Source organism: Streptomyces sp. NPDC058758 (assembly GCF_042746075.1).
Taxonomy (GTDB): Bacteria; Actinomycetota; Actinomycetes; order Streptomycetales; family Streptomycetaceae; genus Streptomyces.
The window spans coordinates 1-41,560 of the sequence record NZ_JBHYPS010000054.1; the positions used below are offsets into that span (position 1 = coordinate 1).

The 41,560-nt window shown below is 75.6% G+C and carries 30 protein-coding genes; 10 read left to right on the plus strand and 20 right to left on the minus strand.

Going from position 1 to position 41,560, the window contains the following annotated elements:
- The 3 genes from ACFW6A_RS35675 to ACFW6A_RS35685 all read left to right on the plus strand — a co-directional run.
- On the plus strand, positions 1–339 hold a 339-nt coding region (locus tag ACFW6A_RS35675; RefSeq protein ID WP_386645794.1), incomplete at its 5' end, for a DUF4162 domain-containing protein.
- Positions 336–1,121 (plus strand): ABC transporter permease, encoded by a 786-nt coding sequence (locus ACFW6A_RS35680; protein WP_386645797.1) that lies wholly within the window; start codon positions 336–338, stop codon positions 1,119–1,121. The genes ACFW6A_RS35675 and ACFW6A_RS35680, both read left to right, overlap by 4 nt.
- A 212-nt stretch (positions 1,122–1,333) precedes the next feature.
- Complete coding sequence (locus ACFW6A_RS35685) at positions 1,334–1,996, plus strand: hypothetical protein (RefSeq protein ID WP_386645800.1); 663 nt, start codon at positions 1,334–1,336, stop codon at positions 1,994–1,996.
- Between the two features lie 45 nt (positions 1,997–2,041).
- Here the strand turns inward: ACFW6A_RS35685 and ACFW6A_RS35690 are convergent, their stop codons facing one another.
- Positions 2,042–6,256 (minus strand): HEAT repeat domain-containing protein, encoded by a 4,215-nt coding sequence (locus tag ACFW6A_RS35690; protein ID WP_386645803.1) that lies wholly within the window; start codon positions 6,254–6,256, stop codon positions 2,042–2,044.
- A 294-nt stretch (positions 6,257–6,550) separates the two neighbouring features.
- Between ACFW6A_RS35690 and ligA the strand changes: the two genes are divergently transcribed.
- A complete protein-coding gene (gene ligA, locus ACFW6A_RS35695; protein ID WP_386645806.1) occupies positions 6,551–8,650 on the plus strand; it encodes an NAD-dependent DNA ligase LigA in 2,100 nt (699 codons plus the stop codon).
- Between the two features lie 174 nt (positions 8,651–8,824).
- Here the strand turns inward: ligA and ACFW6A_RS35700 are convergent, their stop codons facing one another.
- The 8 genes from ACFW6A_RS35700 to ACFW6A_RS35735 form a co-directional block, all read right to left on the minus strand.
- Positions 8,825–10,531 carry a DEAD/DEAH box helicase gene (locus ACFW6A_RS35700; RefSeq protein ID WP_386645809.1) on the minus strand — a complete coding sequence of 569 codons (1,707 nt, stop codon included), beginning with the start codon at positions 10,529–10,531 and terminating at the stop codon, positions 8,825–8,827.
- Between the two features lie 89 nt (positions 10,532–10,620).
- The gene (locus ACFW6A_RS35705; RefSeq protein WP_031013754.1) at positions 10,621–10,824 is read right to left on the minus strand and encodes a cold-shock protein; all 204 of its coding nucleotides are present in this window, start codon (positions 10,822–10,824) and stop codon (positions 10,621–10,623) included.
- 192 nt (positions 10,825–11,016) lie between these two features.
- On the minus strand, positions 11,017–12,015 hold the full coding sequence (locus ACFW6A_RS35710) for a UbiA family prenyltransferase (RefSeq protein WP_351847767.1): 999 nt from the start codon (positions 12,013–12,015) through the stop codon (positions 11,017–11,019).
- Positions 12,012–12,857 carry a methyltransferase gene (locus ACFW6A_RS35715; RefSeq protein WP_351847770.1) on the minus strand — a complete coding sequence of 282 codons (846 nt, stop codon included), beginning with the start codon at positions 12,855–12,857 and terminating at the stop codon, positions 12,012–12,014. Before ACFW6A_RS35715 ends, ACFW6A_RS35710 begins: the two co-directional genes overlap by 4 nt.
- Positions 12,854–14,467, minus strand: coding sequence for an AMP-binding protein (locus tag ACFW6A_RS35720; RefSeq protein WP_386645814.1), 1,614 nt, complete (start codon positions 14,465–14,467; stop codon positions 12,854–12,856). The genes ACFW6A_RS35715 and ACFW6A_RS35720 overlap by 4 nt, the downstream gene beginning before the upstream one ends.
- Positions 14,464–15,825: an NAD(P)/FAD-dependent oxidoreductase gene (locus ACFW6A_RS35725; protein WP_351847774.1), complete on the minus strand. Its 1,362-nt coding sequence runs from the start codon at positions 15,823–15,825 to the stop codon at positions 14,464–14,466. Before ACFW6A_RS35725 ends, ACFW6A_RS35720 begins: the two co-directional genes overlap by 4 nt.
- Positions 15,826–15,883: 58 nt before the next feature.
- Complete coding sequence (locus tag ACFW6A_RS35730; RefSeq protein WP_386480720.1) at positions 15,884–17,059, minus strand: DegT/DnrJ/EryC1/StrS family aminotransferase; 1,176 nt, start codon at positions 17,057–17,059, stop codon at positions 15,884–15,886.
- On the minus strand, positions 17,056–18,138 hold the full coding sequence (locus ACFW6A_RS35735) for a DegT/DnrJ/EryC1/StrS family aminotransferase (RefSeq protein ID WP_351847778.1): 1,083 nt from the start codon (positions 18,136–18,138) through the stop codon (positions 17,056–17,058). The genes ACFW6A_RS35730 and ACFW6A_RS35735 overlap by 4 nt, the downstream gene beginning before the upstream one ends.
- Before the next feature lie 336 nt (positions 18,139–18,474).
- Between ACFW6A_RS35735 and ACFW6A_RS35740 the strand changes: the two genes are divergently transcribed.
- From ACFW6A_RS35740 to ACFW6A_RS35760, 5 genes are read left to right on the plus strand one after another with little or no spacing between them, the layout of a single operon-like run.
- A complete protein-coding gene (locus ACFW6A_RS35740; protein ID WP_351847780.1) occupies positions 18,475–19,506 on the plus strand; it encodes a Gfo/Idh/MocA family oxidoreductase in 1,032 nt (343 codons plus the stop codon).
- The gene (locus tag ACFW6A_RS35745) at positions 19,490–21,742 is read left to right on the plus strand and encodes a M20/M25/M40 family metallo-hydrolase (protein ID WP_351847784.1); all 2,253 of its coding nucleotides are present in this window, start codon (positions 19,490–19,492) and stop codon (positions 21,740–21,742) included. Before ACFW6A_RS35740 ends, ACFW6A_RS35745 begins: the two co-directional genes overlap by 17 nt.
- A complete protein-coding gene (locus tag ACFW6A_RS35750) occupies positions 21,739–22,890 on the plus strand; it encodes an Ldh family oxidoreductase (RefSeq protein WP_351847786.1) in 1,152 nt (383 codons plus the stop codon). The genes ACFW6A_RS35745 and ACFW6A_RS35750 overlap by 4 nt, the downstream gene beginning before the upstream one ends.
- A complete protein-coding gene (locus tag ACFW6A_RS35755; protein WP_386645819.1) occupies positions 22,887–23,894 on the plus strand; it encodes a Gfo/Idh/MocA family protein in 1,008 nt (335 codons plus the stop codon). Before ACFW6A_RS35750 ends, ACFW6A_RS35755 begins: the two co-directional genes overlap by 4 nt.
- Positions 23,891–24,346, plus strand: coding sequence for a DUF6917 domain-containing protein (locus ACFW6A_RS35760; RefSeq protein WP_386480733.1), 456 nt, complete (start codon positions 23,891–23,893; stop codon positions 24,344–24,346). The genes ACFW6A_RS35755 and ACFW6A_RS35760 overlap by 4 nt, the downstream gene beginning before the upstream one ends.
- A 78-nt stretch (positions 24,347–24,424) precedes the next feature.
- Here ACFW6A_RS35760 and ACFW6A_RS35765 read toward each other — a convergent pair whose 3' ends face one another.
- From ACFW6A_RS35765 to ACFW6A_RS35790, 6 genes are all read right to left on the minus strand, one after another.
- Positions 24,425–24,955 (minus strand): EF-hand domain-containing protein, encoded by a 531-nt coding sequence (locus tag ACFW6A_RS35765; protein ID WP_351847795.1) that lies wholly within the window; start codon positions 24,953–24,955, stop codon positions 24,425–24,427.
- A 115-nt stretch (positions 24,956–25,070) separates the two neighbouring features.
- Entirely contained in the window at positions 25,071–26,327 is a 1,257-nt protein-coding gene (locus ACFW6A_RS35770) for a nucleotide sugar dehydrogenase (RefSeq protein WP_351847798.1), read from the minus strand.
- Positions 26,328–26,424: 97 nt separating this feature from the next.
- Entirely contained in the window at positions 26,425–28,140 is a 1,716-nt protein-coding gene (locus tag ACFW6A_RS35775; RefSeq protein ID WP_386645823.1) for a class I adenylate-forming enzyme family protein, read from the minus strand.
- Between the two features lie 324 nt (positions 28,141–28,464).
- On the minus strand, positions 28,465–30,237 hold the full coding sequence (locus ACFW6A_RS35780) for a CoA transferase (protein ID WP_386645826.1): 1,773 nt from the start codon (positions 30,235–30,237) through the stop codon (positions 28,465–28,467).
- Positions 30,238–30,537: 300 nt separating this feature from the next.
- Positions 30,538–31,533 carry an alpha/beta hydrolase gene (locus ACFW6A_RS35785; protein ID WP_351847806.1) on the minus strand — a complete coding sequence of 332 codons (996 nt, stop codon included), beginning with the start codon at positions 31,531–31,533 and terminating at the stop codon, positions 30,538–30,540.
- 62 nt (positions 31,534–31,595) lie between these two features.
- Positions 31,596–34,400, minus strand: coding sequence for an AAA family ATPase (locus tag ACFW6A_RS35790; protein WP_386645830.1), 2,805 nt, complete (start codon positions 34,398–34,400; stop codon positions 31,596–31,598).
- Between the two features lie 459 nt (positions 34,401–34,859).
- Between ACFW6A_RS35790 and ACFW6A_RS35795 the strand changes: the two genes are divergently transcribed.
- Positions 34,860–35,855: a helix-turn-helix domain-containing protein gene (locus ACFW6A_RS35795; RefSeq protein ID WP_386645833.1), complete on the plus strand. Its 996-nt coding sequence runs from the start codon at positions 34,860–34,862 to the stop codon at positions 35,853–35,855.
- A 101-nt stretch (positions 35,856–35,956) separates the two neighbouring features.
- Here ACFW6A_RS35795 and ACFW6A_RS35800 read toward each other — a convergent pair whose 3' ends face one another.
- The 5 genes from ACFW6A_RS35800 to ACFW6A_RS35820 all read right to left on the minus strand — a co-directional run bounded on the left by ACFW6A_RS35800 (position 35,957) and on the right by ACFW6A_RS35820 (position 41,396).
- The gene (locus ACFW6A_RS35800) at positions 35,957–36,598 is read right to left on the minus strand and encodes a GPR1/FUN34/YaaH family transporter (protein WP_386645843.1); all 642 of its coding nucleotides are present in this window, start codon (positions 36,596–36,598) and stop codon (positions 35,957–35,959) included.
- Between the two features lie 155 nt (positions 36,599–36,753).
- Positions 36,754–38,643 carry an amidohydrolase gene (locus ACFW6A_RS35805; protein WP_386645836.1) on the minus strand — a complete coding sequence of 630 codons (1,890 nt, stop codon included), beginning with the start codon at positions 38,641–38,643 and terminating at the stop codon, positions 36,754–36,756.
- Positions 38,640–39,593 (minus strand): alpha/beta hydrolase, encoded by a 954-nt coding sequence (locus ACFW6A_RS35810; protein WP_351847819.1) that lies wholly within the window; start codon positions 39,591–39,593, stop codon positions 38,640–38,642. Before ACFW6A_RS35810 ends, ACFW6A_RS35805 begins: the two co-directional genes overlap by 4 nt.
- A gap of 85 nt (positions 39,594–39,678) precedes the next feature.
- Positions 39,679–40,314: an FMN reductase gene (locus ACFW6A_RS35815; RefSeq protein WP_386645840.1), complete on the minus strand. Its 636-nt coding sequence runs from the start codon at positions 40,312–40,314 to the stop codon at positions 39,679–39,681.
- On the minus strand, positions 40,311–41,396 hold the full coding sequence (locus ACFW6A_RS35820; protein ID WP_351847825.1) for an LLM class flavin-dependent oxidoreductase: 1,086 nt from the start codon (positions 41,394–41,396) through the stop codon (positions 40,311–40,313). The genes ACFW6A_RS35815 and ACFW6A_RS35820 overlap by 4 nt, the downstream gene beginning before the upstream one ends.
- Between the last annotated feature and the right edge of the window lie 164 nt (positions 41,397–41,560).

Consider the following 41,560-nt stretch of genomic DNA (forward strand, 5'->3'; position numbering starts at 1 on the left):
GGGAAGATCGTCGCCGAAGGCACCCCCGACCAGCTCAAACGCCGCGTCCCCGGCGGCCACGTCCGCCTCCGCTTCACCGACCCCACCACCTACCGGACCGCCGCCACCACCCTCCAGGTGGCCACCCGGGACGACGAGGCCCTCACCCTCCAGATCCCCAGCGGCGGCAGCCAGCGCGAACTGCGCTCCCTCCTCGACTGGCTCGACGCCGCCGGCGTCGAGGCCGACGAACTCACCGTGCACACCCCGGACCTGGACGACGTCTTCTTCGCCCTCACCGCCCCCGCCGACGCCACCGTCCCCGCCCAGCCGACCCAGAACCAGGAGTCCGCCCGATGAGCGCCCTCTCCCTCGCCGTCCGCGACTCGTCCACGATGCTCCGCCGGAACCTCCTGCACGCCCGCCGCTACCCCTCCCTCACCCTCAACCTGCTGCTCACCCCCGTGGTGATGCTGCTGCTCTTCGTCTACGTCTTCGGCGACGTGATGAGCGCGGGGATGGGCGGCGCGGACCGCGACGCGTACGTCGCCTACCTCGTGCCCGGACTGCTCCTGATGACCATCGGCTCCACCGTCATCGGCACCGCGGTCTCCGTCGCCAACGACATGAACGAGGGGATCATCGCCCGCTTCCGCACGATGGCGATCCACCGGCCGTCGATCCTCGTCGGCCACGTCGTCGGCAGCGTCCTCCAGTGCCTCATGAGCGTGCTCCTCGTCGGCGCCGTCGCCGTCGCCATCGGCTTCCGCTCCACCGGCGCCACCGCCCTCGAATGGCTCGCCGCCTTCGGTCTCCTGGCCCTGTTCGCCCTCGCGCTCACCTGGATCGCGGTCGGCATGGGCCTGGTCTCCCCGAACGCGGAGGCCGCCTCCAACAACGCCCTCCCCCTGGTCGTCCTGCCGCTGATCTCCAGCGCCTTCGTCCCGATCGACGCCATGCCCGGCTGGTTCCGGCCCATCGCCGAGTACCAGCCCTTCACCCCGGCCATCGAGACCCTGCGCGGACTGCTCCTCGGCACCGAGATCGGCCACCACGGCTGGATCGCCCTCGCCTGGTGCGCCGGCCTCACCGTCCTCGGCTACGTCTGGTCGAAGGCCACCTTCGACCGCGACCCCTCCTGAGCCCCCTGACCCGTCCTTCTCCCACCGCCGGCGCGGCTGCGGCGACGGTGCCGAGACGGAGGTGGCCGCGCCCGTCGAAACCCGGCGGCCGGCCCCTCCCTTTCCACTCTCTGCGAGCCGGCCGGCGAAGACAAGACTGCAGTTCTTGCCGTCGAACCAGGAAAATCGTTCCCGAGCGGAGGCCCGCACCGCTCTCCAACGGGAGGACATTCATGCCGGACGTCTGGGATCCGCACGGCAGCCTGCACCGCGCGCTGTGGATCGGCGGCGGACAGTGGTCGGGCAAGACCACCGTCGCCGAACTCATCGCCGGACAGTACGGGTTGACGGTGTATCACTACGACTACCACGACGCCCGGGGCCACCAGGACCGCCGGATCGCGCGTCGTGTCGCCCTGGGCGAGCCCGTGGAGGACCCCGCCCCCGACCGGGTCTGGTCGGACCGGACCCCGGAGGAGATGGCCGCCGAGACGCTGGCCGGCTTCCCGGTCCGGTTCGAGTGGGCACTGGACGACCTGCGCGCGCTGTTCACCGGGCGGCCGGCGATCGCCGAGGGGTGGGGGCTGCGGCCGGAGCTGGTCGCGCCGCTGCTCGACTCGCTCCGGCGCATGGTCGTCCTCGTCCCCACCGAGGACTTCCGCCGGCACCAACTCCGGACCCTCCCGCGCGCGGGAACCCTCCCCGTCGCCGACCCGGCCCGCGCCCAGGCCAACCGTCTCGCCCGTGACCGGCTGGTCGCCGACGACGCGGTACGAAACGCCCGCCGCCTCGGCATCCGCGTCATCGAAGTCGACGGGACGCGCGACGCGGTGGCCGTGGCCGCGGAGGTCGCCGAGCATTTCGCCCCCTACCTCGGCGCGGCGACGGACGCGTGATCGCCCGGCCCGAGCGCTTCCCTCCGCCGGTCGCCAGGACAGCGGCTAGCGCCCCGGGCCCGGCTCCCGCTCCCGCTCCTGCTCCTGCTCCCGGACGCGCGCGAGCAGCCCCTCGTAGAGCGGCCGGCGGTCCGGTCGGGCGTGCGAGGCGGCCCGGCGGAGCGCGGGGACGGCCGCCGTTCCGGCGCGCAGGACGGCCGTCTCCGCCGCCCGCCGCACGACGGCCTGCCCGTGGTCGAGGAGCGCGACGAAGCGGGGGACGGCCGGCTCCCGGCGCGCCTGCGACAGCACCCGGACCGCACCGCGCACCACGTCCGGCCGGACGTCGTCCAGCAGGACCTCGGTCAGCCGCAGGTGCGCGTCGCGGTCGAGCAGCACCCGCGCGGTCCGGTGCGCGTGCAGCCGTACACCGGTGTCCGGGTGGACCAGCAGCTCCCGCAACGGCCCCTCGAACAGGGCCCCCGCGAAGGCCGCCGCGTGCTCGGTCAGATGGGCCAGGGTGCGCCGCACCCGCCGGGGATCGGGCGACCGCAGCAGCGCGACCGCCTCCTCGTACGGGAGGACCGGGGACGGGTCGGAAGGCCTCGGGGCGCGCTCGCGCAGGGCGCGGAGCGCGGCCTCCCGCCGTCCGGCGGCCTCCGGGCCGTACAGCGGTCCGTCGACGAGGACGAGACCGGCCTCGGGGTGGCGCCCGGCAAGCCGTTCCAGGACGGGGGTGCGCAGCAGCCGGCGGCCGGCGAGGAGGCCCAGCGGTCCCGGCTCCCCCGTGGCGAGCCTGCCCTCCAGGTGCCCCGCCAGGGCGTCGGCGGGCAGCCGCCGCAGCGCGGCGAACGCGTCCCTCCGCGCCGCCTCCGGGCCGTGCTCCCACAGGTGCAGGAGGACGGGCAGCAGGAGCGGGAGGCGGCCGGTGTCCAGGCCGCCGGCCGCGGCGCGGGCGATCCGATCGGCCCGCGCGCCCTCCGCGCCGCCGAGGAGGCGCGCGGGGCCGGCCTCCGTCAGCGCCCGGCCCAGCGCGGACCGGAGCGCGTCCTCGGCCGGCTCGTCGATCCGGCCCCGCAGGTACGCGTCGAGCACGGTGGCGCGCGCGTCCGGCTCGGGCCACCCGAGCAGCGTGTACGCGGCCCCGTTCCGCTCCCGCCGGTCGCCGGAGGCCAGGAGGGCGAGCAGCCGCTCCCGCCGTGCGGCGGACCGGGGCCGGTCCGGGCCGGCGGGGCGGCCGGCGCGGGGTGCCCCGGCCTCGGCGCGGGCGGCGTCCTCCGCGAGCGTCCACGGCGGCGCGGCCGGCGGCTGGAGGTCCGTCATCCAGTCGACGAGCGCGGCCCGCACGTCGTCGGGCGCCCCGGCCTGTACGTCGACGAGGGCGGCGAGCAGCTCGCGCGACCCGGCGGCGACGCCCCGGCGCCGATGAGCGGCGAGGTCCGCCACGCTCCTCGCCGAGGCCGCGAGTTCGCCGTGCCAGGGCGGCCGTTCGCTCCGCCCGTCGACCCCGAAGGCCTCGCGCAGCAGCCGGGCGCGGGCGTCGTCCGGGTCGGCCGCCAGGGCCGCGGCGTCGAGCGCGCGGTCGAGGTCGGCGCGGACGACGACGGCGCCGGCGAGCCGCAGCAGCGGCAGCACGGAGCGGCGCCCCGGGCTCGTGAGGGGCAAGTCCCTTACCGACAGGGTGATTTCGCGGCGCACGTCCGGGCGGCGATGGGTCGCGACCGCCTCCAGGACCTCGATGAGGGCGTCCCGTGCCGCCCCTTCGGCCTCCGCCAGGCCGTCGAGGAGGACCGTGACGTGCCGGGCGAACGCGCCGCGTTCGCGGGCGGTCCACGGGGCGGGGCAGATCCCGCCGGGCAGCACGGCGAGCACGGCCCGCCGCGCCCGCCCCGAAGCGGCGGCGAGCGCGAGCCAGTCGTCGAGGTGCGGACGCGTCTCCCGCAGCCGCGCCGCCCGGTGGGGGCGGCCCTCCGCGTGGCGTTCGGCGAGGCCCAGCGCGACGTCCTGGTCCCAGCCCTCCTCCGCCAGCGAGCGCAGGTCCTCCTCGTCGCGGTCCACGGCCGGCTCGCCGGGGAGCGCGGCGAGGAGGCGGTCGCGGGTGCGGGCGTCCGTCGAGCCGTCCGCCGCGGCGGCGAGCGTGGCGGGGAGGGCGGCGCCGAGGAGGGCGCGGAGGGCGTCGAGGAGGAGGGCGCGGAGGCCGGGGTTGTCGGTGTGCCCGAGGTGGCGGAGGAGAGGGGGTACGGCCCGGGCCGTGCCGGCGGTGGCGAGGGCGCCGGCGGCCGCCTTGCGGACGTTCATGGCGAGGTGGTCGAGGCAGCCGGCGATCGCGTCGGACGCCCAGCGGGCTCCGGCGCCGCCGAGGGCGCCGAGGGCCTGGCGCACGGTCTGCGGGTCGCGGTCGGGACCGGTCAGCGCGAGCAGGGTCGCCGACACGGCCTCGACGCCGTCGCCGGTGGCGTCCCGGGCGAGGAGGGCGACGGCGTGCTTGCGCACGTGCCGGTCGGGGTGGCGCAGGAAGGGGTGCGCACGGGACCGGAGCGTCCGGTGCGGGGCCCTCGGCAGGTCGGCCGGCACCCGGAGCAGGACGGCCTGTTCGCCCGCCGTGAGGCCGGGGCGGTCCAGCAGCCCGAGGACCAGGTCCGTGACGAGCGCGGGCCCGGCGTCGTCGGGGAACACGTCCAGCAGGCACACCGGCCTGATCCGGCCGCGCGCGTGCAGCCGCCGCCCGAGCGCGTCCAGCGCGTCCACGGCCTCCTGCGGCACCACCGGCTCGGCCTCGGGCACGGGCCCCGTGCCACCGGGCTCCCACGCGGCGGCGGCCTCCCCGGCGATCCGCAGCAGCAGGTCGGCGAGGACGGGCAGCGTGCCCGGACCGGCGTGCGCGGCGAGCCGGCACAGGGCGGCGACGGGGTCGTCCGGGTCCAGGTGCGCGGCCAGCAGGGCGAGCTCGCGCTCGTCGGGCCCGCCGAGGTCGGCGGCCACCCGGGCGGGCAGCTCGGCCGCGTCGACCCGCGTGAGCAGCCGTCGCCGCACCCCGGGGTCGGTGTTCAGGAGCCAGACCAGCTCCAGGGCCCGCTTCCGGTGGGGCCGCACCGCCCGCTCCACGAGGGACGCGGGCGGTGCGTCGGGGTCCTGGGCGCCGAGGCCGTCGAGGCCGAGGGCCGTGCCCAGGACGCGGACGGTCCGGTCGCCGCCGACGGCCTCCAGGGCGTCGAGCGCGGCGGCGGGGGCGTGCGGGAGGGCGGCGAGGACGGCGGCCTCGGTGCCGGGGTCGCGGAGGGCGCGCAGGGCCCGCAGGAACGGTGCCGGATCGGCGGCGGCCGGCAGGACGCGGGCGATCTCGGCGGCCACCGGCAGGCCGCCGACCCCCTGGGCGTCCAGCGCGACGAGGAGGTCGAGGCGGCGCGGCCACGCCGGGTCGTCCGGCGCGGCGTCGGCGAGCAGGCGCAGCAGCGCGTGGCGCGCGGTGAACAGCACGGTCGCCACGGTGCCCGCCGGGATCGTGTGGTCGGCGAGCGCCAGGGCCAGCACCGCCGGGACGTCCGCGTCGGTGGCGAAGTGACCGCGCCGGTGCATCGCGCGCAGGCACTCCGCCGCCGGGCCGCTGAGCATCAGGGGGTCCGTCCCGGCCAGTTCCAGGAGCGCGGGCACGTCCTCGCGCCGCGCGGTCTCCCCGTACAGGGCCAGGGCCCGCCCCCGTACCTCCGGCGAGGCGCCCGGGTCGGCGGCGGCCCGCCACAGCAGCTCCCCGTGCCCGTGGGCGGCGGCGGTGGCGAGCGCGGCGCCGGCGGTCTCCGGCCCCAGCAGTCCGGCGAGCACGGAGGCGGGCAGCGGTTCGACCGAGGCCCAGGGCTCGGCGAGTTCGGCGAGCGCGCCGTTCACCACGGCCCCGGCGGCCGACCCCAGCAACCCCAGCAGCACGTCCCGCACGAACGCGGGCGCGAGGCCACCCGCCCGCAGCCCCTCCCGGGCCAGCCGCAGCGCCTCCCCCTCCAGCACCGCGTCCCCGCTCCCGGCCGCCGCCCGGACGAGCCCCGCGTCCCCCGCCTCGACGCCCCGGACCGCCTGGTACAGCGCCTCCCCCGGCTCCTCGCGCCCCAACACCCCCGGATCCCGCACGAGTTCCGCCCGCAGCAGGGCCACCCGCACGGCCGGCACCAGCACCTCCGCCGGCCAGTCCCGCCACCCGTCCGGGGCCACACCCCCGACAGCGACCGCGAGCGCCTCCTCGGCACTCACCGGCTCCGACGGCACACGCTCCGGACGGGTACGGGAAGACACGTTCGACAGGGAAATCACCCCCGGATCGTACGGCGCCCCCAGAACGCCCCTCGCCCCGCCCACGACTCCCCCACCCGCCCTCAGCCCGCCGCCCCCTTCCGCAGGACGTAGACGTCCCCCACGTCGGGGTCACCGACGTGCACGAAGATCTTCAGCGGCAACAACCGTGCGAGCGGGGCGGGGAGGGCGGGCCACGCGGCCCCGCCAGGACCGGCGCCACGACCGCCGCCGGCCGCTCCGTGCACCCCCGTCGGGCGGGAGGGCGTTGTCAGACCCTCGCGCCAAGATGGGGCCATGACCGCGATTCCCGCCGCTGAGGCGCACTTCGTCCTGTCCGACCCCGCCGCGTACGAGGCCGCGCTCGATCGGCTGCGCGCCGCGTCCGGCGCCTATTACGCGGGCGAGAACAGCCCGTTGGACGACGCCTCGTACGACGCGCTGCGGCTGGCCGTGCTGGCGTGGGAGGAGGCCCACCCGGGCGAGGGGGCGCAGTCGCCGACGGGCCTGGTCGCCGACGGCGCCGCGCCCGAGGGCGACGTCGCGCACACGACGCGCCTGCTCAGTCTGGACAACGTGTTCGGTCCCGAGCAGCTGGTCGCCTGGGACGCCTCGCTCCAGCGGCGGCTCGGCCGCGCGGTCGAGGGCGGGTTCACCGTCGAGCCGAAGCTGGACGGCGCCGCGATCGCCGCCCGCTACCGGGACGGGAGGCTCGTGCGGGTCGTCACGCGGGGCGACGGCACGCACGGCGAGGACGTCAGCCACGTCGTGGGCTCCGTCGTCGGGCTGCCGGAACTGCTGGCCGAGCCGCTGACCTTCGAGGTGCGGGGCGAGGTGCTCTTCACCCACGAGCAGTTCGAGACCGCGCAGGAGGTCCGCGCGGCGCACGGCGGCGCGCCGTTCGCCAACCCGCGGAACGCGGTGGCGGGGACGCTGCGGGCGAAGGACCGGCCGTACCGGCTGGAGATGACGTTCTGGGCGTACGGCGCCGTGGACCTGGACGGCGGATCGTTTCTCCCCGCCGGTGCGACGCACGCCGAGGTCCTGGCGGCCGTCGCCGCGGCCGGGGTCAGGACGACCGCCGACACCCCGGCCGGACTGCACGTGGTCGGCACCATCGCCGAGGCGCAGGCCAGGGTGGACGCGATCGGCGCGCTCCGCGCCGGGCTGCCGTTCGGCATCGACGGCGTGGTCGTGAAGGCGAACAGCGCGGCCGAGCAGGCCGAGGCCGGACTCGGAAGCCGCTTCCCGTACTGGGCCATCGCGTACAAGCTGTCGGCCGTGGAGCGCCAGACGGTGCTGCGGGAGGTCGTGTGGGAGGTGGGCCGCACGGGCGTCCTCGCCCCGACCGCGCTCCTCGACCCGGTCGAGATCGACGGCTCGACGGTCTCCCGCGCCACCCTCCACAACCCGGCGGACATCGCCCGCCGCGGCCTCCACCTCGGCGACACGGTGACCGTCTACAAGGCCGGCGACATCATCCCGCGCGTCCAGGCGCCCGTGGTCGAGCTGCGCCCCGACGGCGCCGTCCCCGTCCCGCTGCCCGCCACCTGCCCGAACTGCGACGGCGAGATCGACAAGAGCCAGGAGCGCTGGCGGTGCGCGAAGGGCGCGGGCTGCGCGCTCGCCCCGCTGATCGCGTACGCCGCCGGGCGCGACGTCCTCGACGTCGACGGCCTCGGCAAGACCTACATCAAGGCCCTGATCGACGCCGGACTGGTCACCGACGTGGCCGACCTCTTCACCCTCACCGAGGAGCAGCTGGCGGTCGCCGCGGGCAGCGCCCGGCGCGGCGCGAAGCTGGCCGAGCAGTTCGAGCTGGCCCGCAGCCGCCCGCTGAGCCGGGTCTTCTGCGCCCTCGGCATCCGGGGCACCGGCCGCCGCATGTCGCGGCGGCTCGCCGCCCACTTCGGCACGATGGAGGCGATCCGCGCCGCGAGCGCCGAGGACCTCCTCGCCGTCGAGGGCATCGGCCCGGAGAAGGCCCCCGTCGTCGTCGCCGAACTGGCCGCCCTCGCCCCGGTCGTCGACAAGCTGATCGCGGCGGGCGTGAACATGACCGAGCCGGAGGCGCCCTCCGGCCCGGCCGTGAAGGCCGGCGCGGACGGCGCGGATGGCGGCGCGCCCGGCCCGGGCCCGCTGGCGGGCCGGACCGTGGTCGTCACCGGCAGGATGACCGGCCGGCTGGACGGCTACGGCCGCTCGCAGATGAACGAGCTGATCGAGCGGGCCGGCGGGCGCGCGGGCAGCGGCGTCACCGCGAAGACCTCGTACCTCGTCTCCGCCCCGTCCGCCACGGGCAAGCCCAGCTCGAAGGCGGTCGCGGCGGAGAAGCTCGGCGTCGAGGTCCTCACCCCGGAGGCCTTCGCCGACCTCGTCGCCGACTACCTCGGCTGACCCGGACGGCGAGCGGACGGCCCGGGCGAGCGAACGGCGGCCAGGCCGGGCGACCGCCCGGCCGGCCTGGCCGGGCCGCGTCCGGGCGAGAACGGAGCCCCGCGAAGAACACCGGCCGGTCCCCCGCGAGGGGAACCGGCCGGAGAGGCAGGACGCGGATCCGCGCGAGGCGCCTCAGCGCTCCGACGCACCGCCACCCTGCGAGGAGGAGCGTCGGCGCGGACGCCGCTCGCCGCCCCGCGCCGACGGAGCGGCGGATTCGCCCTTGGCGGCCGCTCCGGCGGAACCGGAGCGGCGGGCGGTGCCGCGACCGCCGGCCGCGGCGGTACGGCCCCCGGTCCCGGAGGTCCGGCCCCCGCCGGTGGCGCCGCCACCGGTCTTCGCACCGGCTCCCGCCGCGGGCCTGCGGCCGGAGCCCCGGCCGCCCGCCCTGGCGGGCGCCTCGGCCGCCGCGGCCCCGTTCGCCGCACCACCGCCACCGCCGCCGCCACGGCGCCGGCGGGACGGACGGGCGCCGTCCTCGCCCGCGGGCTTGCGGCCGGCGCGGGAGGCCGCCGGGGCGGCCTGCTGGGGCACCTCGATGGTGACCGCGACACCGGACGGCTCGCGGGCGCCGGTGAGGGTGGCCAGCTCCTCGTCGCTGGACCTGAGGCGGGTCGTCCGGGGCTGGATGCCCGCGTCCCGCATCAGCCGGGTGACCTCGTGCTTCTGCTCGGGCAGGACCAGCGTGACGACGCTGCCGGAGCCGCCGGCCCGGGCGGTGCGGCCGCCGCGGTGCAGGTAGTCCTTGTGGTCGCCCGGCGGGTCGACGTTCACGACGAGGTCGAGGTCGTCGATGTGGATGCCGCGGGCCGCGACGTTCGTCGCCACCAGCGCGGTGACCTGGCCGGTCTTGAACTGCTCCAGCGTGCGGTTGCGCTGCGGCTGGGTGCGGCCGCCGTGCAGGGCCGCAGCCCGGACGCCGACGGACAGCAGCCGCTTGGCGAGCCGGTCGGCCGACCGCTTGGTGTCGAGGAAGAGGATGACCCGGCCGTCGCGGGCCGCGATGCGGGTGGTGACGGCCTTCTTGTCGGTCGCGTCCTGCACGTGGAGCACGTGGTGCTCCATCGTGGTCACCGCGCCCGCGGACGGGTCGACGGAGTGCACCACGGGGTCGGTCAGGAAGCGCTTCACCAGCTGGTCGATGTTGCGGTCCAGGGTGGCGGAGAAGAGCATCCGCTGCCCGTCGTCGCGCACCTGCTTGATCAGCTTGGTGATCTGCGGCAGGAAGCCCATGTCGGTCATCTGGTCGGCCTCGTCCAGCACGGTGATGCGGACGTCGTCGAGGACGCAGTCGCCGCGTTCGACGAGGTCGTTGAGCCGGCCGGGGCTCGCCACGACCACCTCGACGCCGCGCCGCAGCGTGGCGGCCTGCTTGGTGATCGAGAGTCCGCCGACGACGGTGGCCATCCGGAGGTTCACCGCGGTCGCGTACGGGGCCAGGGAGTCCGTGACCTGCTGCGCGAGCTCGCGGGTGGGCACCAGGACCAGTGCGAGCGGCGCCTTGGACTGGGCCCGCAGCCCGGCCGTACGGGCCAGCAGCGCGAGCCCGAAGGCGAGGGTCTTGCCGGAGCCGGTGCGGCCCCGCGCCAGCACGTCACGGCCGGCGAGCGAGTCGGGCAGGGTGGCGCCCTGGATGGGGAAGGGAGTGGTCACGCCCTGCGCGGTGAGGGTCGCCAGCAGTCCCGCGGGCATGTCGAGGCCCTCGAACTCCTCCACGGCGGGGAGGGCGGGCGTCGCGCTTTCCGGCATCCGGAATTCGCTGGAGGACGCGGAGGCGGGAGTCTGGACCGGAGCTGCGGAAGCCCGCTTGTTCGACTTCCGGGGCGGCCTGCGGGACATAGGGGTTCTGCCTTTCTTCGAACAGCACAAACCGGGGTCCGCACCACGAAGGTGCGAACCCCGGTGAGCGACGGACAGGCGTCCGGCGATCAGGCGGGGACGATGTTCTCCGCCTGCGGGCCCTTCTGGCCCTGCGTGACGTCGAAGGTCACCCGCTGACCCTCCTGGAGCTCACGGAAGCCCTGGGTGGCGATGTTCGAGTAGTGGGCGAACACGTCCGGACCGCCGCCGTCCTGCTCGATGAAGCCGAAGCCCTTTTCCGAGTTGAACCACTTCACGGTTCCCTGTGCCATGACCTTCTCCTTCTGTAGGCAGAGGCCCCATCCGGAGATGCCGGAAAAACGAAATATGCGCCTGCGGAAAAGCATTCCGGTCAGGCGCACATAGGTTCATGGGTACCACAACTGCAACAAGTCCACTTTAGCACGCCCGCCGCCGGAGGGTGATCGACACGCCGTTCCGGCGTGGCGGGCGCGGCCCCGCCGTCACGCGGTGAGGGCCACCAGCAGGTTGGCGACGATCATCAGCACGACGCCGAGCCTGTGCACGGCGAAGCCGGTGCGGCGGGCCCGCATGATGTCGCCGGCCCGGAAACCGAGCAGGTACTGCCGCAGCCGCAGCAGGGAGGCGGGCAGCATCACCAGGACGAACCACCAGGGGGCCACGCCCGTCAGGCTCGCGACGGCGATCGTCAGGAACTCCACGAGCGACAGCGCGCCGATGAACCGGGCGTTGCCGCGCTCCGAGGTCAGGGCAGCCACGGTGGGACGGCCCACCGCCCGGTCGCCGTCGACGTCGTTGGTGTTGGAGTAGACGCCGAACATCAGCGGGCCGAAGCCGAAGAGGACCGCCTGGACCAGCAGGAAGCCGGTGGCCCGGCCGGTGACCATGCCGTACGGCAGGATGACCAGCGCGAAGCCCAGGGCGACGAGGTAGAGCTCCTGGAAGCCGTGGTAGCTGAGCTTGACCCCGTACGAGTACTGGAGCGTCACCACCCACAGCACGACGAGACCGATCGTGGTCCACGCCGGGCGGTGCGGGGCGAGGACGGCGGTCACCGCGAGCAGCAGGGCCGCCAGGACGGCGCAGGCCCAGGCGAACCGCAGCGCCTCCGGCACCTTCAGCGCGCCCGCCACCAGCGGCTTGCGGTGCACGTTGCGCAGCGGGTGGTCGGGGCCGTAGTTGGTGATGTCGCTGCCGTCGCGGAAGCCCGTGACGTCGTCGAAGGCGGTCATCGCCATCAGCAGGAGGACCTGCCCGACGAGGAAGACGCCGAAGAGCGCGCCGGTCCGCCCGGTGAGCGTGCCGGCGGGCAGCAGCACGGCGGACAGGGCGATGAAGGTGCCCAGGTAGTAGTCGTAGACGTCCAGCTTGCCGAGGCGCGCGTAGACCCGGAGCCGGCCGCCGGCGGGGGGCGGGGGCGGGGACTGCGGCGCGGAGGGTCCGGCGGGCGCGGTGGTCGTCGTGAGCGTGGAGTCGGTCATGTCGGTGTCGCCTCGGAGCATGGGGTGGTGAGGGGGGTACGGGCGGGGCGGCGGCCCTGCACGGAGTAGAGGACGCCGGTGGCGGCGGCGAAGTCCGGGGAGCGCGTCATCGCGGCGAGCCGGTCCAGCTCGGCGGGGGTGAAGCCGCTGTCGAGCAGCCGGGGCGCGAGGTGGGCGAGGTGGTGGAGCTGGAGGCCGAGCGCGGGCGTGCCGGGGGCGCGCACCAGCACGTGCGGCCGGATCCGGATGCCGGTCAGGCCTGCCTCGCGCAGCGCGGCGGGCGCCCGGCGGCCCCAGGTGGGGTCGCCGCCGGCGGCGCGCATCAGCGCCGCCTTGGCCGTGGTGAACCGCTCGTACAGCCGGGCGTCCTCCGGGGTGGGCGCGAGGAGGCAGGGCTCGTGGCCGGCGTCGAACTCGTCGACCTGGAGGAGGCCGCCGGGCACGAGCGCGCGGGCCAGCCGGCGCAGGACCGCCTGCCGCTCGGGCAGGTGCTGGAGGACCAGGCGGGCGACGACGACGTCGTACGCCTCCTCGGGCAGCGGGTCGGTGACGACGTCGTGGGCGAGGACGGTCAGTCCGGGCTCCGGCGCGATCCGGCCGGGCTTGACGTCGGTGGCGGTGACGGTGCCGCCGGGCTCGACCAGCCGGAGCAGCGCGCGCGAGACGCTGCCCGCCCCGGCGCCGACCTCCAGGCAGCGCATGCCGGGGGCCACCCCCGCCTCGCGGAGGTGGCCGAGGGTCAGCGGGTCGAGCGCCGCTTCGAGGGAGGCGTGGTGGCGGTCGCTGTGCGGGCTGTCGTTGTCGAAGACGTAGCCGCTGGGCGCGGGCGGGCGGGCGGTCATGTCCAGCGGCCGGTGCCGCAGGTCTCGGTGCTGCCGGTGAGCCGTTCGAGGAGGGCCGCGCGGCGGACCTTCCCTGTGCCGGTGCGCGGGACGTCGTCCCAGGCGATCGCGACGGGTTCGGCGAGCGCCGGCAGTCCGTCCGCGGCCCGCTTCCAGCCCGCCGGGTCGAGGGTGCCGTCCTCGGTGACCACGACGGGCAGCGGGTCGGCACCGGTCCGGGCGAGCACCACGCACTCCAGGGCCTCGGGGAGCCGGTCCTCCAGCATGTCCTCGGCCTGGAGGCAGCTGAACCCGGGGAGGTGGTCGACCTCCCGGTCGAGGAGCCGGACGCTGCCGTCGCGGGCGATCGTCCCGATGTCCCCGGTGTTCCACCAGGAGCCGTGCGTCTTGGCCCGCCAGCGCTCCGACTCGCCCGGGTAGTCCGGGGCGAGGGCCTTGGTGCGGCACAGGACGAGGCCGGGGGTGCCGGCGGGCACCGGGAGGAAGGTCTCGGGGTCGACGGCCTTCAGCCGGGTCTTCAGGGGGACGGGCCGCCCGAGGTCGCGCACGGTCGTCGCGGCGCCGTCGGCGGCCCGGGCGACGGAGCGGCGGGTGTGGAAGGCGAAGGTCAGCGGTCCGGTCTCGCTCTGCCCCCAGCCCTGCATCCAGAGCGGCCTGCGCCGCGTGCTGGCCTGGAGGTAGGAGCGGATGACCGGGGGGTGCACGGCGTCGTAGGTGCTGATGTAGGTCCGTACGTCCTGGAAGGGGTTGTCCAGGCGGCGGGTCAGCGGGCGCAGCCGTACGTAGCGGGACGGGAGCGCCTCGACGACGGTCGGCGGGTGGGCGCGCAGCAGGAGGTCGGCCGTGTCGGGCCGGCCTTCGGAGCAGAGCGAGATGTGCCGGGGCCCGCGGACGGGGGCGACGGCCGTCCAGCAGATGGTGCGGCCGTGGGCGTAGGAGCTGGCGTTGAAGAGGCTGTCGTCGCGGCGCAGGCCGATGCGGGGCGTCGGCAGGGTCTCGAACCGGGCGAGGTGGTGGATGAGGGTGCGGGTGGTGTGGGAGACCAGTTTCGGCACCCCGGTGGTGCCGCTGGTGTGGACGACGACCAGGGGGTCGTCGTCGTCGCGGGGGTGCGGTCCGGGGTCGGCGTGGCCGCTCAGCTCGTCGAGGTGGACGGTGCCGGGCGGCAGCTCGCCGGGGCGGCCCAGGACGATCGTGGTGCGCGCGACGGCGGCGAGGCCGGCCGCCGGGTCGCGGCCCAGGACGTCGAGGTCGGTGACGAGGACGCGGGGGGCGCAGCGGTCCAGGAGGACGCGCAGGACCTCGGGGGCGAGGTGGTCGGAGAGCTTCACGGGGACGGCGCCGGTGCGGATGGCGGCGCAGGCGACGAGGTCGTAGTCCCAGTGGTTGGCCTTGACGATCGCGACCCGCTCGCCGGGGCCGGCCCCGGCGGCGGCGAGCGCGCCGGCGGTCTCCCGGACGAGCAGGGCGAGTTCCGGGACGGTCCATTCGGTGGCGCCGTTGCCGGTGGGCGAGGGCGCCAGGTCGAAGGGACGGTCGAGGTGGTAGCGGGTGGGGGTGCCGGCGTCGGCGAGTTCGTCGAAGAGGACGCCCGGGTCGTGGGGGGTCATGCGGCGGTCTCCTGCCGGGTGGTGCGGCCCCGGGGCGGGGCGGTGCGGGCGAGGTGGGCGAGGACGCGGGCGGCGGCGAGCGCGCCCGAGCGGGCGGCGCCCTCGCTGGAGGGCCGGGCCGCGACCCAGTCCCCGGCGTACTCGACGGAGCGCGTCGGCCGGCGCAGGAAGGCGGCGCGCACGGCGAGGGCCCGGGGGGTGAGCTCGGGCATGGCCTCGGGCCAGTGGTGGACGTGGGTCGCGGTGAGGGCGGCGCCGAGGCCGGGTACGTACCGCTCGGCGGCGTCGGTGAGCCTGCGGGCGGCCTCCTCCTCGCTCGCGTCCGCGAGTTCGGGGATGTGGCGGGGGGCGGCGAGCAGGCTGATCAGGCCGCGGCCTTCGGGGGCCCGGTCGGAGCACTTGAGGTGGTCGGCGATGACGCAGGAGAGCAGCGGTTCCTCGCACGAGGGGGTGAGCAGGGCGTAGGCGCCGCCGTGCGGGGCGAGGGGGCGGTCGAGGGCGCAGGAGACCTTGAACATGGGCCGGTAGGTGGAGGCGGCCGGGTAGCCGGCGTCGGCCGGGCGGGGGCCTCCGGTGAGTCGTACGGCGACGGGGGCGGGCACGGCGAGGACCACCGCGCGGGCGGTGAGGGCGGTGCCGTCGACGGTGAGCCGGGCGTGCGTCCCGTGGTCGGTGACCTCGTCGACCGGCCGGCCGTAGCGGGTCTCCAGACCGGCGGCGAGACGGGTGGCGAGCAGGTCCATGCCGCCCCGGTAGGTGCGCCAGGCGGAGACCGGTCCGACGGCGAGGAGCAGGCCGACCAGGGGGGCGGCGGAGCTGCGCTCGGGGTCCCAGCCGAAGAAGGCGGAGGACAGCGGCTGGAGCAGGTGGTCGTGGAGGTCGGGATGGTAGCCGCGGGCGGCGGCGGCGATGGTGTCGGAGCCGAGCGGGGTGGTCTCGGGGTGGTCGTGGTCGATCTCGGCGCGGTGGCGTCCGCTCCAGGCGAGGAAGCGGGCCAGCGAGGGCCGGGCGGCGGGGACGAGCCCGGCGCCGGTGAGGACGGCGCGGGGTTCGCCGACGCCGTTGTGCGGGCGGCCGCCGCGCCAGACGGCCATGGGGCGGCCGATGCGGGGCACCTCGTCGGGGGTGAGGCCGGCCCGGCGGATCAGCTGCCAGGTGGCGCGGTAGCCCTGGGCGGAGATCTGCTCGGCCCCGGTGTCGATGAGGTAGCCGTCGCGGCGGACGCTGCGCATCCGGCCGCCGGGGGCGTCGGCGGCCTCGAAGACGCACACCTCGTGGCCGTTGCGGCTCAGTTCGTGGGCCGCGGCGAGTCCGGCGAGTCCGGAGCCGACGACGGCGATGTCGAGATCAGGGGTCATGCGGGGGTACTCCGTGCGGGGCTGGGGGTGGCGGCACGGCCTGTCGGGGGCGGTGCGGTCACCGGCGGGTGCGCAGGGCGTGGGCGCGGACGGCCTCGGTGACGTGTTCGACCTGGGCGTCGGTGAGCCGGTGGTGGACGGGGAGGGAGAGGTGCCGGCGGGCGGCGTCCCGGGCGTGCGGCAGGCCGGGGCCCGGGCGGCCCGCGGCGACGGGGGCGAAGGCGGCCTGCTCGGGCAGGATCCTCGGGTAGTAGACGTGGGTGTCGACGCCGGCGGCGGAGAGGTGGTCGCGCAGGGCGTCCCGGTCGTCGGCGAGCAGGGTGTAGACGTAGTGGCAGCGGCCGTCGGCGCCGGGCGGCGGGGTAGTGAGGCCGGGCAGTCCGGTGAGGTGCTCGGTGTAGTGGGCGGCGATCCGGGCGCGGCGCTCCAGGCGGGCGGTGAGGCCGGAGAGCCGGTGCAGCTGGAAGGCGGCCTGGATCTCGTCGAAGCGGCTGTTGACGCCGATCCGGTGGTGGAGGAAGCGGTTGACGCCGTCCTGGCCGTGGTTGCGGAGCATGCGGACGGCGCGGGCGGTCTCCGGGTCCCGGGTGACGACGGCGCCGCCCTCGCCGGGCATCCCGAAGGACTTGACCTGGACGAAGGAGTACAGCCCGGCGTCGCCCCACAGGCCGGCGGGGATGCCGTCGAGGACGGCGCCCTGGGCGACGGCGGAGTCCTCGATCAGCCGCAGGCCGTGGGCGACGGCCAGGGTGACGAAGCGGGGCATGTCGGCCATGACGGAGAACATGTGGGCCGGCATCAGCGCCTTGGTCCGCGTCCCGATGCGGGTCTCCGCGTCGGCGGGGTCGAGGGTGAGGGTGTGGGGGTCGATGTCGCCGAAGACGGGGACGGCGCCCGCGTGCAGGACGGCGGCGGCGAGCGGGGCGCAGCCGAAGGCGGGGACCACGACCTCGTCGCCGGGGCCGATGCCGAGGGCGGTGAGGATCAGGTGGAGGGCGGAGGTGCCGCTGGAGCAGGCGATGACGTCGGTGGCGCCGAGCCTCTCGCGCAGGGCGTCCTCGAAGCGGCGGGTGTGGTCGCCGAGGATGAACTTCTGGTCCGCGCCGGTGCCGATCTCGTACAGGAGCCGCAGCAGGGTGTCGCGGTCCTCGTGGAAGAGGTCGGGCGGGAAGAAGGGGACGCGGTCGCCGGGGGCGGCGGGGGCTTCGGCGCTCCGGTCGCTGGTGGTGGTCATGCGGGCACCTTCCCGGTGTGGAACGCGCGGACGACGGCGCAGACCCGTGCCACCTCGGCCTCGGTGAGGTCGGCGTGGAGCGGCAGGGCGAGGGCGCGGCGGGAGGCGGCCTCGGCGACGGGGAAGTCGCCCGGCCGGTGGCCGAGTTCCCGGAAGCAGGGCTGGAGGTGCAGGGGCAGCGGGTAGTACGTCTCGGTGCCGATGCCCTGGTCCTGGAGGTGGGCGGCGAGTTCGTCGCGCCGGTCGGTCTCGATCAGGTAGACGTAGAAGACCTCGTCGGGGGCGCCGGTGATCGCGGGCAGCCGGGTGATGCCAGGCGTGTCCCGCAGCCCCTCGTCGTAGCGGCGGGCGAGGACGGCCCGGTGGCGGATGTCCTCGTCGAGGACCGCGAGTTTGGCCAGTAGGACGGCGGCCTGGAGGTCGTCCATCTTGCTGTTGTGGCCGATGTGCACGCTCTCGTTCGAGATGCCGGGGAAGTGGGCGAGGGTGCGCCCGGTGCGGCCGTGGTGCCGGAGCGCGGCCACGTGGTCGGCGAGGGCGTCGTCATCGGTGAGGACGGCTCCGGCGTCGCCGAGCGCGCCGAGCGTCTTGCTCGGGAAGAACGACAGCACGCCGCCGCGTCCGTGCAGTCCGGCGTGGACGCCGTTCTGCCGCATGCCGATGCCCTCGGCGCTGTCCTCCAGGAGGGTCAGTCCCCGCTCGGCGGCGTGGGCGGAGAGGGCCGCCATGTCGGCCATCCGCGAGAAGAGGTGCACCGGCAGCACGAACCGGGCGCCGTCCGCGGCCTCCTCGCCGATCGTCCCCGGGCTCATGGCGTACGTGTCCGGCTCGACGTCCGTGAAGACGGGCCGTCCGCCGGCCAGGACGACGGAGCTGGCGGTGGCGACGAACGAGTACGCGGGGACGAGAACCCGGTCCCCCGGGCGCAGCCCGCACGCCTGGAGGAGCAGGACGAGGGCGTCGGTCCCGCTGTTCACCCCGATCACGTGGCGGGCCCCGGTGTACTGCGCGAGGGCCTTTTCCAGACGGCCGACTTGGCGGGAATGCGAGAACTTGCCGTCGGCGAAAATCTCGTCCACTCCGGCGCGGAGATCCGGCCAGATCTTTTCGAACGTCTTCGCCTGGGAGAAAAAGGGAATGCTGGATCGCGTCACGCGGAAACAATTCTTCTCGGCCGGCGGAGCGCCGGCGTCAACTGGAGCCTGAGGGAAGGCCCGAGAGGGATACGGGGCGGGCCGGAACCCGCCGCCCAAAGCTGCCGTGCGAGCGTAACAGTACGAAGATTGGAGTCACGAATCTCCCATGGAAATTCATACTTCTCGGTGATCATGCCTCTGATTTCCTTGACCGATGTCGCGCGGCACGGAGAGATTCTTCGCTGCGCCCCGCCCGAACCATCGGAATGGAACAACCGTATGAAGCAGCCCCTGATCGTCGGACTGGGCCGTGCCGGCTCCGGGTTGCACCTGCGGGCCCTGCGCACCGCCCTCGACCGGGCGCCGGACCTCTGGCGGGGCCCGGTCGTCGCCGTCGACCCCCGGCCCGGGGAGCGGGCCCCGGTGCCGGACGGCGTCACCGTGGCCCCGACCCTGGCCGAGGCACGGGCCCTGCTGCCCCCGGACCGCGCCGTCGTCCACCTGTGCACCCCGCCCGACAGCCGCCCCGCCGTCCTCGCCGAGCTCTGCGCGGCCGGCTACCGCGACCTGATCGTGGAGAAGCCGCTGGCCACCGGCGACCGGGAGCGGGCCGCCGTGGCCGGGCTGCGGGCCCGGCACGGGCTGCGCCTCGCCGTGGTGGCGCACTGGCCCGCCTCCGGCCTGGCCGACCGCCTGCGCGCGCTGATCGACGCGGGCACGCTCGGGCGGCTGCTGCGCGTCGACGTCGCCCAGCACAAGCCGCGCTTCACCCGCTCGCTGCGCCCCGACGACGGCCATCCCACCGCCTTCGACGTGGAGCTGCCGCACTCGCTCGGCCTGGTCCTGTCGCTGGCGGGGCCGGCCGAGACCACCGGGGCCCGCCTCACCGACCTGAGGATCGGCCGCACGGTACGCCCCGGCCTGGGCTCCGCACTCCTCGAACTGCGCCACGCGAACGGCGTGCGGACCCGCATCCACTCCGACCTCACCGCCCCGGTGCGCGAGCGCCGGGTCGCCCTCGGCTTCGAACGCGGCACCGCCGTCGGCCACTTCGCCCCGAGCGACGCCGACGACCACGTCCAGCTCGACGTCGACGGGCGGCGCGAGGTCTTCCGCGACGACGCGCTGGCCGCCTTCCTGCACCGGACGTACACCCGCTTCGCCACCGCCCCGCCCGAAGACCCCACCTGGGACGCGGACTTCGCCCTGCACGCCGAGGTGGTCCGGCTCCTCGACGAGGCCAAGCGGCGGTGCGCGACCGACCCGGCCGGCGAGCGGTCCGAGGAGGCGCCCCGTGTCGCGGCCCGTTGACCTGACCGGCCGGATCACCGGCATCGGCGACGAGGCGGCCCCCGGCCTGGCGGGACAGATCGCCGTCGCCCGCGAACTGGGCTGGTCCGCGCTGGAGTTGCGCAGCATCGACGGGACGGCGCTGGCCGACCTGTCCGCGACCGCGGTGCGGGACGCGGCCGCGCGGCTGCACGCGGCGGGCCTCGGCGTGGTCTGCCTCGACTCCCGGATCGGCAACTGGGCCCGCCCGGTCACCGGCCCCTTCTCCGCCGACCTGGAGGAGCTGGACCGGCTCGCCGAGCACGGACGGGTGCTGGGCTGCCGCAGCCTGCGCGTCATGTCGTGGACCGACGGCGGACTGCCCGAGGAGGAGTGGGCGGCCGAGGCAATCGACCGCATGCGCCGGCTGGCCCGCCGCGCGGAACGGCTCGGCGTCGAGCTGCTCCACGAGAACTGCACGGGCTGGGCCGGTTCCGACGCCGCCCGCACGCTCCGGATGCTCGCCGAGGTGGACAGCCCGGCGCTGCGCGTCCTCTTCGACATCGGCAACGGCGTGCCGTACGGGTACGACGGCCACGCGCTCCTCGCGCGGCTGCTGCCGCACGTCGCCCACGTCCACGTCAAGGACGCGCTGCCCGGCGACCGCCCCGGCGAGGCCGTCTACACCCTGCCCGGCGAGGGCGTCGCCCGGGTCGCGGACTGCGTACGGCTCCTGGAGGAGCACGGCTACCGGGGCGCGTACTCCCTCGAACCCCACCTCGCGGTGGTCCCGCACGCCGGGATCCGGGGCGAGGACACCGACACGGCGGGGCCGTTCGTCCGGGCCGCCCGCCGCCTGGCCGCCCTGCCCGTCCCCCCGCTGCCCTCCCCCGCGCCGGTCACCGTCCCCGCCCCGGCCACCGGCCCCGGCCGGGCCCCGGAGCCGCCCCGCCCGGTCCGCGTCGACACCGGCCTGCTGCTCCACCTGCTGCACACCCCCACCGCGGGCCCCCTGGAGACCGGCCCCGACGCCCCCCACCACCTGACGGCCGCTCTGCACTCCTACGCCACGGCGGCCGCCCGGATCGGGTTCCGGACGGTACGCATCGGCTCCCCCGCCCCCGAGGCGGTGCTGCGCGACGACACCCCACGGCCCGTACGGCGCGCAATCGCCGCCGACCCGTCGTTCCTGGAGCGCCAGCCGAGCCTGCTGCTGCGCCTCGGCCCCGAACTGCCCCGGGAACGCACGGTGATGTTCAACGTGCACCTGGACACCGTCGCGGGCGGCGAACCCCCCGCGTACGACGGGGCCCGCTTCCACGGCCGGGGCGCCGTCGACGCGAAGGGCCCGGCGGTCGCGCTGCTCGCGGGGATCGGGGCCGCCGCCGCGGGCCACCCGGCGATCGGCCGGGACGTCACGGTGCTGGTGCAGGCGGTGGCGGGCGAGGAGGGCGGGGCGCTGGGCACCTTCGGCACCCGGCCCCTCGTGGAGGCGGGGCACATCGGAAGGCTCAACGTGTTCTGCGAGCCGACCGGGCTGCGCCACCTGCCCCGCGCGACGGCCGCCGCCACCGCCCGCGTCACCGTCGACGGCGAGGACGCCGTCGACGACCGGCCCGGCGCCGGGCACAACGCCACCGTCCTGCTCGGCTTCCTCGCCCAGCACCTCGCCGCCGCCCTCGGCCCGGCCCCCGCCGGCGGCCCCCCGCCCACGGTCTGCGTGGCGGGGCTGCACACCGGCACGCTGCACAACAAGGTGCACGGCACCGGCGGTCTGCTGCTCAACCTGGCGTACCCCACCGCCGAGGCCGGCGCCGCCGTCGAGCGGGCGCTCGCCCGCGCCCTCGACGAGGGGCTGCGGGAGTTCACCGCCCGCTTCTCCGGCATCCCCCTCTTCGCCCGGACCGCTGCCGACGCGGCCCGGATCACCCGCCTGGAGTGGGAGAAGCGGGGACTGCCCGCGCTCGGCGCCCAACCCGCCTGGGGCGAGGAGCTGATGGCCCGGGCGGGCATCGCCCGGTGGCCCGACGACGAGCCGGGCTTCACCTGTGACGCGATCTGGCTCGACGGTGCGGACCGCGCCTTCACCACGGTCTTCGGCCCCGGCGAACTGGACGCCAACCGGGCGCACGCGCCGGGCGAGTTCGTCGACCTGGCCGACCTGGAGGCGTTCGCGGACCGCACGGCCGCGCTGCTGACCGCCTTCGCCGACGACCTCCGGTACGACGCGGAGCACCGCGCCTCACCGGTCTCCACCGAGAAAGCAGGAACCGCATGACGTCCACGCTGTCCGACGGCGCCGCACCCCGGAGCGCCGGCCCGGCGCCCGGCGACGGGCGGGAGGTGACCGTCGCGTACGAGACGCTGCTCGACGAGACCGCCGCCTTCTTCGCCCGGCTCGGGGTCCCCGGGGGCCGGGCCCGGCTCGCCGCCGAGGCGCTCTGCTACGGCGACCTGACCGGCATGGACTCGCACGGCGTGTTCAACCTGGACCGCCTGTACCGGCCGCTCCTGGAGTCCGGCGGCGCCGATCCCGTCGCAGAGCCGCGCGTCCTGCGCGACCTGGGCTCCTGCGTCCTCCTCGACCACCGGCGGGCGCTCGGGCTGTGGGCCGCGTCGGAGGCGATGGACCTCGCGGCCGAGCGGGCGGCCCGCAGCGGCATCGGCCTGGTGTCGGTGCGGGGCGCCACCCACTTCGGCTGCGCCGGCGTCCACGCGAAGCGGGCCGCCGACCGGGGCATGATCGGCGTCGTCGCCTCCAACTGCGGCGGCCAGCGCATCGCCCGGCCGCCGCTCGGCGCCGCCGCACTGCTGGGGACCAATCCGCTGAGCGTGGCGGCCCCGGCCCTGGAGGGGCGCCCGTTCGTCCTGGACATGAGCACCACCGTCGTCCCCACCGGCCGGGTCCGCACCGCGGCCCGCGACGGACGGGAGGCACCCGAGGGCTGGCTCACCGACGACGACGGACGCCCGGTGCGGGACGCCGCCGCCTACGACCGGGGCGAGGCCTGGCTGGGCTGGCTCGGCGGCACCCCCGCCACCGGCGCCTTCAAGGGCTTCGGCCTCGGACTGGCGGTGGAGCTGCTGGCCGCCGTGCTGCCCGGCGCGGCCACCGGCCCCACCCCCGCCGCGCTGGAGGGCGACGGCAGGCCGGGCGGCAGCGACGACGACATCGGCTTCCTCGTCCTCGCCCTGGCGCCCGGCGCGCTCCGCGACGGCTTCGACGAGGACGCCCGCGAGATGTTCGGCACCGTCCTGGCCTGCCCCCCGCAGCCGGGCCGGGGTCCGGTCCGCTACCCCGGCCACCCGGAGGCCGAACGCGCCGAGCGGCGGCGCGCCTCCGGCGTCCCCCTCTCCGCCCCGCTCCACGCCGAACTGACCGCCCTCGGGCTCCGCCTCCCGCTCGTCCCGGAGGAGGACCGGTGACCCCGCCCCCGAAGGACGGCCCGCTGCGCCTGGGGATCGCCGGACTCGGCGTGATCTCCCGCTTCTACGCGGCCGCCGCCGAGCGGCTGCCCGAGTGGGAGCTCGCCGCCGTCTGCGACCTGCGCGAGGAGGCCCTGGCCCCGTTCCGCGGCCGGGTCGCCTGCCACACCGGCCACCGGGCGATGCTCGCCGCCGGCGGGCTGGACGCCCTGGTCGTCGCCGTGCCCAACCACGCGCACGCCGAGGTGTGCGCGGACGCGCTGCGCGCCGGGGTCCCGGTGTGCGTGGAGAAACCGCTGGCCCTGGACCCGGCGGACGGCCGGCGGCTGGCGGCGCTGTCGCGGGAGCACGGCGTCCCGCTCCTCACGGCCTTCCACCGCCGCTACAACGACCGCGTCCTGGCCCTGCGCGACCGGCTGCCCGGCCCGGACTCGCCGGTGCGGGTGGAGTCGGTGACGGTGCGCTACCTGGAGCGGATCGAGGAGCACATCGGGGCGGACACCTGGTATCTGGACCCGGCCCGCTGCGGTGGCGGCTGCGTCGCGGACAACGGCCCCAACGCCTTCGACCTGGTCCGGCTGCTGCTGGGCGAGACGCCGTCGGAGGTGGTGGCCGCGGAGGTGGTGCGGGACGCCGCCGGCACCGACCGGCAGGCCGTGGTGGAGCTGGCGGGACCGGGCGGACGGGGGCGGGTGGAGCTGGACTGGTCGTACCCCGGGGAGGTGAAGGACGTCGTGGTGCGCCTCGACGACGGCACCGAGCTGTCGGCGGACATGCTGGGCGGCCGGCCCGGCTTCAAGGAGTCGCTGTGGCACGAGTACGAGGGCGTCCTGCGGGACCTCGCCGCGCTGCGCGACCTGCCGGATCCGTCCCGGGCCGTCGAGGGCGGCCTGGCCGCGCTCGAACTGGTCGCCGCCGTCTACGCCGCGGAAGCCTCGTCCGCTCTCCCGGCGCCGCGCGCCGTCCGGGAACCCCGCCCCACCTCGCGACCGGAGCCCCGATGACCGCCTCCCCCGCCCTCCCCGCCCCCTCGCCGCCGTCCCTGGACTCCGGCCGGCACGAGAACGGCGCCAAGCGCGCGGTGCGCGGCACGCTGGTCAAGGTGCTGCTGCACGAGCGCACGGACCGGGGCATGACGCTGGAGCCGTTCGCGGCCCGCTGCGTCCGCCGCGGCGAGGTGCACGAGCTGCTGACGACCGACCGGTGGACCGACGTGCCGGGCGCCCGGGTGGACCGGGTCGGCTTCCTCGGCTTCGTGGAGCTGGAGAACGGCGGGGTCCTCGACCGGGGCGACCGGGTGCTGATCGGCGGCGAGCCGGTCGGCACCGTGCTCGGCTTCGACGGCTGCCACCTGCCCAACCACTACAACGTCGTGATCCACGCCCCCCGGCTGCTGACCGGCCGGTCCCTGGGGCTGGCGCCGGAGACCCCCGTGGTCTTCGTGCCGTCCGACTGAGCGGGCCCGTACACGGAGAACGGCCGGCCGGCTCCCCGAGGGGGTGCCGGCCGGCCGCTTTCAGCGTCGGCGGGGCGCTCAGCCGAGCAGCTCGACGTCCAGCTCACCGGTGTGGAACTGACGCACCGCGTCGAGCAGCTCGCTCTCGGAGAGCGTGCCGCTGCCGTCGGCGTCGATCTGCTGGAAGGCCGCGCGGCCCTCCTTCTCGTTGAGGCCGATCGCCTTCAGCCACACGGCGAACTCGGCCTCGTCGATGACGCCGTCGTTGTCCTTGTCGGCCAGGGCGACGATGCCCTTGGTGACCGGGCCGAGGACCGGGTTGAAGGTGGCGGCGCCACCCTCGACGACCTCACCGGCGGCCTGGAGGAACTGGGTGCGGCTGAGCGGACCCTGCTCCGCCACGCCCGCCTTGGCGGCGAGGAGCCCGAACATCGCGATGAAGCCGTCGCGCAGCTGGGCGCCCTTCGCGGAGTCGGGGTTCTCGCCGAAGGCGGAGGCGATCTTGGCGGCCTCGGTGACGAAGTCCGAGACCTCCAGCACGCCGTTGTTGTCCGTGTCCCACTTCTCGAAGCGCTTCACCAGACGGTCCTGAGCGACTGCCGTGGCCATGATTTCTCCTTCTTGATCCAATGTCGCCGTTCGGACGGGCGTCCGGACGGTCCTTCCCACGGCCCTGGTCACGGACGGGTGACCGGGCCGGAGGCCTGCGGGGCGTGACGCGGCGTCAGAGCCGCACCACGCGTCTGCCCTCCGCGGTGCCCCGGGTGTCCAGGACGGGGCAGGTGGCGAGGTCCCAGTCGGCGGAGCGGTACTCGGCGTGCTCCTGGAGGAGCACGACCAGGTCGCTGCCGGTGAGGGCGTGGGCGCGCGAGCGCTGCCGGGGGACGGGGACGCCGTCCACCTCGAAGCGCCCGACGTAGGGGTCGTGGTAGGTGAGCCGGGCGCCGAGGGCGCCGAGCGCGCGGGCCACGGCGTAGGCGGGTGACTCCCTGGTGTCGGAGATGTCGGCCTTGTAGGCGACGCCGAGCAGGGTGACGCGGGCTTCGGCGGGGTCCTTGCCGGCCTCGACGAGCAGGTCGCGGGCGCGTTCGGCGACGTGCTCCGGCATCGCGTCGAGGACGGCGCGGGCGGCGCCCAGGGTGCGGAAGGTGAAGCCCTGTTCGGCGGCGTGGGTCATCAGGTAGCGGGGGTCGACGGGGATGCAGTGGCCGCCGACCCCGGGGCCCGGCCTGAAGGCGGTGAAGCCGAAGGGCTTGGTGTCCGCGCAGCGCAGCACGTCCCAGATGTCGATGCCGACCCGGTCGCAGTAGACGGCGACCTCGTCGACCAGGGCGATGTTGACGTACCGGTAGGCGTTCTCGAGGAGCTTGGCCATCTCCGCCTCCCGGGTCCCGGCGGCGACGACGACCTCGTCGACGAGCCGCTCGTAGAACGCGGTGGCGTGCTTGGCGCAGAGGGTGGTGCAGCCGCTGACGACCTTCGGCGTGGTGCGCAGGCTGTAGCGGCGGTTGCCGGGGTCGATGCGCTCGGGGGAGTACGCCAGGTGGAAGTCCTCGCCGACGCGCAGTCCGTGCGCTTCGAGGAGGGGCCGGACGATCTCCTCCGTGGTGCCCGGGTGGCTGGTGGACTCGACGCAGACCAGCGTGCCGGGTTCCAGGTGGCGGGCCACGGTGCGGACCGCCGAGGTCAGCGGCAGCAGGTCCGGCTCGCCCGACTCGGTGAGCCCGGTGGGCACGCAGATGACGACGGTGTGGGCGCCGGCGAGGATGCCGGGGTCGGTGCCGGCCCGGAATCCCGCCGCGTACATCGCGGCGATGTCCTCGTCGGGGATGTCCTCGATGTGGGAGCGCCCCCGGTCCAGCCCCTCGACGACGTCGGCGCCGATGTCGTAGCCGACGGTCGCCAGCCCCGCCTCGCAGGCCCTGCGGGCCAGCGGAAGACCGACGTAGCCGAGACCGACCACGGCGACTTCTGTGAACATTGCGTCGTCCCCCGGTGGTTCACTCCGGACAGCGGAGCTGAATCAAAGATTCCGTTTGCAGTGACAGGATTGCATGCGATTTCGGGCCGAAGCGCAATCAATCCACTTCTTCCCTCGCATGAGTGACATCTTCTGCCCCTCGGTTCACGTGGACCGTGGTGCCGGGCGGCGTGGCGGCGCCCAGGACGTCCGAGGCCCGGGCGGCGAGGGTGCGGCGGCAGACCTTGCCGGTGGGCCCGAGCGGCATCCGGTCGAGCACCAGCAGGTACTCGGGGAACTTCCGCCGCTCCAGCCCCCGGGCCCGGAGGCGGGCCGTCACGGCGTCCAGGGCCGGTGCGGGCGCCCCGGGGGCCGGTCGTACGCACGCGCAGAGCCGCTCCCCGAACTCCTCGTCCGGCACGGGCACGCACACCGCCTCCGCGATACGGGGGTCGGCGCCCAGCTCCCGCTCCACCTCGGCCGGGCTGATCGTGTAACCGCCCCTGATCACCACGTTCTTGAGCCGGCCGAGCACCCGCAGCCGCCCCTCCCCGTCGAGCACCCCGAGGTCGCCGGAGCGGACCCAGCCGGTGGACGTGCGGTAGCGGGCGTCGAGTTCGGGCGCGCCCGCGTAGCACAGCGGGGTCATCGGCCCCCTGGCCTGGATCTCCCCGGCCTCCCCCACGGCAGCCGGGGTGCCGTCCGGACGGACGATCCGGACCGCGGCCACCGCGGGATCCGGGGTGCCGGCCGTGTCTCCGCCCGGGTCGGCGGTGTGGCAGTTGACGCCGTCCGAGGAGCCGTACACGGTGACGACCGGCACGCCGAAGCGCTCCCGGCAGGCGGCCGCAGTCGAGACGGGCAGCGCGGCGCCGCTGGAGACCAGGGCCCGCAGACCGGCGGTGTCCTCCCCCGGCAGACGGGGGAGGTCGGCCATCCGGCGCAGCATGGTCGGCACCCCGAAGACGTGGGTGGGCCGGTGGTCGGAGACCGCCCGGAGCGCCTCGCGGGCGTCGAACCGCTCGCGCACGATCAGGGTCGCGCCGAGCGTGGCGAGCGCGACCGGGACGCCCAGCGAGCCGTACGAGGAGGCCAGCGGGACCAGGACGAGGAAGCGGGGCGCCTCGGCGGGGAAGCCGGCCAGCGCCCGTACGTACGCGGCCCGGCCCCCGGCCATCGCCTGGTGGCTGTAGGCGACCATCTTCGGTTCGGCCTCGGAGCCGGAGGAGACGAGGAAGCGGGCCGGCGCGCCGGCCTCGGCGGGCGGCTCCGCCGGCCGGAACGTCCCGCCGGGCGCGGCCCCGTCCAGCCCGCGCACCCCGGGGGGCGCGGTGGGAGCGGTGGTGAACACGGCCCGCAGCCACGGGAGTCCGGCCGCCGCTTCGAGGTCCTCGGGTTCGCCGAGGACGGCGCCGCCCGCCCGGGACCGGCCGAGCAGGCCGAGGGTGTCCCTGACCCCTCCGCCGGGCGGGTAGGGCAGCGCGACCGCGCCGAGGGCGTAGACGGCGAGTTCCGCCACGACGGCCCGGCGCCCGTTGGGCAGCCGGAGGGCGATGACGTCGCGGGCGCCGAGCCCCGCCTCCGCGAACAGGCCCGCGACGCGGAGCACGTCGGCGTACAGCTCGGCGTAGGTGAGGGTGCCGAGGTCGTCCACCAGGGCCTCGCGGTCCGGGGCGGCCAGGGCGTTCTCCCGGAAGAGGGTGAAGAGGTCGGCGTCCGGGCACAGTCCCAGGGCCGCCCACGCCTCGCGGTCGGCGCGCGGGACCCGGTCGGGCAGCTCCAGGCCGTTCCGGGAGCGCCAGGGGGCTTTCCGCACGGTGTACGTCGCGGTCATCGGGTTCTGCCTTCACGTCGAACGGGGCGGGCCGCGCGCAGGGCGGACCCGCCCGGGGGTGGCGGGCGTGGTTCCGGCGGGTCGTCACGGGGCGGACGACCCTGGGCCGGCGGGGCGCACGGGCACCGCGGACGGGCGCGGCCGGCCGGGCCGCGGTGCCGGGGCGCGCAACGGCGCGCCGGGGCGCGTTCCGTCAGCGCGGGAGGGCGGCCGTGGGCGCCGGTCCGCCGGGTATCGGCCTCCGGTCCGGCACGGGCGCCGACGCGGACGCGGGGACGGTGGAGGGGGTGCGGGAGCGGTCGCCCCGGGGGACCCGGTGGCGCGTCACGCGGAGGTCTCCTCGGTGAACGTCCAGGGCGCGGCGGGGCGGGCGTACGGGAGGTGCGCGTCGGGCGGGAGGACCGCGCGGGCGAAGGCCGGGTCGGCGGCGAGGGCGGCCAGGTCGGTGCGGACCGCGACGGACGGCAGTCCCGCCGCCCGCAGTTCGGCCAGCCACGCGTCGGTCGTCCGGCTCCGCAGCCGCTCCGCCACCGCGTCGGCGCCGGGGGCGCCGACGGTCCGGGCGACCTCCCCCGGCCGGGAGCGGGCCTCGGCGCCCAGGTAGAGCAGTCCGTCGGCGGTGGGCAGCGGGCGGTCGAGCGGGGAGAGGACGGTCCGCCGGTCCGCGCGGGGGACCAGGGCGGCGGAGGAGAGCAGCGAGGACGTGGCGCGGCAGCCCCGGCGGGTGCGCTCGCGGGCGAGGAGTCCGGCGAGGACGGCCTGGGCCAGGACCAGGCCGCCGAGGACGTCGGTGACGGTCATGAGGGAGGGCGCCGGGGGCTCGTCCGCGGGGCGCAGCGCGGCGGCGAGGCCGCCGTGCACCTGGGCGAGGTAGTCGGTGCCGATCGGCGGGACCGGGCCGAGGGCGGCGCCGAAGCCGGAGGCGGAGGCGTACACCAGACGGGGGTTGAGCGCGTGCAGCGCGTCGGCGTCCAGGCCGAGGGAGCGGTCCTTGCCGGGGGCCCAGTTGTGCAGGAAGACGTCGGCTCCGGCGGCCAGTTCACCGACGGCGTCCCGTCCCCGCCGGGTGGTGAGGTCGGCCTCGACGACGGACTTGCCGTGGTTGAGGGCGGAGAAGCGGACCGAGCAGCCGTCGGCGACCGGCGGCTGGGCGCGCTGGGGGTCGCCGCCGGGGGGTTCGACGCGGACGACCTCGGCGCCGAGCATCCGCAGGACGTGTCCGGCCATGGGGCCCTGGACGCGGCGGGCCGATTCGACGACCCGGACGCCGGCCAGCGGCGGCGCCGCGTCCCCGCCGGGCGCGGGCGCGGTCACCGGCGCGGGGTGGGCGAGGGGGACCGGTTCCACGGTCCAGGGGGCCAGGCCGGGCGGCGGCGCCGTCGTCTCCCCCACCCGGACGACCGAGACGCCGTGCGCGGCGCCCGCGGCGCGGACGGCTTCCAGGGAGTGGGCCAGGACGGCTGCGTGGAGTTCGGGGGGCAGGGGACAGACGGCGGTCCCGAAGCGGGACTGGAAGGGCAGCCAGCCGCGCCCGGCCGTGCGGGCCGGCACGTCTAATCGGCTCCAGAACCCGGCCCAGGCCGCGGGGTCGAGGGTCTCGATCTCGACGCGCGCGCCGTCGGCGGTGACGAGCGTCGCGAGTCCGGTGGCGGCACCGGGCGGCGCGGGGTCGTCGTCCGGGGCGGTGGCGGCGGCCAGGTACTGGGTGACCGTGAGGAGCGCGCCCTGGGCGAGGGAGGTGCCGGTGCGCAGCGGGGGGCGGCCCTGGGCACGGGCGAACAGGGCCGCGGTGACGCCCTGCGCGGCGAGCACGCCGGTCACCGCGGAGACGTACTCCGCGGTGAGCGGCGCGGGGGCTCCGCCGGCCCGGCCGTGCACGTGCATGACGCCGCAGGCGGCCTGCGCGGCACGCTCGTCCCCCGCGTCGACGCCGACCGGCCCGGCGCCGCCGACGGTCCACGAGGGACGGTCCGCGGCGCCGCCGGGCAGGGCGCCGAGGGTGCGGCCGAGCAGTTTCCGGGCGACGGTTCGGGCGGTACCGGCGGTACCGGCGGGCGCGGACGGCGCCTTGGTACCGGCCTCCTCCGACAGGCTCACGTACGCCGACCGCCTTCCCCGCCTCGCCGCATCGCCGTCCCTCTCCCGCTCCAAACGATCTTTTCCTCCGGATGAGAACAGCCGGAGGGCGGCCGGGGGCACGGGGCCCGGCCCGCTTCATCCGCAAGGAGCAGCCTTCGCAAGACCGTCCGAGGGAGCTTCGGTGCCGACGGCGGGGACCATGGCGGCGGCCCGCACCGAGCGGGCCGGAACCATGGTGTCCCCCCACATGCGACGGCGGCCCGCTCGCTCCTCCAGGGGGGGCGGGGCCCGGTGCCGGGGCGGTTCGGTTCCGCGCCCTCACCGCCCGGCGGCGAGGGCCGCTTTGAGGAAGGCGCCGCCCTGGCGAACGGCGGCCTTGGTGGGCGGGCTGTCGCGGAGGGCGTTGAGCGACGCGAAGTCGTGGACCGTTCCGAGGTAGCGGACGGCCGCCACGGCCACGCCCGCCTGCCGTAGCCGGCGCGCGTACTGTTCCGCCTCGTCGCGGACGACGTCGGCCTCGGCCGTCACGACCAGGGCGGTGGGCAGGCCCGCGAGTTCGGCGGTCGTCGCCCGCAGCGGGGAGGCCGTCGCTTCGGCGAGTTCCCCGTCGTCGTCCGTGTACTGCTGCCAGTACCGGTCCAGGGCCTCGGCGGTGAGGAGGTAACCGGACCCGAAGTGCCTGCGCGAGGGGGTGTCGCAGTGCGGGGCGGTCGTCGGGTAGTAGAGCAGCTGTGCGCGCAGGCGGGGGCCGCCGCGTTGCTTGGCCATGAGGGTGAGCGCCGTGGCCATGGTGGCGCCCGCGCAGTCGCCGGCCACCGCCAGCCTCCGACCGTCCAGTGCGAAGTCCGGGGCGTTGTCGGTCAGCCAGGTCAGTACGGCGTACAGCTCTTCGAGCGCCACCGGGTACCGGGCCTCGGGCGTGCGCGTGTACTCGGGGACCACGAGAACGGCTTCGCTGGCGGTCACGAGTTCGCAGATCATCCGGGTGTGGGTCTGCGCGTCCCCGAGCATCCACCCGCCCCCGTGGACGTAGAGGACCACGGGGAGGGGGCCGCTCCGTCCCGCGGGACGGAAGGTCCAGAAGCCGACCAGTCCGGCGGGGCCGACGGGCGCCGTCCAGAACTCGGCGTCCACCGCGAAGTCGTCGAACAGGTGCCCCTGGGCCTCCAGCAGTGCTTCCCGTCCGTCGACCGGGCCGAGCTGATGCAGGTACGGCGGGTCCGCCGAGGCGTCGACCAGCTTCTGGACGACGGGGTCGAGGACCACGGCCGGTCGGTCGGGTCCGCCTCCGTCGGTGACGGGCTCATGCTCCACGCGCCACACCCCTCCTTCCTCGCAGTGATCGGAACCTCACCCGCCGGTCGACCGGCCCCCGGTCACAGAACGCCCAGGACGTCGCGGAGTTGGTGGCGGCTGCTGACGCCGAGCTTCGGATACACCTGGTAGAGGTGCGAGCCGATCGTGCGGGGGGACAGCTGGAGCTTCTCCCCGATCTCCCTGTTGCCCAGACCCTGCGCCGCCAGCCGTACGATCCGCCGCTGCTGGGCGGTCAGTTCCGCCAGCGGGTCGGGCCCGTCGGGCGGAGCGGCCACGCCGCTCGCCCGCAACTCGGCGCGCGCCTCGTCGGCCAGGACGGTGCCGCCGAGCCGGGAGAACGCCTCCATGGCCGAGGTCAGGATCGGGCGGGCGTCCAGCGGGCGCCGGCGGCGGCGCAGCCACTGGGCGTAGTGCAGCCGGGCCTGCGCACGGGCAAGCGGCCACTCGTCGCCGGCCGGGTTGACCACGGCCAGGCGGAAGTGGTGCTCGGCCCGGGCGGGGTCGCCGACCAGCGCGTCGGCGTGGTGCAGGAGCAGCGTCATGCGGGTCGTCGTCCGCGGTCCCAGCGCCGTGCGCACCGCCTCGACGACGGGCGCGACCTCCGCCTGCCGTCCGGTCCGCCGGGCGGCGGCGGCGAGGTCGGCGATGGACCGGTGGGAGAGGAAGTAGTGCAGGGGGGTGCCGTCCTGGTGGAACAGCCGCCGGAAGTGGCGCAGCGCCGCTTCGTGGTCGCCCGCCGCCGCCGCGACGGTGCCCGCGGCGCGCAGCAGCCGTGCGTGGGTGGCGGTGTTCTCCTCCAGGTTGACCGCCGTCCAGGCCGGGTCCGTGACGATCCCGGCGTCGGCGAGGTCGCCTCGGAGGGCCTGGAGCGTCACCCGGAGGGCTTCGACGTCGACTTCGATGTGCTTCATCTTCTGGACGGCCGCCAGGGTCGCCGCCTCGTCCAGCAGCTCGTCGGCCTCCGCCCACCGCCCGACGTCGATCAGGGCCGAGCCCATGGCCGACAGGGCGATCGCGCCCGTTCCGATGGCTCCGTAGGAGCGCAGCACGGCGAACGCCCGCCGGAAGGCGTCCACGCACAGGTCGGACTCGTCGGCCATCCAGGCGACCGCGCCCAGCGTCTGCAGCCTGATCATTTCCGCGATGCCCGTCAGCGGCTCCAGCAGGCTCGGCCGCCGGGTCCGGCTCAGCAGGGCGGGGGCGTTGCCGGCCGGATCCGGCTCGCAGAGGACGACGGCCCGCAGGGCGTCGACGGCCTCGTCCTCCACCAGTTCGGAGTAGGGCGTGCTGACGGCACCGGTCTCGATGGCGTCGAGGAGGGGAACCAGCGGGCGCCTGACCTCGGGCAGGCCCGACTGGAAGGCGACCGCGCCGAGCACGGCGGTCACCGCGAGGGTCGTCCTGGCGTCCTGGGGCAGGTCCGGTTCCAGGGCGCCCATCAGGAGCTGGAACGCCTCCCGCTGATGGCCTGACATGGAAAGGGCCAGCCCCGCCCCGTTCGCCGCGACCCCGAGCAGGTCGCGGTCCTCGGTCAGTGCGGTGACCTCGGCGTGGAGCTCGCGCACCCAGAAGGTGTCGCCCGCGTTGTTGGCGGCCCTCAGTGCCTTGGCGTATCGGCGTGCCCGGTCCTCCGGGGCGGGGCTGCACTCGGCGGATCGTTCCAGGGCCCGTGCGGCCGCGTAGAACCCACCACGCCGTTCGACGAGTTCGGCGGTGTCCTCCAGCGTCGCCGCCACGGATTCGTCCTGGCCGATGCAGGCCGCGGCCAGGTGCCAGGCCTGGCGGGCCGGATCGTCCCGGTGCACGGCCGCGAGGTCGGCGTGCGCGCGCTGCCGCAGGTGCGCCGGGGCGCCCTGGTAGGCGCCCGCGCGCACGAGCGGGTGGCGGAAGCCCACGTGGCGCCCCGTGATCGTGATCAGCCCGGCGTCCTCCGCGGCCGCCCATACCGACAGGTCCGCGTCCACTCCCGCCGCGGACATGAGGGTCCGCAGGTCCTCCTGGTCCGAGGAGGCCGCCGCGTAGAGCAGCATCCGTCGGGTGACGGCGGGCAGCGCGCGCAACTGGGCGGCGAACATCTCCTGGATCCGCTGGGTCTGGGGCAGCGTGCCGTCGACCTGGCCGAGCGGGCTGCCCGATCGCACGGAACGGCACAGCTCGATGATGGCCAGCGGATTGCCGTCGGCCCGGTCCAGGATCTCGCTCCGGGCCCTGCCGGTGGGGGAATCGGGCTGCGCGTCCAGCAGACGGGCCGCCGCGTGGACCGCCAGCGGTCCCAGCGCCAGGACGGGCAGGTGGGCGACCGCGGGGTCCGGAGGCGTCAGCCCCCTGGCCGCGAGGAGCACCGTCACCGGCTCGGCCGCGAAACGGCGGAGCACGAACCCCAGGACGTCGAGGGAGTCCCGGTCGAAGAGCTGGACGTCGTCGCCGATCACCACGACGGGCCGACGGCGCGAGGCCTCGGCCAGCAGCGTGAGGACGGCGACGCGCAGCAGCATCGGCTCCGCGGGCCTGGTGATCGGGGCGAGGCCGAACGCGGTCTCCAGGACCTCCCGCAGGTGGCCGGGGAGATCGGCGGCGTCCGGGATGAGCGGAAGCAGCAACTGGTGGAGGGCCGCGAACGACTGTTCCGACTCGCCGTCGAAACCCTGAGCCCTCAGTACGCGGGCTCCCGTCACCCGCGCGTGCTCGGCGGCGACCTCCAGCAACGACGTCTTGCCGCTCCCCGCCTCGCCGGTGACGAGCAGCGCTCGCGGGGTGCCGCGACCCCGCTCGATCGCGTCCAGGACCCGGCCGACCTCCGATTCCCGGCCGGCGAGCCCGCCCGCGGGCTCCGGCCGGCTCGTCGTGCCCTGCCTAGCGCCCATGGCGTGCCCCCGTCGGGAGCGATCGGGAAACGGGCACGCGGGGAGGCCCGGTCAGCTCGTCCATGATGGGGATCCCTCGTTCCGGCAGCGTCCGAAACGCACTGCACTCCCGGCCCTGCCAGCCAGGGAAGAAAGCATACTCTCGCGTCGTGGGGGCCATGATCGGAACCCCTTTCCGCCGGCTCCGCCGCAGGACGGACGGGGCCGAACCCTCCGGGCCGACGAGCCGACCGCCGCGCACCGTCCGGGGGCCTCGGCAGAGCACGGCGTGACCGCTGCCGATCGTGACGAACGGACCAGTCGACCGACTGATGCGTCCGCCCCGGTCTCCCGGCAGGCTGGGACACAGCCCGATCCGACTCCAGTCCGCCCCCCGGCCGGCGGGGACGCGCTCCGGCGGCGCAGGCCGGCGGCTCCCGTACGGATCTTCACCCGAGCCCCCGTTCCAGGAGGAACCCCGTGCCCACTGTCCTCTCCACCGAGCCGCTGACAGCCGCCGACCGGGCGGAGCGCTGGCACGAGGCGGTCTCCGGCACCTTCATGCCGATGGACGTGAGTCTGCTGGAGAGGGAGCCGTCGCCCGGAACGATCGTCAGCAGCCGGCTCGGGAACCTGCACATCTCCCGTGTCCAGGCGGGACCCCAGGTGGTCCGGCGCGGCAAGCGCCACATCGCGCGCGACGACCGCACGTCACTGATCGTCAGCCTCCAGCAGCGGGGCACCGCGACGAAGGAGCAGGACGAGCGGGAGACCGTCATAGCACCGGGTGAGTTCTCCATCAGCGACTCCTCCCGCCTGTTCAGGATCACGCTCGAAGAGGAATTCGCCTTCACCTCCTTCCACTTCCCCCGGGAGGAACTTCCCGTGCGGAACGAGGACCTGCGGGCCCTGACCGCCACCGCCTTCACCGGAGAGGAGGGCTGCGCCGCGCTGGTGGCGACCTACCTCGCGCGCCTGGCGCGCGAGGCCGAGGGGTTCGACGACGCCGTCGGCCGCCGGGTCGCCGCCACCGCGCTCGACCTGATGGTGATGTTCATCGACGAGCGCCGCGGACGCACCGCCGTCGAGGGCACGCATGCCGCCTCCGCCTCTCTGCAGCGCGTGAAGGAACACATCCTGCGCAACCTCGGCGACCCCGACCTGTCACCGTCGAGGATCGCCGAAGCGCACTTCATGTCGGTCCGCTACCTGCACAGGCTGTTCCAGCTCGAGGACCTGACGGTGGGCGGGTGGATCCGGACGCAGCGACTCGAACGGTGCCGCCGGGAACTCCTCCGGCCACGGGCCGCGCAGGCGGGGGTGGCGGCGATCGCCCAGCGCTGGGGTTTCGTGAGCCCCAGTCATTTCAGCCGGGTCTTCCGCGCGGCCTACGGGACGACACCCCGCGCATGGCAACTCCAGGGGCGAACCGGAACGCACCGCGGTGACGTCGACGGGGCGCCGCCGGAAAGGTGACCCGCCGCCGGGGGCGGGGCCCGTCGTCGGGGCGCGGCGCCGCGTCACCACGGGACCCGCCGCCGGGGGCGGAGCGCCGAGGAGGGCGCCGACCGGGCCGGTCAGAGCGTCCGGCGCACGCCCGCCTGGCGCTCCAGATTGCGCAGCTGGACGGACAGGTCGCCCTCCACCGCCAGGTGGGCGGGGCCGCTGCGGCCGATGGGCAGGACCTCCTCGCTGCGCATGTCCTCCAGCATCAGGGCGAACGCCGCGTACCCCGCCGCCAGGGCCACCACGAGGCCGAGAGCACCCGACGTGCGCGTCAGCCATTCGGCGCCCGTGATCCCCGCGAGGCCCGTGGCCGCCCAGCGGGGCGCGGAGACCACGAGGACCAGCCACAGCGCCCGCTTGGGCCGGGTCACGGCGATCATCAGCGCCCCGAAGCAGAGCAGCGCCAGGTTGAACACGCCGAGCACCCGGAGGCCGTCGGGAGCCTCGGTGAGCATGATGAGCGCGTACGGCAGCCAGCTGCCGGCGAACACCGCCATCAGCGTCGCCGCGATCACGTCGCGTGCGCCGAAGGCCAGACAGCTCACGAGGAGTTGGAGGAGGAAGGCGGGCAGCACGGTGAGGGCCACCGCGCCGCGGGCCGTCTCGTCGAGGACGCCGAGCTGGAGGCAGCCCGTCATCACGGACGCGAGGGCGATCGTGAAGAAGCCGAGCGGCATGGGTGAGGCGATGGGCCGCAGCGTGATCCGGGTCATGGACCGCAGGTCGGGCTCGAAGCGGCGGCCGCCGGCCACGGGGGCGGATTCGGGCCCGGGGTCGGGGTCGGGACCGGGGTCGGATCCGGGACCGGGGTCGGATCCGGGACCGGGACGGCGGTCGGGGTCGGGGTTCATACGGGTTCCTCTGGCGTTCAGTGGGTGAAGCAGGGATCGACGAAGGACGGCGTCGTTCCGGGAACGGAGCCGCGCGCGACGCGCCACCGGTGGTGCTCCGCGGACTCGGCGGCCGCCTCCGCCACCAGCACGGCCTGCCGTGCGCCGCCCGCCTGGTAGCCGCCGAAGCGGGTCACCGGCGACCACTCGGGCGCGATCGGGGGGAGCGCCTCGTCGAGGCCCTCGTACTCGGCGGAGGCGTACACGATCCGGCCGCCGACGACGGTCAGGACGGCCTCGATGTCGGGGATCACGTGGTCGGGCACGGTGAAGTAGTCGTCCGAGAGGACCGCCAGGTCCCCGTAGCAGCCCTCGCGCAGCACGCCCTTGACGTCCTCCTCGCCGGTGAGCCGTGCCCCGCCGCGGGTGTAGAGGCCGAGCACGGTGTCCCTGCCGAGGAGGTTCGCGGGGCCGCGGAGCGGGGTGCCGCCGACGGTCCGGCCGGTGATCAGCCAGTGCAGCGCGACCCACGGGTTGTAGGAGGACACCCGCGTCGCGTCCGTGCCCGCCGCGACGGTGAGGCCGCGGTCGAGCATGGCCCGGACCGGCGGGGTGCGGGCGGCGGCCTCGGAGCCGTACCGGTCGCGGAAGGCGAGGCCCTGGAAGGACATGCGGTTCTGGACGGACACGGCGCCGCCGAGGGCGGCGATCCGGTCCAGGCTGTCGGCCGAGACGGTCTCGGCGTGGTCGAACAGCCAGCGTCCGGCGCCGGGGAAGAGCCCTTCGGCCGCGAGGTTCTCGAACACGGCCAGGTCGCGGCGGATGGTCTCGTCGTAGGTGGCGTGCAGCCGGAAGCCCCAGCCGCTCTCGACCAGGATCCGGACGGCCTGCTCGAACTCCGTCTCGTAGCCCGCGGCGAGTTCGGGCCGTGGCTCCGAGAAGTTCTCGAAGTCGGCGGCCGCCCAGGTCAGGTTCTCGCCCGCGCCGTTGAGCCGGAGCCACGCGTCGCCGTCGCCGGGCCTGACCGTCTCGGTCCAGCGCCTCAGGTCGGCGAGTTCCTGCCCGGCGGTCTGGGGGAAGAGGTGGTAGGCGATCCGCAGCGAGAGTTCCCCGGCCGCCGCCAGGTCGGCGACGGTGGCGTAGTCGTCGGGGAAGTTCTGGAAGCCGCCGGCGGCGTCGACCGCCGAGGTCAGTCCGAAGCGGTTGAGCTCGCGGAGGAAGTGCCGGGTCGAGGTGCGCTTGTCGGCCGCGTCCAGAGTGGGCGCCTTGGCGAGGGTCGAGTACAGGACGAGCGCGCCGGGCGCCGCGAGCAGGACGCCGTTCGGCTCGCCGTTCCGGCCGCGGACGATCTGCCCGCCGCGCGGGTCGGGGGTGTCCCGGGTGAAGCCGGCGGCGTGGACGGCCGCCCGGTTCATCAGCGCCGACTGGTAGAGGTGCAGGACGAAGACCGGCGTGTCGGGCGCGGCCGCGTTCAGCTCGGCGACGGTGGGCATCCGGCGCTCGGCGAACTGCTCGGCGGTCCAGCCGCCGACGACCCGGATCCACTGCCCCTTCGGAGTGCGGCCCGCCTGCTCGCGGAGCATGGCCAGGGCCTGCCGGAGGCTGCGGACACCGTCCCAGCGCAGCTCCAGCACGTAGTTCAGCCCGCCCCGGACGACGTGCAGGTGCGAGTCGTTGAGGCCCGGGACCACGCGGCGGCCGAGGGCGTCGACGACCCTGGTTCCCGGGCCGACGAGGGGCCCGAGTTCGTGGTCGTCTCCGAGGGCCGCCACCCGGCCGTCGCGGATCGCGACGGCGCGGGCGTGCGGACGGTGGGGGTCGCCGGTGAACACCTTGGCGTTGCGCACCAGGAGGTCGGCGTGCGCGGGTTCCCGCCGGGGGGCGGGGACGAGGCCCGCCACCGGCATGCCGGTCGAGTGCCCGGTCATGCGAGGGCCTTGCGGAGGGTGTCGGTGGCGACGCCGAGGGCGAGTTCGGCGCCCTGGGTCTCCCGCAGGGCGTTCAGCATCACGAAGTCGTGGATGACGCCCTGGACGCGCAGGGCAGTGACGGGGACGCCTGCGGCACGGAGCTTCGCCGCGTACGCCTCCCCCTCGTCGCGCAGGACGTCGGCCTCGGCGGTGATCACCAGCGCCGGCGGGAGGCCCGCCAGCTGGTCGGTGGTGGCCCGCAGCGGGGAGGCGGTGACCTGCGCGCGTTCGGCCTCGTCGGTCGTGTACTGGTTCCAGAACCACTCCATGGCCTCGCGGCGCAGGAAGTAGCCGGTCGCGAACTCCTCGTACGACGGGGTGTCGAAGCGCGCGTCGGTCACCGGGTAGAAGAGGACCTGCTGGACGAACGCCACGTCGCCGCGCCGCTTGGCCATGAGGGTGAGGGCGGCGCTCATGTTGCCGCCGACGGAGTCGCCGACGACGGCGATCCGGCCGCCGTCGAGGTCCTTGTGCAGGCCCTCGCGGACGATCCAGCGGGCGACCGCGTAGTTCTGCTCGACGGCGACGGGGTAGCGGGCCTCGGGCGAGAGGTCGTACTCGGGGAAGACCACGGCCGCCCCCGTGCCGACGGCGAGTTCGCGGACGAGCCGGTCGTGGGTGTGGGCGTTGCCGAAGACCCATCCGGCGCCGTGCAGGTAGAGGATGACGGGGCGGAGCCCGGTGCTGCCGCGCGGGCGGACGATCCGGGCCCGGACGTCGCCGGTCGGGCCGCCGTGCACGGTCACCCACTCCTCGTCGACGGCGGGCAGCGCGGCGCCCTCGCCGCTCTGCACGTCGTCCACCGCCTTGCGGCCCTCGGCCACGGGCATCTGGTAGAGGTACGGCGGCTGCGCGGTGGCCTCGGCGAACGCCTGGGCGGCGGGCTCGAGTACGGGTCGGTCGGTCATGAGGGGGCTCCTCGGGAAGGGTGTGCGGGGTGGTGAAGGGGCGGGCGCCGTGCTCGTCGGCGTACCGGTGCGTACCGGCGCGGCCTCAGTCGAAGCGCAGGTCGGCGAGTTGCCGTTCGAGGGCGTCGACGTCCGCGTCGACGCCCGCGTCGCAGGGCTCGTGCTCGGTCCGGGGTGGGCGCGTCCGCATGAGCGCGGCGAGTTCGGCGGCCGCCCTGCGGATCCGGCCGGGCAGGCCGTCGGTGTGCTCGTCCCCGCCCGAGCCCCAGTCCTCGGAGGCCGCGAACACCGCGGTGGGGACGACGACGGCGCGGAGGTAGGCGAAGAGCGGGCGCACGGCGTGCTCCAGCGCCAGGGAGTGGCGGGCGGTGCCGCCCGTCGCCGCGGCCAGGACCGGCGTCCCGGTGAGGGCGTCCGGATCGATCACGTCGAAGAAGGACTTGAAGAGGCCGCTGTAGGAGGCGGCGAAGACGGGGGTGACGACGATCAGGCCGTCGGCCGCCGTCACCGTGTCGATCGCGGCGCCCAGTCGTGGCGGTGGGAAGCCGGTCACGAGGTGGTGGGCGATGTCGCCGGCCAGTTCGCGCAGTTCCACGGTCTCGGTGGACGCCCGGTGGCCGCCGGCCGCGAGTGCCTCGCGGGTGGACTCGGCCAGCCGGTCCGCGAGCAGGCGGGTGGAGGAGGGGGTGCTCAGCCCCGCGGAGACGACGGTCAGCCTCATGCGGCGGGCACCTCCCGGGCCGCCCGGAGGGACGCGTGGGTGGGTGCCTGCGGCACCTCGGCCGGACGCCCCCGGGCGAACTCCCTGCGCAGCACGGGCACGACCTCCTCACCGAGGAGGTCGAGCTGTTCCAGGACGGTCTTCAGGGGCAGGCCCGCGTGGTCCATCAGGAAGAGCTGGCGCTGGTAGTCGCCGACGGTCTCCCGGAAGGAGAGGGTCCGCTCGATGACCTGCTGGGGAGAGCCCACCGTGAGGGGCGTCTGCTCGGTGAACTCCTCCAGGGAGGGGCCGTGGCCGTACACGGGCGCGTTGTCGAAGTAGGGGCGGAACTCGCGCACGGCGTCCTGGGAGTTCTTCCGCATGAAGACCTGTCCGCCGAGGCCGACGACGGCGTCCTCCGGGCGGCCGTGGCCGTGGTGGGCGAACCGGCGGCGGTACAGCCGCACCATGCGTCCGGTGTGGTCGGCCGGCCAGAAGATGTTGTTGTGGAAGAAGCCGTCGCCGTAGAAGGCCGCCTGCTCCGCGATCTCGGGGGACCTGATGGATCCGTGCCAGACGAACGGCGGGACGCCGTCCAGGGGCCGCGGGGTCGAGGTGAAGGACTGGAGCGGCGTGCGGAAGGTGCCCTCCCAGTCCACGACGTCCTCGCGCCACAGCCGGCGCAACAGGGCGTAGTTCTCCTTGGCGAGGTTGATGCCCTGGCGGATGTCCTGGCCGAACCACGGGTAGACCGGCCCGGTGTTGCCGCGTCCCAGCATCAGGTCGACCCGGCCGTCGGCCAGGTGCTGGAGCGTCGCGTAGTCCTCGGCGATCTTCACCGGGTCGTTGGTGGTGATCAGCGTGGTGGCGGTGGACAGGATCAGCCGCTCGGTGCGGGCGGCGATGTGGCCGAGCAGGGTGGTCGGCGACGACGGGACGAACGGCGGGTTGTGGTGCTCGCCGGTCGCGAAGACGTCGAGCCCGACCTCCTCGGCCTTGAGCGCGATGGCGACCATCGCCTTGATGCGTTCGCGTTCGGTCGGCGTGCGGCCGTCGGTGGGGTCGGGGGTCACGTCCCCGACGGTGAAGATGCCGAACTGCATGGGGCTCGCTCTCTGCGTGCGCGCGGTCCCCGCGTCGGGGGTCCGGGGGGCGGGGGGGGGGGGGGGGGGGGGGCGCGCCCCCCCCCCCCCCCCCGCGGGCGCACAGAACGAGGGCGACACCCGCGGGGGGGGGGGGGGGTACGGGGGGGCGGGGGGCACACGCG

Excerpts from the sequence above, each read along its gene's own strand:
- ACFW6A_RS35680 (WP_386645797.1), top strand. The coding sequence starts at position 336 with ATGAGCGCCCTCTCCCTCGCCGTCCGCGACTCGTCCACGATGCTCCGC.
- ACFW6A_RS35685 (WP_386645800.1), top strand. The coding sequence starts at position 1,334 with ATGCCGGACGTCTGGGATCCGCACGGCAGCCTGCACCGCGCGCTGTGG.
- ligA (WP_386645806.1), top strand. The coding sequence starts at position 6,551 with ATGACCGCGATTCCCGCCGCTGAGGCGCACTTCGTCCTGTCCGACCCC.
- ACFW6A_RS35700 (WP_386645809.1), bottom strand. The coding sequence starts at position 10,531 with ATGTCCCGCAGGCCGCCCCGGAAGTCGAACAAGCGGGCTTCCGCAGCT.
- ACFW6A_RS35705 (WP_031013754.1), bottom strand. The coding sequence starts at position 10,824 with ATGGCACAGGGAACCGTGAAGTGGTTCAACTCGGAAAAGGGCTTCGGC.
- ACFW6A_RS35710 (WP_351847767.1), bottom strand. The coding sequence starts at position 12,015 with ATGACCGACTCCACGCTCACGACGACCACCGCGCCCGCCGGACCCTCC.
- ACFW6A_RS35715 (WP_351847770.1), bottom strand. The coding sequence starts at position 12,857 with ATGACCGCCCGCCCGCCCGCGCCCAGCGGCTACGTCTTCGACAACGAC.
- ACFW6A_RS35720 (WP_386645814.1), bottom strand. The coding sequence starts at position 14,467 with ATGACCCCCCACGACCCGGGCGTCCTCTTCGACGAACTCGCCGACGCC.
- ACFW6A_RS35725 (WP_351847774.1), bottom strand. The coding sequence starts at position 15,825 with ATGACCCCTGATCTCGACATCGCCGTCGTCGGCTCCGGACTCGCCGGA.
- ACFW6A_RS35730 (WP_386480720.1), bottom strand. The coding sequence starts at position 17,059 with ATGACCACCACCAGCGACCGGAGCGCCGAAGCCCCCGCCGCCCCCGGC.
- ACFW6A_RS35740 (WP_351847780.1), top strand. The coding sequence starts at position 18,475 with ATGAAGCAGCCCCTGATCGTCGGACTGGGCCGTGCCGGCTCCGGGTTG.
- ACFW6A_RS35750 (WP_351847786.1), top strand. The coding sequence starts at position 21,739 with ATGACGTCCACGCTGTCCGACGGCGCCGCACCCCGGAGCGCCGGCCCG.
- ACFW6A_RS35760 (WP_386480733.1), top strand. The coding sequence starts at position 23,891 with ATGACCGCCTCCCCCGCCCTCCCCGCCCCCTCGCCGCCGTCCCTGGAC.
- ACFW6A_RS35765 (WP_351847795.1), bottom strand. The coding sequence starts at position 24,955 with ATGGCCACGGCAGTCGCTCAGGACCGTCTGGTGAAGCGCTTCGAGAAG.
- ACFW6A_RS35770 (WP_351847798.1), bottom strand. The coding sequence starts at position 26,327 with ATGTTCACAGAAGTCGCCGTGGTCGGTCTCGGCTACGTCGGTCTTCCG.
- ACFW6A_RS35775 (WP_386645823.1), bottom strand. The coding sequence starts at position 28,140 with ATGACCGCGACGTACACCGTGCGGAAAGCCCCCTGGCGCTCCCGGAAC.
- ACFW6A_RS35790 (WP_386645830.1), bottom strand. The coding sequence starts at position 34,400 with ATGGGCGCTAGGCAGGGCACGACGAGCCGGCCGGAGCCCGCGGGCGGG.
- ACFW6A_RS35800 (WP_386645843.1), bottom strand. The coding sequence starts at position 36,598 with ATGACCCGGATCACGCTGCGGCCCATCGCCTCACCCATGCCGCTCGGC.
- ACFW6A_RS35805 (WP_386645836.1), bottom strand. The coding sequence starts at position 38,643 with ATGACCGGGCACTCGACCGGCATGCCGGTGGCGGGCCTCGTCCCCGCC.
- ACFW6A_RS35810 (WP_351847819.1), bottom strand. The coding sequence starts at position 39,593 with ATGACCGACCGACCCGTACTCGAGCCCGCCGCCCAGGCGTTCGCCGAG.
- ACFW6A_RS35815 (WP_386645840.1), bottom strand. The coding sequence starts at position 40,314 with ATGAGGCTGACCGTCGTCTCCGCGGGGCTGAGCACCCCCTCCTCCACC.
- ACFW6A_RS35820 (WP_351847825.1), bottom strand. The coding sequence starts at position 41,396 with ATGCAGTTCGGCATCTTCACCGTCGGGGACGTGACCCCCGACCCCACC.